Origin of the sequence: Paraburkholderia sp. (assembly GCF_036488795.1) — a bacterium.
In the GTDB taxonomy this organism is placed as follows: Bacteria; Pseudomonadota; Gammaproteobacteria; order Burkholderiales; family Burkholderiaceae; genus Paraburkholderia.
In genome coordinates this window covers 1-57671 of the sequence record NZ_DASXHA010000101.1, presented here as the reverse complement: position 1 = coordinate 57671, position 57671 = coordinate 1, and the positions used below count along the sequence as shown (strand labels likewise).

At 63.4% G+C, this 57671-nt stretch carries 47 protein-coding genes and 1 pseudogene (1 of these 48 running past the window's edge); 37 read left to right on the top strand and 11 right to left on the bottom strand.

The annotated features are described in order from the left end of the window. The 15 genes from VGH41_RS13740 to VGH41_RS13670 all read left to right on the top strand — a co-directional run. On the top strand, positions 1-1175 hold the 3' portion of the coding sequence (locus VGH41_RS13740) for a sigma-54 interaction domain-containing protein (protein ID WP_331597994.1). The gene continues 289 nt to the left of window position 1, outside the view; 1175 of the gene's 1464 nt are visible here — the last part of the coding sequence; the start codon falls outside the window, past its left edge; it ends in the stop codon at positions 1173-1175. A gap of 71 nt (positions 1176-1246) precedes the next feature. Further along, a complete protein-coding gene (locus VGH41_RS13735) occupies positions 1247-1774 on the top strand; it encodes a BON domain-containing protein (RefSeq protein ID WP_331597993.1) in 528 nt (175 codons plus the stop codon). Between the two features lie 65 nt (positions 1775-1839). Beyond that, positions 1840-2136 (top strand): hypothetical protein, encoded by a 297-nt coding sequence (locus tag VGH41_RS13730; protein WP_331597992.1) that lies wholly within the window; start codon positions 1840-1842, stop codon positions 2134-2136. Between the two features lie 568 nt (positions 2137-2704). Continuing rightward, positions 2705-2932 (top strand): hypothetical protein, encoded by a 228-nt coding sequence (locus VGH41_RS13725; RefSeq protein WP_331598104.1) that lies wholly within the window; start codon positions 2705-2707, stop codon positions 2930-2932. A 98-nt stretch (positions 2933-3030) separates the two neighbouring features. Beyond that, entirely contained in the window at positions 3031-4230 is a 1200-nt protein-coding gene (locus VGH41_RS13720; protein WP_331597991.1) for a serine hydrolase domain-containing protein, read from the top strand. Positions 4231-4369: 139 nt separating this feature from the next. After that, on the top strand, positions 4370-4663 hold the full coding sequence (locus VGH41_RS13715) for an H-NS histone family protein (protein ID WP_331597990.1): 294 nt from the start codon (positions 4370-4372) through the stop codon (positions 4661-4663). Between the two features lie 605 nt (positions 4664-5268). Further along, on the top strand, positions 5269-5793 hold the full coding sequence (gene fae, locus VGH41_RS13710; RefSeq protein ID WP_331597989.1) for a formaldehyde-activating enzyme: 525 nt from the start codon (positions 5269-5271) through the stop codon (positions 5791-5793). Positions 5794-5872: 79 nt separating this feature from the next. Then, positions 5873-6910 (top strand): aldo/keto reductase, encoded by a 1038-nt coding sequence (locus VGH41_RS13705; protein WP_331597988.1) that lies wholly within the window; start codon positions 5873-5875, stop codon positions 6908-6910. Next, positions 6907-8346: an NAD-dependent succinate-semialdehyde dehydrogenase gene (locus VGH41_RS13700; RefSeq protein ID WP_331597987.1), complete on the top strand. Its 1440-nt coding sequence runs from the start codon at positions 6907-6909 to the stop codon at positions 8344-8346. Before VGH41_RS13705 ends, VGH41_RS13700 begins: the two co-directional genes overlap by 4 nt. A gap of 131 nt (positions 8347-8477) precedes the next feature. Then, positions 8478-9887, top strand: coding sequence for an MFS transporter (locus VGH41_RS13695; protein WP_331597986.1), 1410 nt, complete (start codon positions 8478-8480; stop codon positions 9885-9887). Between the two features lie 754 nt (positions 9888-10641). Beyond that, positions 10642-11196 carry a fimbrial protein gene (locus VGH41_RS13690; RefSeq protein WP_331597985.1) on the top strand — a complete coding sequence of 185 codons (555 nt, stop codon included), beginning with the start codon at positions 10642-10644 and terminating at the stop codon, positions 11194-11196. Positions 11197-11276: 80 nt separating this feature from the next. Continuing rightward, on the top strand, positions 11277-12017 hold the full coding sequence (locus VGH41_RS13685) for a fimbria/pilus periplasmic chaperone (protein ID WP_331597984.1): 741 nt from the start codon (positions 11277-11279) through the stop codon (positions 12015-12017). 137 nt (positions 12018-12154) lie between these two features. Further along, positions 12155-14821, top strand: a complete 2667-nt coding sequence (locus VGH41_RS13680; RefSeq protein ID WP_331597983.1) for a fimbria/pilus outer membrane usher protein — start codon at positions 12155-12157, stop codon at positions 14819-14821. Next, on the top strand, positions 14818-15951 hold the full coding sequence (locus tag VGH41_RS13675; RefSeq protein ID WP_331597982.1) for a fimbrial protein: 1134 nt from the start codon (positions 14818-14820) through the stop codon (positions 15949-15951). Before VGH41_RS13680 ends, VGH41_RS13675 begins: the two co-directional genes overlap by 4 nt. Before the next feature lie 345 nt (positions 15952-16296). After that, entirely contained in the window at positions 16297-17898 is a 1602-nt protein-coding gene (locus tag VGH41_RS13670) for a peptide chain release factor 3 (RefSeq protein WP_331597981.1), read from the top strand. A 73-nt stretch (positions 17899-17971) separates the two neighbouring features. Here the strand turns inward: VGH41_RS13670 and VGH41_RS13665 are convergent, their stop codons facing one another. Both VGH41_RS13665 and VGH41_RS13660 read right to left on the bottom strand, forming a co-directional pair. Continuing rightward, positions 17972-18349, bottom strand: coding sequence for a hypothetical protein (locus VGH41_RS13665; protein ID WP_331597980.1), 378 nt, complete (start codon positions 18347-18349; stop codon positions 17972-17974). 161 nt (positions 18350-18510) lie between these two features. Then, positions 18511-19380: a LysR family transcriptional regulator gene (locus VGH41_RS13660; protein WP_331597979.1), complete on the bottom strand. Its 870-nt coding sequence runs from the start codon at positions 19378-19380 to the stop codon at positions 18511-18513. A 433-nt stretch (positions 19381-19813) separates the two neighbouring features. Here VGH41_RS13660 and VGH41_RS13655 point away from each other — a divergent pair, with 433 nt between their 5' ends. Then, positions 19814-22180: a GNAT family N-acetyltransferase gene (locus tag VGH41_RS13655; RefSeq protein ID WP_331597978.1), complete on the top strand. Its 2367-nt coding sequence runs from the start codon at positions 19814-19816 to the stop codon at positions 22178-22180. 351 nt (positions 22181-22531) lie between these two features. Continuing rightward, positions 22532-22846 (top strand): hypothetical protein, encoded by a 315-nt coding sequence (locus tag VGH41_RS13650; protein WP_331597977.1) that lies wholly within the window; start codon positions 22532-22534, stop codon positions 22844-22846. A gap of 159 nt (positions 22847-23005) precedes the next feature. On the opposite strand, the gene VGH41_RS13645 is transcribed toward VGH41_RS13650, so the two are convergent. Further along, entirely contained in the window at positions 23006-23548 is a 543-nt protein-coding gene (locus VGH41_RS13645) for a hypothetical protein (protein ID WP_331597976.1), read from the bottom strand. A gap of 131 nt (positions 23549-23679) precedes the next feature. Next, the gene (locus tag VGH41_RS13640; RefSeq protein ID WP_331598103.1) at positions 23680-24468 is read right to left on the bottom strand and encodes an IclR family transcriptional regulator; all 789 of its coding nucleotides are present in this window, start codon (positions 24466-24468) and stop codon (positions 23680-23682) included. Positions 24469-24759: 291 nt separating this feature from the next. Here VGH41_RS13640 and VGH41_RS13635 point away from each other — a divergent pair, with 291 nt between their 5' ends. The 7 genes from VGH41_RS13635 to VGH41_RS13605 all read left to right on the top strand — a co-directional run bounded on the left by VGH41_RS13635 (position 24760) and on the right by VGH41_RS13605 (position 31196). Then, positions 24760-25725: an ABC transporter permease gene (locus VGH41_RS13635; protein ID WP_331598102.1), complete on the top strand. Its 966-nt coding sequence runs from the start codon at positions 24760-24762 to the stop codon at positions 25723-25725. Between the two features lie 26 nt (positions 25726-25751). After that, positions 25752-26075: a UxaA family hydrolase gene (locus VGH41_RS13630; protein ID WP_414696651.1), complete on the top strand. Its 324-nt coding sequence runs from the start codon at positions 25752-25754 to the stop codon at positions 26073-26075. Between the two features lie 28 nt (positions 26076-26103). Then, complete coding sequence (locus VGH41_RS13625; RefSeq protein ID WP_331597975.1) at positions 26104-27438, top strand: UxaA family hydrolase; 1335 nt, start codon at positions 26104-26106, stop codon at positions 27436-27438. A 110-nt stretch (positions 27439-27548) separates the two neighbouring features. After that, positions 27549-28589, top strand: a complete 1041-nt coding sequence (locus VGH41_RS13620; protein WP_331597974.1) for an aldo/keto reductase — start codon at positions 27549-27551, stop codon at positions 28587-28589. 6 nt (positions 28590-28595) lie between these two features. Further along, positions 28596-29426 (top strand): amidohydrolase family protein, encoded by an 831-nt coding sequence (locus tag VGH41_RS13615; RefSeq protein ID WP_331597973.1) that lies wholly within the window; start codon positions 28596-28598, stop codon positions 29424-29426. 93 nt (positions 29427-29519) lie between these two features. After that, on the top strand, positions 29520-30263 hold the full coding sequence (locus VGH41_RS13610) for an SDR family oxidoreductase (RefSeq protein WP_331597972.1): 744 nt from the start codon (positions 29520-29522) through the stop codon (positions 30261-30263). 84 nt (positions 30264-30347) lie between these two features. Continuing rightward, entirely contained in the window at positions 30348-31196 is an 849-nt protein-coding gene (locus VGH41_RS13605) for an ureidoglycolate lyase (RefSeq protein ID WP_331597971.1), read from the top strand. Between the two features lie 58 nt (positions 31197-31254). On the opposite strand, the gene VGH41_RS13600 is transcribed toward VGH41_RS13605, so the two are convergent. Then, positions 31255-31689 carry a PaaI family thioesterase gene (locus VGH41_RS13600; RefSeq protein ID WP_331597970.1) on the bottom strand — a complete coding sequence of 145 codons (435 nt, stop codon included), beginning with the start codon at positions 31687-31689 and terminating at the stop codon, positions 31255-31257. Positions 31690-31935: 246 nt separating this feature from the next. Here VGH41_RS13600 and VGH41_RS13595 point away from each other — a divergent pair, with 246 nt between their 5' ends. Beyond that, entirely contained in the window at positions 31936-33558 is a 1623-nt protein-coding gene (locus VGH41_RS13595) for a methyl-accepting chemotaxis protein (RefSeq protein WP_331597969.1), read from the top strand. Between the two features lie 90 nt (positions 33559-33648). Here the strand turns inward: VGH41_RS13595 and VGH41_RS13590 are convergent, their stop codons facing one another. Further along, complete coding sequence (locus tag VGH41_RS13590; protein ID WP_331597968.1) at positions 33649-34746, bottom strand: AGE family epimerase/isomerase; 1098 nt, start codon at positions 34744-34746, stop codon at positions 33649-33651. Positions 34747-34932: 186 nt separating this feature from the next. Between VGH41_RS13590 and VGH41_RS13585 the strand changes: the two genes are divergently transcribed. From VGH41_RS13585 to VGH41_RS13565, 5 genes are all read left to right on the top strand, one after another. Beyond that, positions 34933-35619, top strand: coding sequence for an MgtC/SapB family protein (locus tag VGH41_RS13585; RefSeq protein ID WP_331597967.1), 687 nt, complete (start codon positions 34933-34935; stop codon positions 35617-35619). A gap of 120 nt (positions 35620-35739) precedes the next feature. Further along, a complete protein-coding gene (locus tag VGH41_RS13580; RefSeq protein ID WP_331597966.1) occupies positions 35740-37170 on the top strand; it encodes a hypothetical protein in 1431 nt (476 codons plus the stop codon). Positions 37171-37572: 402 nt separating this feature from the next. Further along, on the top strand, positions 37573-37731 hold the full coding sequence (locus VGH41_RS13575; protein ID WP_331597965.1) for a hypothetical protein: 159 nt from the start codon (positions 37573-37575) through the stop codon (positions 37729-37731). Positions 37732-38213: 482 nt separating this feature from the next. Then, positions 38214-38510 carry a hypothetical protein gene (locus VGH41_RS13570; protein ID WP_331597964.1) on the top strand — a complete coding sequence of 99 codons (297 nt, stop codon included), beginning with the start codon at positions 38214-38216 and terminating at the stop codon, positions 38508-38510. A 245-nt stretch (positions 38511-38755) separates the two neighbouring features. Further along, complete coding sequence (locus tag VGH41_RS13565; RefSeq protein WP_331597963.1) at positions 38756-39190, top strand: cupin domain-containing protein; 435 nt, start codon at positions 38756-38758, stop codon at positions 39188-39190. Positions 39191-39230: 40 nt separating this feature from the next. On the opposite strand, the gene VGH41_RS13560 is transcribed toward VGH41_RS13565, so the two are convergent. Then, complete coding sequence (locus VGH41_RS13560) at positions 39231-40598, bottom strand: polyhydroxyalkanoate depolymerase (RefSeq protein WP_331597962.1); 1368 nt, start codon at positions 40596-40598, stop codon at positions 39231-39233. Between the two features lie 194 nt (positions 40599-40792). Here VGH41_RS13560 and VGH41_RS13555 point away from each other — a divergent pair, with 194 nt between their 5' ends. After that, positions 40793-41446 carry a glutathione S-transferase family protein gene (locus VGH41_RS13555; RefSeq protein WP_331597961.1) on the top strand — a complete coding sequence of 218 codons (654 nt, stop codon included), beginning with the start codon at positions 40793-40795 and terminating at the stop codon, positions 41444-41446. Positions 41447-41479: 33 nt separating this feature from the next. Here VGH41_RS13555 and VGH41_RS13550 read toward each other — a convergent pair whose 3' ends face one another. From VGH41_RS13550 to VGH41_RS13540, 3 genes are all read right to left on the bottom strand, one after another. Beyond that, positions 41480-43456, bottom strand: coding sequence for a methyl-accepting chemotaxis protein (locus VGH41_RS13550; RefSeq protein ID WP_331597960.1), 1977 nt, complete (start codon positions 43454-43456; stop codon positions 41480-41482). Positions 43457-43605: 149 nt separating this feature from the next. Further along, positions 43606-46218, bottom strand: a complete 2613-nt coding sequence (locus VGH41_RS13545; protein WP_331597959.1) for a heavy metal translocating P-type ATPase — start codon at positions 46216-46218, stop codon at positions 43606-43608. A gap of 136 nt (positions 46219-46354) precedes the next feature. After that, positions 46355-46996 carry an FMN-binding negative transcriptional regulator gene (locus tag VGH41_RS13540; RefSeq protein ID WP_331597958.1) on the bottom strand — a complete coding sequence of 214 codons (642 nt, stop codon included), beginning with the start codon at positions 46994-46996 and terminating at the stop codon, positions 46355-46357. A gap of 247 nt (positions 46997-47243) precedes the next feature. Between VGH41_RS13540 and VGH41_RS13535 the strand changes: the two genes are divergently transcribed. The 6 genes from VGH41_RS13535 (at position 47244) to VGH41_RS13510 (ending at position 56856) form a co-directional block, all read left to right on the top strand. Further along, positions 47244-48662 carry a DUF1254 domain-containing protein gene (locus VGH41_RS13535; RefSeq protein WP_331597957.1) on the top strand — a complete coding sequence of 473 codons (1419 nt, stop codon included), beginning with the start codon at positions 47244-47246 and terminating at the stop codon, positions 48660-48662. A gap of 287 nt (positions 48663-48949) precedes the next feature. Then, positions 48950-52756, top strand: a complete 3807-nt coding sequence (locus VGH41_RS13530; RefSeq protein WP_331597956.1) for a DUF748 domain-containing protein — start codon at positions 48950-48952, stop codon at positions 52754-52756. Positions 52757-52932: 176 nt separating this feature from the next. Next, positions 52933-54003 (top strand): OmpA family protein, encoded by a 1071-nt coding sequence (locus VGH41_RS13525; protein ID WP_331597955.1) that lies wholly within the window; start codon positions 52933-52935, stop codon positions 54001-54003. Positions 54004-54031: 28 nt separating this feature from the next. Then, entirely contained in the window at positions 54032-54667 is a 636-nt protein-coding gene (locus VGH41_RS13520; protein WP_331597954.1) for a response regulator transcription factor, read from the top strand. A gap of 12 nt (positions 54668-54679) precedes the next feature. Then, positions 54680-55813: an Hpt domain-containing protein gene (locus tag VGH41_RS13515; RefSeq protein WP_331597953.1), complete on the top strand. Its 1134-nt coding sequence runs from the start codon at positions 54680-54682 to the stop codon at positions 55811-55813. Beyond that, positions 55810-56856: a hypothetical protein gene (locus tag VGH41_RS13510; RefSeq protein ID WP_331597952.1), complete on the top strand. Its 1047-nt coding sequence runs from the start codon at positions 55810-55812 to the stop codon at positions 56854-56856. Before VGH41_RS13515 ends, VGH41_RS13510 begins: the two co-directional genes overlap by 4 nt. A 107-nt stretch (positions 56857-56963) precedes the next feature. On the opposite strand, the pseudogene acnA reads toward VGH41_RS13510, so the two are convergent. Continuing rightward, positions 56964-57671, bottom strand: a pseudogene (acnA, locus tag VGH41_RS13505) (aconitate hydratase); the annotation flags it as partial.

Here is a 57671-nt window from a genome sequence, read left to right as displayed (position 1 = left end):
CGCTCGTCGTGACGCGTTTGCCCTTGAAAGATGAAAGTGGCGCGACCGTCGGCGCGGTCGGCTTTGCGCTGTTCGACGAACTGAAAGCGTTGACGCCGCTCTTTTCGCATTACTCGCGAGTTCAGCAAGAACTGATCGCGACACGCCAGTCGCTCGCGCAGGCGCGGCGAGCCAAATATACGTTCGCAAGTTTTGTCGGCACGAGCGCGGCGAGCCTCGAAGTAAAGCGTCAGGGGCGCCGCGCCGCGCAGGTCGACTCGCCGGTGCTGCTGCTCGGCGAGACCGGCACCGGCAAGGAACTGCTGGCGCATGCAATCCACGGCGCGTCCGGGCGCGCCAACCGGCCTCTCGTGACGGTGAACGTCGCGGCGATTCCCGAGACGCTGCTCGAAGTCGAATTCTTCGGCGCGGCGCCGGGCGCCTATACCGGCGCGGACCGTAAAGGGCGCACAGGCAAGTTCGAGCTGGCCGACGGCGGCACGCTGTTTCTGGACGAAATCGGCGATATGCCGGTTCCGTTGCAAGGCAAGCTGTTACGCGTGCTGCAGGACAGGGAGTTCGAGCCGCTTGGCTCGAACCGCATCGTGCGCGCCGACGTGCGGATCATTGCGGCCACCTCCGCCGATCTCGCGGCGCTGGTGGCCGAAGGCCGGTTTCGCGCAGACCTGTTCTATCGCCTGAACGTGCTCACCATCCACGCACCGCCGTTGCGCGAACGCCTTGCTGATATCGAGTCGCTGGCCTATGCGATGCTCGAAGATCTGTCGATGCAAGCCCGTAACGGCGCTCACTTCGAGCTGCAGGACGACGCGTTGCGCCTGTTGTGCTCGCACGCGTGGCCGGGCAATGTGCGGGAATTGCGCAATACGCTGGAGCGCGCGGTGATGCTGTCCGACAGCGAGCGCATCGATGCCGCCGCGCTTGCGCCGTTCATCGGTCCCGCACAGGCGGGCGGGCGCGCCGCGCTGTTTGCCCAGAGCTTGCAGTCCGCGGTTGCGCCGGAGGTGACGTCCGCACAGCCGTCGTGGGCGCAGGCGATGGCAGCCTTCGAAAAGCGCTTTCTGAGCGATGCGCTGCGCGCCAACGGCGGGCGCGTCGTCGACGCCGCGGCGCAGATCGGCATGGGGCGCGCGACGCTCTACAAGAAAATCGCCGCATACGGGATCGAGGTTTGAAACGAGCCTCGTGGTTTCGGCTCGATACCTGACATACACAGCTTCTTTGAGAGATCCAGTCGGGAGGTTTGATGAGACCCTGGCCTGTCGTATTCCTGCTGTGGCTGTGGCTGTCGGGCGCCACGGCCCACGCGCAGGAGACCGAACGCAAGAACTGGTACAACGACCCGTTCTTCGCGCTCTCGCAGACCTACCCCGGTTGCCCGTTGCCGCTCGGCCCGCTGATGACCCGCGCGCAGATGGAAGACGATGCGCACTATCGCGTCGAACGCGGCACGACCTGCTGGCTGGCTCACAAGTGCACCAAGCCGAACTCGTACCTGTACGACGCGGGCATCGCCGATGCGATTCGCGCGCATTTCACCGACACCCACGCGTTCGATGGCACGAGTCTATGGATCACCGTGCAGCGCCGCTTTGTCTATGCTGAAGGATGCGCGCCGGCATCGTTCGATCAGCGCGCGCTGCAACAACAACTCGAAGCGATTCCGGATGTCGAGCAGGTCTTTATCCGCGTGAGCACCGATAGGCACGGGCCGCTTCCCTACAAAACGCTTGCCGCGCCGGATCAGCCCGCAAGCGGCAGCGCGCACGAGTGACGCAGTGCAGCGCGCGCGTGGCACAATCGCTGGGTCGAAAAATTAGAAAGTGATCGGGGTTCTCAATGAAGAAACGCAGCTCTTTGTTCTCGGCTCGAACAGATCGCCCGGCGCGTGCGGCGCTCGGCGCGGCCGGCTTCGCACTGCTTGCGGCGCTGGCCGGTTCGCTCGCCGGTTGCGGCAGCAGTCCGCCACTGTTTTTGCCTGACGGCCGGCCGACGACGCTCGTGCAATGTCCGGAAGGCTCGGATTCCTGCGTGCAGCAGGCGCGCGCCGCTTGCGGCAGCAACTCGTTCGACACCGTGCGCCAGTCGAGCGAAAACGGCACGTTGAGCCTCATTTACGCCTGCCCGGTGAAGTAATCCAGATTGATCGATGCCGTGACGCGGCGCTGCCATAAGGTCAGCGTCTTGCGTCATTGAGCCGCTGTTTTGCCATCCCGCTGACAAAAGAAATAATCGCCGCGCGGGATTCGCGCTCAGGCGCATCGCGAGCGTGTCGCGCGACCGAATTAAACCTGTCAGGCCGAAAAATCGCTTCGTGTCATAATCGCGGCGCAAAAGATCGTCATATTGGCGAGGCTTAATTCCACTTTGGTTCCGCTGGAATAAAGTGGTATGCAACCTGGATAACACCGTTATTTATTCTTTTGACGATTTGAGCGAATGCGCGCCGCGCCGGTCCATTGTTAACAGGCTGGATTCACGATCAATGGCGGCTGTTGCTTTGAGGATGAACCCGTGTTCTTCAGTGCGCCGGGTAACGGAAACTTGCCGAAGCTGCCTTTACTGTTGATTGCACGAGCGCCCCCGCACTCGCGGCCCTGTCAATCACGTCCTATTCGGTGAAAGCAATGAACAAAAATGCGGGTACCTCGCGGCACGTTTCATGCTTTACGTTGCTTCAGACAAAGAAATCCCGGGGAAAGCAATGAATCACCATCAACTCGAAAAAGATATTGAACATCTTGAGCACGTGATTTCCCGTATTTCCGCCGCGGACCGCATCCCGCTGTCTTATTGGCGCAACCGGATCAAATCCGTGGCCAATGGCGTGCTGGTGCCGTCCCAGGCCAGCCGCGTGAGAAGACTCAACGAAGCGCTGGCGGCTCTCGAAGCACGCGGAGAGCCTGCCGTCAGCGCAGCCAATGCGCGGTAACGCTGCGCGGCTCATGGCGCAATGTTACGTAGCATCGTGATGATGCGCACCGGCGCCGCTCGACACGTCAGCCGCACGCCACGCAACCAGGACAATCGATGCAGAAAGCAGGTTTCTCCGGCGCAAGGCTCGCGCGACTGACGAGCGCCATGCAGGGCTATGTCGACCGGGGCGAGGTGGCCGGGGTGGTCACGCTTGCATGGCGGCACGGCGAGACCGCGCACTTCGAACCGCTCGGCTGGCGTGACGACGCCGAGCGTTTGGCGATGGAGCGCGACACCCTGTTTCGGATCGCCTCGATGACCAAGCCGGTCACGAGCGCGGCCGTCATGATGCTGATCGAGCGCGACCAGCTCACGCTCGATGCGCCCATCGCGCAATGGCTCCCTGAGCTGTCGGCGCCGCGCGTGCTGCGCGATCCCACCGGTCCGCTCGATCAAACGGACGCGGCGCGTGCGCCGATCACCGTGCTCGACCTGCTCACCCATCGCGCGGGCTTTGCTTATCACTTCACTGCCACGGGACCGCTCGCCGATGCATACCAGGCGGTCTTCAACGGTTTCGAATCGAAAGACAGCCCGGACACCTGGCTCGCGCGCGTGGCGACGCTGCCGCTGATGTTCCAGCCGGGCGCGCGCTGGCACTACGGCATCGCGACGGATATCCTGGGCATCCTCATCAATCGTGTCAGCGGCATGACACTCGGCGAGTTCTTCCGCACGCAGATCTTCGAGCCGCTCGGCATGCGCGATACCGCGTTCTGGGTGCCCGACGCACAGCTCGCGCGTTTTGCCACGGCGTATAGCATCGATCCGAACACGCGCATGCGCGGCGTCGAAGATCATCCGGCGACCAGCCGCTGGGCGAATCCGCGACGCTTTCAAGGCGGCGGCGGCGGCCTTGTCTCGACGGCCGAGGACTATCTGCAGTTCGCGCGCCTGTTGCTCGGCCGTGGCCGCGTCGGGTCGACGCGGCTTTTGTCGCATCGCTCCGTTGACCTGATGCGCTGCAACTTCCTCAGCCGCGATCAGCGTCGCGCGCCGGCGTTCGGACACATCGTGTGGGCGGGCCAGGGCTTCGGGCTGGGGCTGTCGGTAGTCGACGATCCGGCGCAGCAGTTGGCGCTCGGTTATCGTTCCACCGGCTCGTTCGGATGGCCGGGCGCGTACGGTACAAGCTGGTTCGGCGATCCGGTGGAGGACATGATCGGGATGATGCTGATCCAGCTGCGCACCATCGAACCGTTCCCGATGTCGGTCGATTTCGAACGCCGCCTGTACGACGCCATCGACGATTGAACGCGTTGCGCTTCAGCCAGCAGTCCGCCTGCGGACCGTCGTAACATCAATATGCAAAAACGACGCGGCGCTACCCGGCACCTTTTCTATCTGATAGGGTCACATAGCTGTTATCCAACCCGACCGGAGACAACCCTTCATGGCCACTTATAAGCAATTGACTGCCCAGCTTGAAAAGCTCCACAAGGAAGTGGCGCTTGCTCGCGAAAAAGAGATCGAGCAGGCGATTGCCGACATCAAACAGAAAATTGCCGAGTACGGCATTACCGCGGAGGAGCTTGGCTTCTCGAGCAAGCGCGCCACAGCGCCGCGCAAGACGCCGGTGCCGCCGAAATACCGCAATCCGAAGACCGGCGAAACGTGGAGCGGCCGCGGCCGTGCGCCTGCATGGCTGGCCGGCAAGAACCGCGAGCGCTTCCTGATAGCCGACTGAAGGCAACAGCGTTCCTGTCGAAGTGAAGCGGCGGTCGCCATGTTGCGCACCGCCGCACAGGTCCCGAAAACTCTCACCTTTCGCATTGATCGTCGCCGCCGCCTTCATGTCGCGTGGCGCGTTGCGTTCATTCCCACTGTTTTGGCAAATGCGTTTTCATCGCGTCGGTGCGGAATGGAATTGCTCGTCGCGCACGGTGCCGCGCTGCTCGCTTCATCACTGAAGCAATGCCGTCAGCGCCTTTGCCGACAAGGGTTTGCGCGCGTTCATGCTGAGCCGCCGCAACGGACAAACCAGACCCTCATTGCACGTTTTTCCTCATCGTGGCCGCCTGCGTTCAGCGTGGCGTGTGCCGCTTCCGGTGCGAGCCGAGACCTGCGTCTCCATCACCGCAAGCATCGCAACGGACGTTTTTGCGTAAGGTCCCGAAAACTCTCACCTTAGCGACGAAACCGCCGTCAACGCGTCGCGTGGCTCAGGACAAACCCGGAGTTGAGTCTGCCTCATACCCTGGATCAGAAAACATCGATTCATCGGGCCTGACGTCGAATAGCACAATCCGCTCACCCACCCAAATCCCACCTACACCATCAAGGGGATCAGACATGAGCGTATCGACGGAAAAGCAACTGTATATCGGCGAAGGATTCGAAGGCCCGGGCGTGAACCTCGCGCACATCAACGTGCTGGTTGGTCCGCGCAATGGTCCGGCAGGCCAGGCGTTTGCCACTGCGTTGTCGACGCCGTCCGCCGGTCACGCGCCGTTCGTCGTGATTGCCCGTCCAGGCATTCCGACCAAGCCGCTCACGCTGTATGTCAACAAGGCGCAGATTGAAGGCGACTTCCACGGCAACGCGACGTGGGGCGCTTCGCAAGCAGGGATTGCGAAGGCCGTCGCTGAATCGCTCGAAAACGGCACGCTGCCGCCGGAAGCGGAGAACGACTGGGTCGTCGTGTCGGCCAACTGGGTCAATCCGAAGACCGACGATCTCGACGCCGTTTTCGAGAACAACTACCGCGCCTGCAAGAACGCGATTCTCGCTGCAATGAAAGGTCTGCCGCACCGCGACGAAGTGTTCGCCGCCGCGCGCGACGTATCGAATCCGTTCTACACGCCGAAACAACGTTAATCACGCTCGCTAAACACCCCCTTGCGCGCGCGCATTGAGCCGCTAGCCGCGCAAGTGCCGCAATCAGGAGACAAACACAATGGAATACGTTCGCCTTGGCCAGTCTGGCCTGAAGGTTTCGCGTTTGTGCCTCGGCACGATGAACATGGGCACGCCGGAATGGAAGCCGTGGATCTTCGATGAAGCGCAAAGCGAGCCGATCGTGCGTCATGCGCTGGAAGCCGGCGTCAACTTTATCGACCTCGCCGACTTCTATTCGACCGGTGTCGGCGAAGAAGTGGTGGGTCGCATCCTGAAGCGTCTCGCGCGCCGTGAAGAGCTCGTCGTGACGACCAAGGTGGGTTACGACATGGGCACGTATCAGAACGCCGGCGGCCATTCGCGCAAGCACATCATGGATGGCATCGACGGGTCGCTCACGCGTCTCGGCATGGACTATCTCGACATCTACATGCTGCACTTCTTCGACGTCAACACGCCTGTCGAAGAAACGATGGGCGCGCTCAACGATATCGTGCGCGCAGGCAAGGCGCGCTATATCGGCGTGTCGACCATGTACACGTGGCAGTTCGCGAAGATCATGCAGGTCTGCGAGCGCAACGGCTGGCACAAGCCGATCAACATGCAGTTGCAGTTGAACCTGGCGTATCGCGAGGAAGAGCGCGAAATGATCCCGTATTGCCAGGATCAGGGCGTGGGCGTCTCGGTATTCAGCCCGCTTGCGCGCGGCTTGCTGACGAGCGATCCGAACTCGACGCGCAACCAGACCGACTTCTTCACTGCGCAAATGTACGGCGATTCGGCCTCGCGCGAAGTGGCTGCTTCGGTGGCGCGGGTGGCGGCGGCGCGCGGCGTCTCGGCGGCGCAGATCGCCCAGGCGTGGGTGCTCAATCACGGCGGCGTCTCGAGCATGCTGGTCGGTGCGGATACGCCGGCGCAATTCGACAGCGCGCTCGCCGCGCTCGACACGAAGCTGACCGCCGACGAACTCCACGAACTCGAACGCAACTACACCCCGTGCGATCTGATCAACGATTACACGGCAGGCAAACGCATCGCCCGCGAGCCGCGTCCCGCGCAAGGCGTGTTTGCCCAAACCCTGGATAAAGCAGCATGAGCGAATTTCTCCGTACCGGGCACTACATCAATGGCGAGTGGCATGCAGGCGCCGAGACGTATGCCGTCTTGAATCCGGCCACTGGCGAGCTGATTGCCAACGTCGCAAAAGGCGGCGCCGTAGAAACCGAGCAGGCGATTGCCGCTGCGCAACGCGCGTTTGCCGCGTGGCGCGCGCTGACCGCCAAGGAACGCAGCGCGAAAGTGAAGCGCTGGGGCGAGTTGATGCTCGAACACCGCGACGCATTGGCTGAGCTGATGTCGCGCGAGCAAGGCAAGCCGCTTGCCGAGGCGCGCGGTGAAGTCGGCTACGCGGCGAGTTTCCTCGAATGGTTCGCGGAAGAAGCGAAGCGCGCGTACGGCGACGTGATTCCGAGTCCGAATCCGAAAGCGAAGATCATCGTGACGCGTGAGCCGATCGGTGTCGTCGCCGCCATTACGCCGTGGAATTTCCCGCTGGCGATGATCACGCGCAAGGCCGGTCCGGCGCTGGCGGCAGGCTGCACGATGGTGCTCAAGCCGTCGGAGGAAACGCCCTTGTCCGCCTTTGCGCTGGCCGTGCTGGCGGAGCAGGCGGGCATTCCGGCGGGCGTGTTCAACATCGTGTCCGGCGACGCCGTCGCGATTGGCGGTGCGCTGACGGCGTCGTCCGTGGTGCGCAAGCTGTCGTTTACCGGATCGACGCGGGTGGGCAAACTGCTCGCCAAGCAATCTGCCGACACGCTCAAGAAGCTCTCGCTGGAACTCGGCGGCAACGCGCCGTTCATTGTGTTCGACGACGCGGATATCGACGCCGCGGTCCAGGGCGCGATGGCTTCAAAGTTTCGCAACACTGGACAGACGTGCGTATGCGTCAATCGCTTCTACGTGCAGGACGGCATCTATGACGCGTTCACTCAGGCGCTGACCCGAGCCGTGCAGAAGATGCGCGTCGGCAATGCACTCGAAGGCGAAGTCGAACAGGGGCCGCTCATCAACACGGCGGCGTTGAAGAAGGTGGAAACGCACGTCGCGGACGCGCTGCAGAAGGGTGCGAAGGCGGTGACGGGAGGCAAGCGGCATGCGCTGGGCGGCACATTCTATGAGCCGACCGTGCTGGTCGACGTGTCGAATTCCATGCTGATCGCCGAAGAAGAAACCTTTGGTCCGGTGGCAGGGTGCTTCCGCTTCAAGACCGAGGAAGAGGCCATCGCCGCCGCGAACGATACGCCGTTCGGTTTGTCCGCGTACTTCTATACGCGCGACCTGGGTCGTGCGTGGCGCGTGGCCGAAGCCCTCGAAAGCGGCATGGTGGGGATCAACGAAGGCATTATTTCCACCGAAGTCGCGCCGTTCGGCGGTGTCAAGGAATCCGGCCTTGGCCGCGAAGGCTCGAAGTACGGCCTCGATGAGTATATGGAACTGAAGTACATGATGATGGGCGGCCTCGGACGCTGATCGTCGCAGGTTTGGTCCGCTTTGCGCGGCGCACGCGCGAAGCGGACACCGCAGTCCGTGCGCGCTCTTGCAACAGGCTGATTGCGCGCGGCTGCTCCAACAAGATCGCAACCATGTTGCATGGAGACAGCTTGAACAATCAGAACCTCGAGGCGGGCGCGCTTGGCCTCGCCCCTACCGCGCCGCGCGCACCTGGCGCCGCCGCTCACGCCGACGTCACGCCCACCCAAGGGCGCATTTCCCTCGACGACGTTCCGCTGAACCGGTTTCACGTCAAGATTGCCGGCCTCACGTTCGGGGCGCATTTCACGGAAGGCTACGCGCTCGGCACGATCGGCTATGCACTCGCTTCGCTGAACCGCCAGATGCCGCTGGACGCGTTCTGGATGGGTATGATCGGTAGTTCCGCGTTGATGGGCATCTTTCTCGGCAGCCTCGTATTCGGCTGGCTGTCGGATCGCATGGGTCGGCAAAAGATCTTTCTGCTGAGCTTTCTCATCATCACGGCAGCCGCGTTCGCGCAGTTCCATGTCACGTCGCCGCTCGAGCTGTGCGTGCTGCGAGTGCTGATCGGCTTCGGCATGGGCGGCGATTTTGCCGTGGGCCACGCGATTCTCGCGGAGTTTTCGCCACGCAAACATCGCGGCACCTTGCTTGGGTCGTTCAGCGTCATCTGGACGGTGGGCTACGTGGTCGCCAACGTGCTGGGTCTGGAGTACGCGCACGCAGCACCGGATGCGTGGCGCTGGCTGCTGGCATCGGCGGGCGTGCCGGCGCTGATCGTGTTGCTGATGCGCATCGGCACGCCGGAGTCGCCGCGCTGGCTGTATGGCAAAGGTCGCATCGCGGAGGCTAAAGCCGTCGTGCTGAAGCATTTCGGCCCGAACGTGACGCTCGATGGTGGCGTTGACGAGCACGCTTCGCATCTGCAAGGTGGCTTCGCGCGTCTGTTCAGGAAGGACCTGATCCGCCGCACGATTTTCAACTGTGCGTTCTTCGTGTGCCTCGTGATTCCGTACTTCGCGATCTACACCTTCCTGCCGACCATCCTCAAGGCGATTCATCTGAACGACGGTTCAGGCGCGGATTTTCTGCTGAACGGATTCCTCGTGCTGGGCGCATTGATCGGCATCTGGCTCACGATCAAGTTGCCGCGCCGGGTGTTTCTGATCGGGTCGTTTGCGGTGACGTGTCTGTCGCTCGTGGCGTTGAGCGTGCTGCCCGAGTCGGCTACGGTCGCGATGATTGTGGCCTTCGGCATCTTCACCTTGACGATGTCGGCCTTCTCGAATCTGGTGGGTGTGTTTCCGCCCGAGTGCTTTCCGACTGAAGTGCGGGCTTGCGGCGTCGGCCTGGCGATTGCGTGCAGCCGCCTCGGTTCGGCCGTGGGGACGTTTCTCCTGCCGCTCGGCATCGCCCAGCTTGGCTTTCACGCGACCATGATGGTGCTTGCCGCCGTGCTGCTGATCGGCATGGTGGTGTCCATTGCATGGGCGCCGGAAACGAAGCATTTGACACTGAACGAAGCGAGCGGAGCTTAACGCTCGTCGCGGTGCGTGGCGTGCAGTGCATGCCAAAAATAAGGGTCGAACGTGGCGCGTTCGACCCTTTTTCACCTTGGAAGCCAACTGGTCTACTGACTGGCTGTGAACTGGTGAATACTGATTCGGACGCGTTGTGACGCGTTCCGACATTAACCGTTCAACCCCCTCCTGCTGCAAACGCCGCATCGGGCGCAAACGCCCGGTGTGGGTTTCGCCAGCGTCCCTTGCCATCCGGCTTTCATCAAAGACGGCATCTTCGGCTACTTCACATAGCCCGTGATTCATATTCCGGCCGGCATTACGCCACGAGCCGGAATTCACCGAATCCGGCGCGTTCACGTTCTGCACCGCCGGTAATAAATGCGAGCGGATTTCATTCCCAGACGACGCTGGTTTTCGAATCAGGAATACTCCCCGGACTGGAAACAGAAACAGCGGGCGGAATTATTTCAATTCCAGGCGGAGCGCGACTGCGCGCGCCTCTCAGGCGACTCTCATATCCGTCTTACCTGTTCTGACTTCGACGTCAGAAACGTCCCACTCAAAATAAGAATCGTCCTAGGTACTTAGGAATTGCGGATCCCTATCATTCATTTGCGCCTGAACGATAGGCCAATGATTCGAGACAAGACCGCCATTCTGGCGATGAACATTGGAACGCCCAGGGCAGATACAGATGACGCGTCGTCCTGAACACGAACCCGCCGTCGAATTTAATCAAGAACGTCTTTTAGTCACTGGAGTAGTCATCATGAAATCACTCATTCCCGCCATTACAATCGCCGCCGGCGGTCTGCTGGGCCTCGCATCGCTCGGCGCGCAAGCGTCGGACGGCACGATTACGTTCACGGGCACCTTGTCGAACACCACGTGTTCGATCAATGGCACTGCTTCGGGCACGCTCGCCACGTCTTCGGTCGCGCTGCCGCAAGTGTCGGCCTCCACGCTCGGCGTCGCAGGTGCAACGGGTGGCCGCTCGGCCCCGATTCCGCTGGCGCTGACCGGCTGCACGGGCACGGCAACCAAGGCCGTGGCCTACTTCGAAAGCGGCCCGAACGTTGACCAGGCAAACGGTTATCTGTCGAACACGGGCGGCACCGCCTCGAAGGTGGACGTGCGTTTGCTGAACGCATCGTTCCAGCCGATCAACATTCTGAGCGGTTTGAACAACGATATCGCCTCCAACGGCGCGACCATCACCGCCGGTTCGGCCAACCTCAAGTATTACGGCGAGTACTACGCCACGGGTGTAGCGACTGCCGGCACGGTGAGCACGAGCGTGTCTTACACGATGCAATACCAGTAAGCGAATGCCGAGGCGTTCGCTGGTGCGAACGCCTTTTTTACGCCCAATTTTCAAGATCATTTTCAAAGAAGGTGGATGTGATGAAGCTCGGTCGAATTGCAATTGGAGTGAGTGTTGCCTGTGCGCTGTTTGCGGGCGCGGCAAGCGCAAGCGTGACGATTGGCGGTACGCGAGTGGTGTATCCGCTCGACCAGCGCGAAGTCACCGTCAAACTCGACAACGACAGCGTGACGCCATCGCTGGTGCAGGTATGGATCGACGATGGTCATCCGGATGCCAAGCCGGGCGACATCAAGGTGCCGTTTGTGATTACGCCGCCGATCTTCCGCATGGACTCGCGCAAGTCGCAGACGCTGCGTGTCATGTATAGCGGTGAAGCGGTCCCGATGGATCGCGAGTCGGTGTACTGGCTCAATGTGCTCGACATTCCGCCCAAGGCAGCAGACAAGGACGACGCCAATATTTTGCAGATCGCTTATCGCACCCGGATCAAGGTGTTCGTGCGGCCGACGAAGCTCGCCGGCAAGCCGGAAGATGCCCCGTCCCAGTTGAGCTGGAAGATTACGGCGGCGCCGGGTGGTAAAGGCGAGGCCCTGAGCGTGTCGAATCCGACGCCGTACTACGTGTCCTTTAGCGAAGTCGACGTCGAAAGCGGTGGCCACACGTACAAGAACGAGCGCGGTGGCATGGTTGCGCCGCTCGCGACCGAGGTCCTGCCCGTCGCGGAGATGAACGCCGTTGGCGCAGGCGCCAAGGTCCACTACACCGCAATCAGTGATTACGGCGGCGCCCTTCCCGGCGACGCAACGATCGGTCAATAGACCACCGTAGTTCTCTGCCGGCCGGGCGGCCGCCTTCCGCCCCATTGACAACCCTTTCCCGCACACCGCGTGCGTTGCACAGGCAACGCACAGGGACAACGCACGCCTGTCGCAGGGCTTTAGAAGTCAGTCAGATCATGAAACATTCACCTCGCAATCAGTCGCACGCGCATTTCAGTGCCGCGTCTGGCCCGTTCGGCCTGAACCCCGTTACCGCAGTTGTGCTGTCGGTTTTCGCAGTGGTCGGCAGCGTCCAGCCAGCGAGCGTGAATGCGTCTGAAATGGCCACGGCATCGGGTCCCGAAGCCGTGCAGTTCGATACATCGTTCCTGCGTACGGACAAGGACCAGACGGTCGACGTCGCGCGTTTTGCGCGTGGCAATTCGGTGTCGCCGGGCGTGTACTCGGTCGACGTGTGGATGAACGACATGCGCATCGCCCGTCACGATGTCCGCTTTGTGAAGGCGCAGGCAGGCGATGCAGCGCGCCCCTGTTTCAGCCGTCAAATGTTGGAGAGCTTCGGTGTCGATTTCGCCAAGGTTGCGGTTGACGCTGGTGCCGGCCCGGCGAGCGCCGTAGCCGACTCAAACGAATGTATCGATCTGAGCGCCGCGGTGCCGGGCGCTTCGGTTGACTTCGACTTCTCCGAACAGAAGTTGACGCTGAGCGTGCCGCAGAAATACATGCGCAACGCCGCGCGCGGCTACGTGCCGCCGGAACTGTGGCAAACCGGCGTGAATGCGGGCTTCGTGAGCTACAACGCGAACACGTATCACACGAGCGGCGCGGGGATCGATTCGACGCAGAGCTACCTCGGCCTCGACGCCGGCGTGAACATCGGCGGCTGGCATTTTCGTCATCAGTCTTCGGTGACGACGGGCACTGGCCAAGGCACGCAGTTCGACAATATCGCGACCTATGCCCAACACGACCTGACGAAGCTCAAGTCGCAGTTGACGATAGGCGACTCCAACACCACGGGCGACGTGTTCGACAGCGTGGCGTTTCGCGGCGTGCAGATCGCGAGCGATGACCGCATGCTGCCGGAATCGTTGCGCGGCTACGCGCCGGTTGTGCGCGGCACGGCGCAATCGAACGCTCGCGTGACGATCCGTCAGAACAACCAGGTGATTTATGAAACGACGGTATCGCCCGGTCCATTCGAGATCAAGGATCTGTATGCAACCGGTTACGGCGGCAACCTCGACGTGACCGTGACCGAAGCGGACGGCCGCACCGAAAACTTCACGGTGCCGTTCGCCTCGGTTGCGCAGTCGCTGCGGCCTGGCACCACGCGCTTTTCGGCGACCGCCGGAGAGTTGCGCGACAACACTCTCGACACCAAACCGACGTTTGCGCAGTTCACGCTGCAACGCGGCTTGACCAACACGGTCACCGCCTATGGCGGCGCAGTGGCTGCAAACGGCTATGTGGCCGCGGATATCGGTGCCGCGCTGAACACGAAGTACGGCGCGCTCTCGGCGGACGTTACCGCCGCGCAGACCGAAGTGCCTGGACAAAGCACGCTGCGCGGCACCAGTTTGAGGATTGGCTACAGCAAGTTCATCGACCCGACGGACACCAACGTCACGGTGGCCGCCTACCGCTATTCGACTGCCGGCTTCCTGGATCTGTCGGATGCGGCGTCGGTGCGCGACATGGCCTTGCACGGCGGCGACATCAACGCGGTCGATCGTCAGCGCGACCGGCTGCAAATCACCGTCAACCAGAATTTCAAGGATCACGGCAGCGTGTTCCTTACTGCTTCGGCGCAGAAGTACTGGAATCGCAGCGGCAGCGATACGTTCTATCAGGCGGGCTACACGAACAGCTTCAAGTACGGGACCTACAGCGTGACGGCTGGACGCACGCGCAACTCGGACGGCCAGATGTCGAACCTGTACATGATCAGCACGACGATTCCGCTTGGCCACAGCCAGCATTCGCCGATGTTGTCGACGAACCTGTCCAGCACGGGCGGCGCGACGAACATGCAGGCCAATGTGAGCGGCTCGCTGGGCGAGAACAACCAGTATTCGTACAACGCTTACGGCTCGTACAACGGTGCGAGCAGCGGCAGTGCGTCGAATGCCGGTGTGAGCGGCGCATGGCGCGCGCCGTACGCGCAGATGACTGCGTCGGCCAGTTCCGGCGCAGGGACGAGCCAGGTGTCGGCGGGTGTCAGCGGCTCGATCGTCGCGCATCCGGGCGGCGTGACGTTCTCGCAGACGGTGGGCGATACGTTCGGCATCGTCGACGCACAGGGCGCGCAAGGCGCGAGCGTGTCGAGTTCGCCGGGCGTCAAGGTGAACAGCCATGGTTACGCGGTGGTGCCGTATCTGACGCCGTATGGCATGAACACCGTGGATATCGATCCGAAGGGCACTTCCACCGACGTGGAGTTTGAATCGACCTCGGAGCAGGCCGCGCCGCGCCTCGGTTCGGTGGTGATGCTGAAGTACAAGACCGTGAGCGGCCGGGCAGCGTTGATTCGTGCGCCTCAACTGGGTGATAAGGCGCTGCCGTTCGGTGTGGATGTGGTGGATCAGGCCGGCAAGACCGTGGGTGTGGTGGCGCAGGACAGCCGCATCTTTGCGCGCGGCCTCGAGGATAAGGGATCGCTGTTTGTGAAGTGGGGCGAGGCCGGCTCCGGGCAGTGCCGGATTGATTATGTGTTGCCGAAGCTTTCAGCGAAGTCCGGCGCGGCTTATCAATCGTTCGAAGGGCATTGCGTGGGTGGTGTCGGAGTGAATCTTGACAACCACGGCGTGGCGTCGGCTAAGCCGCTGGAGTCGGCGAAATGAATCAGACCTTGAGCAGCTATCCAGAATTGCATGGAGCAGCGTTGTTGAACCTGCGGGCCAAGTTCCGCGAGATGTTAGCGATTTTGCATGGGAGAAAAATGATGTGGAAAGCTTTTGGCATTCTTTTGTTTGTACTTGGTCAATTGACTTTTGGTGCATCAGGAGCTCACGCACTTTCTGTAAGTTGCTCCTTGACATCGTCGCTCAATTTTTCGCCCGTGCTTGACACATCGGGCTTTGGAAGAGATTCAGTCGCTGGAGCGACCACGCCGAAATATTCGACACCCGTGAATTTCTCCTGCAATGGCGATCCTAACGCGGATCGCGATATCTATTTGTGGTTTCAGATCTCGTCGGCGAATCTGGTCTCCGGCTACACGGATCTGTTCCAGACAGACAACCCCAATGTAGGGGTGCGGTATTCGGTCTCCAACGGTGCGGCCACTAGCTGCAACGGTACACCGACGACTGTTTCCACTGGCCGGTTACAGATTGTCTGCCATCAACAGATTCAACCTGCGTCGCCGGGGCAGAATTATTCGTTGATCGTCTCGGCCCAGTTTGTAAAGCTGGCCAATACCGTCGCCGGTCCACTTACAACCATTCCGTCTTTGTCTGTCACCAACGGGATCAATAATCAAAGCGGGAACTTTGCGTGGGGCAACGTATTCACGGGTGCGGCGAGCGGGAGCTTTTCCACGCTGACCTGCTCGGTGACCACGCCTTCGATTGTTGTGGCAGTGTCGCAGGCCAACACGAGCCGGCTAGCTTCCATCGGGTCCACTGACGGCGCAGCGGCTTTCAATATCGGCCTGAACTGTAACCCTGGCGTCAAGGCGTCGATGACGCTCACTGATGCAACGACGCCGTCCAACACAAGCAACACGTTGTCGTTGGGAACCGGCTCTACTGCAACCGGGATTGGATATCAGGTTTTGTACAACGGTAACCTGATATCGTTCGGGCCGGATTCAGCACTCGCTGGCAACCTCAACCAGTTTTCAGTCATGACAAGTCCTGCTGCTGGGGGGCCCGTGACCGTGCCGCTTACCGCGCGCTTTATTCGCACGGGGACCATGGTACCCGGCACGGCGATTGGAAAAGCGACTTTTACGATGTCTTATCAATAGTGTGTGTGATCGGGAGTCGATACGCGGTTCGTAGGACGCGATCCCTCCCCGTGGAGCCCCCCGTACCGCTTCTGCCACGGCGGGGTATTCGTGCCAATCCCGTTTTTGATACGCTCATCCCCATGACGTGTATCATTCGTTCCCTGCGCTGTTCTGCGCCGGCCTTTCCCTTTTTTGGAACGCCCGTTCGTAACCCGCTTGCGACACGGTGCGTTTGCCTGGCCAGCTGGGTCTCCGGGCCCGACTTCCGCAGCCCCGACGCCGCCCGCCGCGCCAGACGTGACGGGAACAGGAGCCACAAGCCCCTGACACCGCCCGAACCTTTATCCGTGACCGCCCGACCCGATGTCAGCCTCTGAACTCAAACGCCGCCGCACGTTCGCGGTCATTTCCCACCCGGACGCGGGCAAGACCACGCTGACTGAAAAGCTGCTGCTGTTTTCGGGCGCAATCCAGATCGCCGGTACCGTGAAAGGCCGCAAGAGCAATCGCTACGCGACTTCGGACTGGATGGAGATCGAAAAGCAGCGGGGCATTTCGGTGGCCAGCTCGGTGATGCAGTTCGAGTACGGCGACGCCGTCATCAATCTGCTCGACACGCCGGGCCACGAGGACTTCTCTGAAGACACCTACCGCGTGCTCACCGCTGTCGACGCCGCCGTCATGGTGATCGACGGCGCGAACGGTGTCGAAGCGCAGACGCTGAAGCTGCTCGAAGTCTGCCGCAGCCGCAAGACGCCCATCGTCACCTTCATCAACAAGCTCGACCGCGAAGTGCGCGAGCCGCTCGAACTGCTCGACGAGATCGAACAGCACCTCGGTGTCGCCGCAGTGCCGTTCACCTGGCCGATTGGCATGGGCAAGGACTTCCAGGGTGTCTACGACATCCAGCGCGATCAGGTGCGCCTGTTCCGCGCCGGGCAGGACAAGGCGGGCGGTGAAGTCGAGACGCTGCACGCGCCTGGCGACGAAGACGGCGAGCGCCGCTTCGGCCATGCATGGGTCAAGGCAAAAGAAGAGATCGACCTGATCACGGGTGCCTCGCCGGATTTCGACCGCGAGCAGTTCCTGGCGGGCCAGCAATCGCCCGTGCTGTTCGGGTCGGCCATCAACAACTTCGGCGTGAAGGAAATTCTCGACGCGCTGGTCGATCTGGCGCCGCCGCCCTCGGCACGCATGGCCGTGCAGCGGTCTGTGGAGCCGGACGAGCCGAAATTCACCGGTGTGGTGTTCAAGGTGCAGGCCAACATGGACCTCGCGCACCGCGACCGGGTGGCGTTCATCCGCGTGTGCTCGGGCCATTTCGAGCGCGGCATGGCGCTGAAGGTGACACGCTCCAACAAGACGTTCCGCGCCAACAACGTGGTGACGTTCCTGTCGCAACGCCGGGAGACGGTGAGCGAAGCGTATCCGGGGGATATCATCGGCATCCCGAATCACGGCACGCTGAGTCTCGGCGACACGCTGACCGAAGGCGAGACGCTGCAGTTCGTCGGTTTGCCGTTCTTCGCACCGGAAATCTTCCAGACGGTTGAAGTCGTGGATCCGATGCGCGCCAAACAGCTCGGCGAAGCGCTGAAGCAGCTGGGCGAAGAGGGCGCCATTCAGGTGTTCCGGCCGGTGCATGGCGGCCTGATGATTCTGGGCGCGGTCGGTCAACTGCAGTTTGAAGTGGTGTCGCACCGCCTGTCGACGGAGTACAAGGTCGACGTGCGCATGGCGCCTGCCCGTTACCGTATGTCGCGTTGGGTGACCTGCGACGACGCCGCCGAACTGCGCCGCTTCAACGATGCCTACGCGGCGCGGATCGCGCTCGACGCATCCAACGCGCCGACGTATCTGGCCTCGCATATCTCGGAGATCGAAGTCGCGCAGAAGGCGTGGCCAAAGATCGTGTTCAACGAGTTGCGCGAACATTCAGGCGCGCCGTTCAAGAAGGCGATGTAAGCCCTGCAAAGCACAAAGCCGCGTCAATCGACGCGGCTTTGTGCGTTTACGGGCTATGCGGCCGGCCCGGCTCTCAGTGCTTCGTGTGCGTAGAGGGTGCGACGAACGTGACGTCTTCGAACGGTTCCGCGTGCTCTGCGTACTCGATCCGCGTCAGGCGGATTTGCCGCTTCATCACCTGACCGTCTCGCAAACCGCGGAACAGCTCGACGTCGAGCTGGGCGTTCATTTCGGCATCGCTCGTGATCTCTTCGAGCTTGAAAAGCAGCTTCGCGCGATCCACCGGAGACGAGCCGCACTGTTCGATGGCGCGGGCAAGCGCCGCCAGTCTGGCGAATTGCTCTGCATTGCGTTGTGCCGCGTTGACGGCCCGTTCGAGGATGCCGTCGAGAAGTTTGTCGCTTGCCGGAAGATCGGATGCCTGGGTGATTCGAGAAGTGTCGTCGGTCATAAGTGGAGGTTGCCGGCGCCTGCGTGATCCCTATGCGCACACGGCGCATGTAAAGGCCGCATACGCGACGGACGGTACATCGTTTGATCAGAGAATAGCGAAAGTATAGACGACGGCGTCTCTCAGCCTGCCGGTCGGGACGCAGAACGAGGCGTTCGCCCTCACTCCATCTTCAAAACCTCTTCCCTCATCCACGTTGCAAACGCCTGCACGTGTTCCAGTGCCGCGTGCCGTTGCGCGATGTCGAGCCAGTAGCCGAACGGCCCGCTGACCTCGATCTCGGAGATTCTGGCAAGACTGCCGTCCGCCAGTTCCTCGACGATCATATTCCGATCGACCACCGCCAGGCCCGCGCCCTTGCGCGCCGCATGAATGGCCTGCTCGAGATTCGAGAATTCGATCCCGTTCTCCGCGTAATGCGCCGGCATGCCGGCGGTGGCGAGCCAGTTGGGCCACAGGTCAAGCCGCGTCTCCTTGTGCAGCACGTGCAGCGCCGGCATGCGTTCAAGCAGCGTTTCAAGCGAGCGCCCCCGCAGATGCGGCGCGCCCACCAGCGTGTGACGTTCGGTCATCAACAGTTCGGAATGCGCGTCGGGCAGCGCTTCGCGGCCGAAGCGGATGTTGCAGTGGCAATCCTCGGTGGGCTCCGTGCGAACCGAGAGTTCGACGTCGGGCAACTCCACCGCCAGCGAGCCAAGCCGGGGCGAGAACCATTGGGTCGCGAAGGTGGGGGGTACGGACAGCACGAGCCGCCGCCGGCCCTTGGCGGTCGTGATCTGGCGCGTGCCACGCTCGATCGTGTCAAATGCCTCCGACACGCACGGCAGCAGCTGCAGGCCGGCAGCGGTCAGGCGAATGCCTTTGTGGTCGCGCTCGAACAGCTTCGCCCCCAGCGATTCCTCGAGAATCTTGATCTGCCGGCTCACGGCGCCCTGAGTCACGCACAGCGCGCTGGCGGCGCGATTGAAGCTCAAATGACGTGCCGTCTCTTCAAAAAAACGCAACGCAATCAGCGATGGCAAGCGCCGCATACCTTCACCTTCTTTCCTTCTGGCATCCGGTGACCCCCGCGCTGGCGTGGCGGCACCCTCCGCAATGGTTGTCGTCGTGTTCAGACTGCCGCCGGCGTGTCGTCTCCAGTGCGTGGGCGGGCAATCGGGTTGCTGCGGCGCATGGTCGTCTGCTGCCGGCCGGTCGCCCGGCCAGCGTGCCGTCTCGCCGCAGCTTACTGCCTTTGTACGGTTTGCCGGATGCCGCGCCTCGTTTGTCTCGCATCATTGCGTGCATCCTGGCGCGGATTGTCGCATTTCAGATCAGCGAATGAATGGCGCCAATCAACAAAAATGACACCTTCTGACGGCGTCCTGCGCGCGGCCAATCGCAGCATCTGCTGCCTACATCGCCTATCCTGAGGGGAATGCGCGTCCGTTCGCAACGCGCCTCTCTCGACTTCGTGGAGTGCCCGTGACCGTACGCAATCTCGATGCCGTGTTCCGGCCCACCTCCGTCGCGGTGATCGGCGCCTCGCAGCGGCCGGGCAGCATCGGCGCGATGGTGTGGGCGAGTGTGCTGGCGGCCGGCTTCAGTGGCCCGCTCTGGCCGGTCAATCCGAAGTACGACGCGCTCGATGGCAGGCCGGCCCTGGCGGATGCCGGCGATCTGCCCGAGGCGCCCACGGTGGCGCTGATCTGCACGCACCCCGCGACGTGGCCCGGGATCGTCCACCGGCTCGGAGGCATGGGGACGCGCGCGGCGATCATCGTGGGCGAAGTACACAGCGACGAAGACCGCACGGCGCTCCGGCACACACTGTCAGCAGCGCGTCCGCATCTGTTGCGCATCGTCGGGCCCGGCAGCCTCGGTGTGATCTCGCCCGCGCTGCACGCGCATCTGGGCGCGCCGTCCTCGACGGTGAAGGCGGGCGGCGTAGCGTGGGTGTCCCAGTCCAACGCGCTGACCAATGCCGTGCTCGGCTGGGCGCATGCGCGCGGGCTGGGCTTTTCGCACGCGGTGGCGCTGGGCGGTGAAGCGGATGTGGATGCTGGCGACGTGCTCGATTTCCTCGCCAGCGACCCAGGCACCCGCGCGATTCTGCTCGAACTGGACACGGTGCGCGCGGCCCGCAAGTTCATGTCGGCCGCGCGGGCGGCGGCGCGCAACAAGCCGGTGCTGGCGCTGCGCTCGGGCCGCGCCGATCCCGCCGACGGGCTCTACACTGCCGCGTTCCGCCGTGCCGGGATGGTGCGGGTCGACGCGCTCGACGATCTGCTCGACGAAATCGAAACCTTGGGGGTGGGCCGCGTCGCCGCGGGTGCGACGGCGACGCTGATCACCAGCGACCGTGGCGTGGCCACGCTCGCCTGCGACGCGTTCGCGGCGGCGGGCGATACGCTCGCGCCATGGCCCGGCGAGGCCACGCAAGCCATCGCCAGGGCGTTGCCGCGCGCAGTCGCGGGAAACCCGCTGCTGCTCGGCGACGACGCTCGCGCCGAGCATTTCGGCACCGCGCTGGAACTGCTGGCGCAGCATCGCGCGACCGGCACGGCGTTCGTGGTCCACGCGTCGACGCATAACGCGCCAGTGGGCGAAGTCGCGCAGGCGTTGATCGCGAATCAGCGGTATGCGTATCGCGGGCTGCTGGCGTGTTTTTTCGGCGGCGTGGACGCGGCAACGCGCGACGCGCTGCACGCGCAGGGCATCCCGGTTCACACGACGCCGCAGCGCCTCGCGCGCGCCTTCGCGCGGCTGGTCGACTACCGGCTGGGACGCGAACTGCTGATGCAAACGCCGGAAGGGCTGCCCGTCCAGGCATCCGCGGCAATCGACGCCGCCCAGACGCAAGCGCGCGCAGCGCTCGCGGCGGGCAACGAGCTGCTCGGCGCAGAAGAGGGCGCTCGCTTGCTGGCGCATTTCGGACTGCCGGTCGGGCACAACGAAGCGGCTCACGACAAGGTCGTGGATATCGCGGTGGAGCTGCGCGACGACGACAACTTCGGTCCCGTGTTCCGCTTTACGGCGCCCTCGGTGGATGGCGTCTCGGCGCCGTTGCGCGTCTACGGACTGCCGCCGCTCAACCCGATGCTGGCGCGCGATATCGTGTCGCGCTCGCCGTATGCGCGGCTCGTCGCGCCGGACCCGGTGCTGGCTGCGCTGACGGCGTTGTCGCAGGCGGTGTGCGACATCAAGGAGATCGTCGGCCTCACGCTGACGCTGCGCGTGTTCCGCGACCACGCGGCGATCGTCGATCCGTCCATCCGGGTTGCGGCGAAGCGCAGCCGGCTTGCGATCGTGCCATACCCGCGCCGCTTCGAGGAAACGCTCGACTGGCGCGGCCTGCGTATCACGGTGCGGCCCATCCGTCCGGAGGATGAAGCGGCGCATCACGATTTCGTCGAAGCCATGACGCCCGACGACCTGCGGCTGCGCTTCTTCGGCTCCGTGGGGAGCTTCGATCACTCGCAGCTCGCGCGCATGACGCAGATCGACTACGACCGGGAAATGGCGCTGATTGCGACCATCGAGAATCAAGAGGGCCTGACGCGGACCCTGGGCGTGGTGCGCGCCGTGGCCGATCCCGACAATGAAACGGCGGAATTCGCGGTGGCCGTGCGCTCGGATCAGAAGGGACGGCAACTCGGCAAGCTGCTGATGGGGAAGATCATCGCCTATGCGCGGCAACGCGGCACACATTGGCTGGTTGGCGAGGCGCTGCGCGAAAACGGGCCGATGATCGCCCTGGCGAGAGCGTGCGGTTTTACCGTCACGTCGACCGAAGATCCTGCGGTGGTCGGTTTCAGGATGGCGCTGGATGAAACCGTGGCCGAAGCCTAGCCGGTCAACTGGCGGGAAATCGCCGCTCATCAATGAGATGGTGACACGCGCCACCTTGCGAAACGGCGTATGCGGGCGACGTAACGCGCCGTCTACCGCTTTTGTCGCGCTTCGCGGTACTGAATTCCTTCGGGATCCTGCGCCTCGGTGTCTTCCTTCTTCGGAGCTTTGAGAATCCTCTGAGTGCTTGCCTCGGCCATCCTGGCTATATTTTTCGGCTCACTCGACCACGCAAGTCAACCGCCGGTCTCGTGGTTTCACCGCATCAATGCGTCGTGAATTTCGCGCGCATCCAGCGTGCAGCGTGAGCACGTCATTTCCGCGCCTCAACCTTCCGTTCGCAGAATTTCCATGGATAACCTCGCCGTCTCCGACCAATTCATCAAGTCGCTCCTGTTCGCCTTTTTCCTCAGTGCCGTGGCGATTTTTCTGCTGCAGGTCATCAACCTGATCGACCCCGATCACGTAATAGGTTGCGAAGGCATTGCGTGGCTTGCGGCAGTCGTCCTCTGCACGCTCGAACCGGTGCTGCGACACTATGGCGTGCTGAAGGGCGGCGTAGAAAGCCGCACGGGCGAGTTCACGAAGGCAAGCGTGCTCGGACGTCTGATTGGGGCGCCGGCGGGTTGCGCGTTTGCATGGGCCATGACGATCGTGGGCGCTTAAGCCTCGCGCCCGCGAGGCGTTTTTCAGCCGATCGGGCGCAACGACCGTTTCGTGCCGGCATCCTGCTGGTCAAGGTCGAGCCCATCCGGAAGCAGGAAGCAGGCATCCGGGCTCGGGTGATGTGCCGGCATCTGGAGTCAGATCCGGCGTGGGAATCGTTCAGGCCGGCAGCTTCGCTGCGGCCTCGTCCACCTGGCTGCGCGTGACGGACAACTCGGACAGCCACCCATCCGCATAGGTCGCGCCCGTCTCGCGTTCGAGGCGCGCAATCGTCGCTGCGCAACGCGCAGCGTCTTTCGGCGTGGCGATGAAATCCTTCACCGACTGCCCCGCCGTGAACGCATCGAAGAGCGGCACGCGGATGTCGTCCGGCAGCGCGCGCGTCCACTGGTACGGCTTGCCGTTGTACGTGAACGACGGCGGCAGCACGCGCTCCTTCTTGGCGGCCGGAATCAGGCCGTAGGTGCGGGCCGCTTCGCCGATCTGCTCCGGCGAGAACAGCTCATCCGGGCTGATGTCGAACTGCTGGATGTAGGCTTCCATCGCCTGCATTGCCGCGGCGCGGTCGTCGCGCTTTTGCTGCGCACGAGCCACGATGTCGCGCAGTTCGTCGGCTTCCTCGTTGGTAATCGTGAAGCTCGCCTGCTTCTGCTGGAGTTCGGAAAAACGCTGGAATTCGGAATCGGTCAGAAGTTTCGCCATGGGGTGTCGAAAGCGCGCGCAGGACGGTGCCCACGCGGCGAGAATTTTGAGAGGGTCGCCATTCTAAACCATGTGAGCAGATGGCCGACCGCGCATCAAGCCGACATGTCGGGTTGAGCGGCTCCCGGACCCTAAACGGGGCTCTCGCGAAACATCGACAAGGCTTCGACCGTGTCGCGCAGCAGTGCCGTTACCGCGTCGAGTGTCGGCGCGACGTACTCGTCGATGCGCCGCAAATACGGACAGGTGAGCACAGCAATGGCCTGACCTGACGGTCCGAGAAGCGGGTAGGTCAAGTCGGTGACGCCGAAGGTTTGCTGGCTGTCCTTCTGCACAAAGCCCTGCACACGAATCTGCTCGCACGCTGTTTCGAGCGCCTCGCGGTCGATGGTCACCTCGCCCTTCACCTTCGTATGTTCGGCAAGCATGTGAGCGCGCTGCTCGGCGCTCTGGAAGGCGAGCATCACGCGGCCCGAGCCGGTGTCGATCAACCCGACGCGCGAACCGAGTCGCACGGACATCCCCCACGTGCCCGGCCCGTCGACCTGCGCAATCACCAGCAGATTGCCGCGGTCGTAGACTACCAGGTGGCACGATTGCTCGGCGGCATCCGCGAAGCGCTGCATCAGCGGCAGCGCCTCGGAGATCAGCCGGTTCATCGGCGGATGCCGGTGCGCCAGCGCATACAGCTTGAGCGAGAGCGAATAGCGGTCGCCGGCGGGCGAGCGCACCACGTATTGCCGCGCCACCAGCCGCTCGAGCATCCGGTACATCTCGCTGGCATTGCGGCCCAGCAGCTTGGTGATTTCGGCGCGCGTCAGCCCCTCTTTCTGCCCGGCGAGCAGTTCGAGGATGTCGAGGCCCTTGTCCAGCGCGGGCGCACGGTAACGGTCGGCTTCGTCTTTTTCTTCGGCATCCATCATGAGTCGATTCCCGTGTGCAGATACCATGGTTATCTGGCGCGTGAGTGTAAAACGTCGCTGGCATGACCCAGCCAGGGAAAACACGGACCACTGGTGCTGCGACATTCCTTGACTTCGAAAAGTCCGCATATGAATAATACGTTCATTGGTAAATGAACGTACACTATTATCGACACGAAAGAAGCGCATCCGGCGAAGGAGTGAGTCTCCATGAAGAATAGTGTGCCAGGCCCTGCCTTCGCTACGGCGCAAGCCGAGGCCGGTGTGGACGGCGCACGCAGCCAGCGGATGCGCGGCGAACGTGTACGCAGGCGCGAACTCGTGTTGTTGTCCGCGCTTGTGTTGCTGATCGTGGTCGGTGCGTTGTCGACCCCGGGTTTTCTGACGAAGGCGAATCTGATCGGCTTGCTGGGCGCGTCGGCGGCGCTCGCGCTGGTCGTGCTCGCCGAGTCGCTGGTGGTGTTGACCGGCCAGTTCGATCTGTCGCTCGAATCGACGGTCGGCCTTGCGCCCGCGGTCGGCGCCCTGCTGGTGATGCCGGCGGCGTCGGCGGGATTGGGCTCGCAATGGCCGGCGGTGGCTGGTCTGCTGGCAGTGGTGGCGGTCGGTGCGCTGATCGGCTTCATCAACGGCTTGCTGGTGGTGCGCCTGAGGCTGAACGCGTGCATCGCCACGCTGGCGATGCTGATCGTGTTGCGTGGCATGCTGGTCGGTGCGACCCGGGGCGGCACACTGCTCGATCTGCCGCCCGCGTTCTTCGCGCCTGCTACGACCATGGTGTTCGGCCTGCCGCTCGCGGTGTGGCTCGTGGCGGCGGTGTTTGCGGCGGCAGCGTGGGTGCTGCGCTATCACCGTCTGGGCCGCGCTGTGTACTTGATCGGCGGTAATCCGCAAGCAGCCCATGCTGCCGGGATTCGCGTCGAACGCATCACGTGGAGCGTGTTCGTGCTTGCCGGTGTGCTTGCTTCGGTCGGCGGGTTGATCGTCACCGGCTATGTCGGCGCGCTCAACGCGAATCAGGGCAACGGCATGATCTTCGCCGTGTTCGCGGCGGCGGTGCTCGGCGGCATTTCGCTCGAGGGCGGCCGGGGCACCATGCTCGGCGCGCTGTTGGGCGTGCTGCTGCTAGGCGTGGCGCAGAATCTGTTGACGCTGGCGCAGGTGCCGTTGTTCTGGATTCAGGCTATCTACGGCGTGATTATCCTCGGTGCGTTGATGACGGCGCGCCTCACGAGCCGCAAAGGCCAGAACTGATATGACCGTTTCACGGAGAACCCATCTTGAGTAGTCCATTGCAAACCGATGCTCGCCTGATCCTGCTCAGCCCGCAGGACAACTGTCTGATCGCGGCGGCGCGGCTCGAAGCCGGCACCCAGGTGGAGATAGAGGGCGAGCGCGTGACGCTCGGCAAGACCATCGACCTCGGCCACAAGGTGGCGCGTGGGCCGCTGGCGAAAGACGACAAGGTGTTGCGCTACGGCGCGGTGATCGGTCATGTGACCGGCGCCGTCGCGCGCGGCGAACATCTGCACACGCACAACCTTGAAAGCGACTACTTGCCGACTTACACGCACGATGCGGGTCACGAATTCGTGCATCATTGACGCGGTATGACGCCGCGCTGGGACGATCATGATTGACACTTCGAAAGCAACGCGCGGCGCGGCTGCGCAAAGTGGCGTAGCCGCGCCGCCCATGCTGCAAGGCTATTCGCGCAGCGATGGCCGCAAGGGTATCCGCAATGTGGTGGCGGTGGCGTATCTGGTGGAGTGCGCGCATCACGTCGCGCGCGAAATCGTCACGCAGTTTCGCGAGCCGCTCGACGCGTTCGACGACCCCGGTGCCGAACGCGAACCGGCAGTGCATCTGATCGGCTTTCCGGGCTGCTATCCGAACAGCTATGCCGAAAAAATGCTCAAGCAGCTCACGACACATCCGAATGTGGGCGCGGTGCTGTTCGTGTCGCTCGGCTGCGAGAGCATGAACAAGCACTATCTGGTGGATGTGGTGCGCGAAAGCGGCCGCCCCGTCGAGGTGCTGACGATCCAGGAAAAGGGCGGCACGCGCAGCACGATTCAATATGGCGTCGACTGGGTGCGCAATGCGCGCAAGCAACTGGCGGCGCAACCGCGCGTGCCGATGGCGCTGAGCGAACTCGTGGTCGGCACCATCTGCGGCGGCTCCGACGGCACCAGCGGCATCACGGCGAATCCGGCGGTGGGCCGTGCCTTCGATCATCTGATCGAGGCCGGCTCGACCTGCATCTTCGAAGAAACCGGTGAGCTGGTCGGCTGCGAGTTTCATATGAAAAGCCGTGCCGCGCGCGCGGAACTGGGCGAAGAAATCGTCGCCTGCGTGGCGAAGGCCGCGCGCTATTACTCGATTCTCGGTCATGGCAGCTTTGCAGTCGGCAACGCGGACGGCGGCCTCACGACCCAGGAAGAGAAATCGCTCGGCGCCTATGCGAAGAGCGGCGCCTCGCCGATCGTGGGCATCGTGAAGCCCGGTGACGTGCCGCCGACGGGCGGTCTCTATCTGCTCGACGTCGTGCCGGATGGCGAACCGCGCTTCGGCTTTCCGAACATTAGCGACAACGCCGAAATCGGTGAGCTGATCGCGTGCGGCGCGCATGTGATTCTGTTCACGACCGGGCGCGGCTCGGTGGTGGGCTCGGCGCTTTCGCCGGTGATCAAGGTTTGCGCGAATCCGGCCACGTATCGCAATCTGGCCGGCGACATGGACGTCGATGCGGGCCGCATCCTCGAAGGCCGCGGCACGCTCGAAGAAGTAGGCCGCGAGGTATTCGAGCAAACCGTGGCCGTGGCGCAAGGTGCCGCGTCCAAATCGGAGATGCTCGGGCATCAGGAATTTATCCTCACGTACAAGACTTTCGAACCGGTTGGGCCGGCGTGCCTGCCGTCGAGCGCGGCGTCGGCCCATCGGGTCGTCGAGATCGCGCCGCAGTGATTCGCCGCAGCAATGCGCTGCAGGCATTCGCGGTAGTGCCGCGGAGACAACACCGCACGGCGCGGACGTGACCGTGTGAACGCATCATGTGAACGATAGGAGACATCGGCATGGTTGAGGCAACGGGTTCGAGAGTCACGCAACGCCGCGAGATCGGCAAGCGTGGTGTAAAGGTGACAGGGCTCAGTCTGGGATCCGCGCCGCTTGGCGGGATATATCACGATATGCCCGATGCGCAGGCGATCGCGACAGTCGACGCAGCATGGGACGCGGGCGTGCGCTTCTTCGACACCGCGCCGCACTACGGTCACACGAAAGCCGAACACCGTATAGGCGACGCGTTGCGCCGCTATCCGCGCGATCAATATGTGCTGTCTACCAAAGTCGGCCGGCGCTACGTGCCGCGCACCACGCCCTACGACGGCAGCGAAGGATGGCAAGACCCGCTGCCGTTCCAGGCAATCTACGATTACACGCGCGACGGCATCCTGCGTTCGTTCGAGGACAGCCAGCAGCGACTCGGGATCGTCGACATCGACATTCTGCTGATCCACGACATTGGCCGCGTCACGCACGGCGAGCGCAACGCGCACTACTGGAAGCAACTCACCGAGGGCGGCGGATTTCGCGCGCTCGATGAACTGCGTTCGTCGGGCGCAGTCAAGGCGGTAGGACTCGGCGTCAACGAAGGTGCGGCGATTCTCGATGCAATGGCCGACTTCGATATCGATTGCGCGTTGTTGGCCGGCCGCTATACGCTGCTGGAACAGGCCACGCTCGACGATCTTCTGCCCGCCTGCGAAGCCCGCGGGGTCAGCATCCTGCTGGGCGGCGCGTTTAATTCGGGCATCCTGGCACGTGGCGTGCAGGGCGATCTGAAGTTCAACTATGGCGCTGCGCCGCAAGAGGTGATTGAGCGCGTCGCGCGTCTGGAGGCGGTGTGTCGTGTGCACGGGGTGCCGCTCGCCGCCGCTGCGTTACAGTTTCCGTACGCGCATCCGGCCGTTGCCACGGTGCTGACCGGCGCGCGCAGTGTTGAAGAGTTGCGTGAGAACGTTGCCTCGTTCGAACGCCCCATTCCCGCTGAACTATGGACGGCGTTGCGCGATAAAGGCTTGCTGGATCTGCGTGCAACGGTGCCGAAGGATTGATCGACCATGCACATCGACGCCCACCAGCACTACTGGGATCCGGCCCGCGGAGATTACGGCTGGCTCACCCCGGACCTCGAACCGCTCTACCGGACCTTCGGACCTGCCGATCTCGCACCGCTACGCGAGCGCACCGGTGTAACACGCACCGTGGTCGTGCAGGCGGCGCCGACGGTCGAGGAGACGCAATATCTGCTGGAACTCGCGCGCAATGATGCATCGATTGCGGGCGTGGTGGGCTGGGTGCCGATGCTGCTGCGCGATGCACCCGCACTGATCGCCGAACTCGCGCGTGATCCGAAGTTCAAGGGCCTGCGGCCGATGCTGCAAGATCATCCGGATGACGAATGGATCGCCAATCCCGCGTTGGGGCCCGCGGTCGAGGCGCTCATTGCGCATGACCTCGCCTTCGATGCGCTGATCTTCGCGCGCCACGTGACGCCGCTGGAAACCTTCGCAAAACGCTTTCCCTCACTGCGCATCGTCATCGATCACGGCGCGAAACCACCCATCCGCGATGGCCGCGCCGGCTGGCAAAGCTGGGCGGACGCCATCACGCGTCTGGCGGCGCTGCCGCATGTGCATTGCAAGCTGTCGGGTCTGGCCACCGAAGCCGCGCCCGGCTGGACCGAAGCGACCTTGCAGCCCTACGTCGATCATCTGCTGGCGTCGTTCGGCCCCGCGCGTTTGATGTGGGGCAGCGACTGGCCCGTGCTCAATCTGAACGGCGACTACCTGCTGTGGCACTCGGTGGCGAACACGCTGCTCGCCGCACTGAGCGATGCGCAGCGCGAGGCGATTTTCGGCGCCAACGCCGCAGCGTTCTACCGCCTGTAAGAACAAAGACAACGACAAGACAAAGACAACGATCTCGAAGACGATGAAGTTGCTGATCCGAACGCCATTTCAACTGAACTACTGGAGACATCGATGACGCAAAGACTGGCCGGCAAGACGGCCGTGATTACCGCCGCTGGTCAAGGCATCGGCCTCGCCACGGCCGAACTGTTCGCACGTGAAGGCGCGCGCGTGATCGCCACGGATATCCGCATTGACGGGCTCGCGGGCAAGCCGGTCGAGGCGCGCAAACTCGACGTGCGCGACGCCGCCGCGATCAATGCGCTCGCGGCGGAACTGGGGGCGATCGACGTGCTGTTCAACTGCGCGGGTTACGTGCATGCCGGCACGATTCTCGAAGCCACGGAAGAAGACTGGGACTTCGCGTTCGATCTGAATGCGAAGGCGATGTACCGCACGATCCGGGCGTTTTTGCCGGCCATGCTGGAAAAGGGCGGCGGCTCGATCATCAATATGTCTTCGGCGGCGTCGAGCGTGAAGGGTGTGCCGAACCGCTTCGTGTACGGCGCATCGAAGGCCGCGGTGCTGGGTCTCACGAAGTCGGTTGCGGCAGACTTCGTCACGCGTGGTGTACGCTGTAACGCGATCTGCCCGGGCACGGTGTCTTCGCCGTCGCTCGAACAGCGGATCGCCACGCAGGCCCAGGCGCAAGGCGCGTCGCTCGACGCGGTGCAGGCGGCCTTCGTCGCGCGTCAGCCCATGGGCCGTATCGGCAAGCCTGAAGAGATCGCCGCGCTGGCGCTGTATCTGGCCTCCGACGAATCCGGCTTCACGACCGGGCACGCGCATGTGATCGACGGCGGATGGTCGAACTAGTTAGCGAACGCGGCGGCGCTGTGCAGAAAGGTCGTGTTGCCGCTTTTTTCACTGAACACTGTTGATAGATAGGGAAGTGCCAAGATGAAACTGCTTCGTTATGGACCGAAAGGTCAGGAAAAGCCGGGCTTGCTCGATGCGCAAGGCAAGATTCGCGATCTGTCGAAAGTGGTCGCCGACATCGACGGCGACACGCTGACCGACGCCGCGCTCGCCAGGCTGCGCAGCGTCGATCCGGCATCGCTGCCGGTGGTCGAAGGCAATCCGCGCATCGGGCCATGCGTCGGCAAGATCGGCAAGTTCATCTGTATCGGCCTGAACTACGCGGATCACGCTGCGGAGTCGAACCTGCCGGTGCCGACGGAACCCGTGGTGTTCAACAAGTGGAATAGCGCGATTTGCGGTCCGTACGACAACGTCGAAATTCCGCGCGGCTCGAAGAAGACCGACTGGGAAGTCGAACTGGGCGTGGTGATCGGCAAGCCGGCCAAGTACATCGACGAAGCGAACGCGCTCGACTATGTGGCAGGCTACTGTGTGATCAACGACGTCTCCGAACGCGAATGGCAGATCGAACGCGGCGGCACGTGGGACAAGGGCAAGGGCTTCGACACGTTCGGCCCGATCGGTCCGTGGATGGTGACGCGCGACGAAGTGCCCGATCCGCAGAATCTGGGTCTGTGGCTCGAAGTGGACGGCCATCGTTATCAAAATGGCTCGACCAAAACGATGGTGTTCGGTGTCGCAAAGCTCGTGTCGTATCTGTCGACGTGCATGAGCCTGCAACCGGGCGACGTGATTTCGACCGGCACGCCGCCGGGTGTCGGCATGGGTGTGAAGCCGAATCCGGTCTATCTGAAGCCGGGGCAGACCATTCGCCTTGGTATTGAGGGTCTGGGCGAGCAGCAGCAAAAAACTCAGGCGGCGGAGTAACGCGCGCACAGGTCTTGGCGCGCAGTGCCGCACGCTGCGCGCCAAGACCTTCGAAACTTCAATTCGACGGTACCGTTTCGCCGCCGTCGCCGATCCGGTTGATCGTCCCTTGCGCGACCGCCACAAGCCGTTCGCGGTCGCCGTCCATCACGAAGATGTTGCACTGGCAGGTAGCCTGATGCCGCCCGGCATAGACGACCTGCGCGCGCGCCAGCAGCGTACCGTTCATGGCCGGCCGCAGATAGTTGATCTTGTACTCCCCCGTGACGACCCGGGGCCCGAGCGCCAGCGCTCCGGCGAAGGTGAGCGCATTGTCAGCCAGATAGCTGATCACCCCGCCGTGGACGAAGCCGTGCTGTTGGCGTAACTCGTCGCGAATCGGCAGGCATAGCGTCAGTTCGTTCGAACTCGTGTGCATGAGTTCGGCGCCGAGCAGCATGCTGAACGGTTGGGCGTGGAGTGCGCCGCGTGCCCGGTCCAGTAGATCCGTCATTATCGATTCCTTCGGGGCGATGCCCGTGGTGGCGTCCCTACCCACTCTAGGAAGCGCCGACGCATCGCGTCAAGGTGAATCGCAAATATTGCGCGAGCATTGTTGTGCCACGCGGAGCAGCGCCGTGAAATGAGCGACGAAACGGCTCGTAAGGACAGTTTTGCGCGCACTTCGCTCAAGAGATGAGCCGTGCTGCCGTTAACCCAGACGTTGTTCCCGTCATTCATTGCATTTCAGGTGTTCACGATGTTTAGCAAGATCAAGGTCGCATCCGGCCTGCTGTGTGTTCTGGCCGCTTTTTGCGTTCTGCAACTTGTGACGGAGGGGCTGGGCTTCTGGTCGCTGACGCGCACCCATGACGACGTGGGCGATCTGTCGAATATCGCGTTGAAACAGGTCGACGCGGTGAACCGTACGACCCAGCAGTTGATGGACGCGCGTATCAACCTGTCGCGCGCCGGCACGCGCATGGTGAAGGGTGGCGCCGAACCCGCCGACATCGTTCAGCACGCCCGCGAACAACTGGCGGCGGCGGACCAGAGCTTCGCCGCCTTCGCCGACGCGCCGAAGACCAGCGAAGAAAACAGCGCCCGCGCAGCGGCACTCTCGGAGCGCTATCAAAAGCTGCATGCGGCGCTCGCCGACCTCGCCCAATTCCTCGATTCAGGCAACATTCAGGCGTTTCTCGATCAGCCGACCCAATCCTTCCAGGACGCGTATCTGACCGAACTGCACAACTTCGTACAGTTCGGCGATTCGGCTAGCCGTGCGTCGATCGAATCGATCGACGAGCGCCTCGCGTTGTTCCGCACCGTCGGCGTGCTGATCCTGTTGCTGCTGCTCGCCGGCACGGTCGGCGTCTATGTGGCGCTCAGGCGCGGCGTGGTGGCGCCGCTCGAAGAAGCGGGCCGCCACTTCGATCACATTGCACAAGGCAAGCTGAATCAGACCATTGCGGCGCGCGGCACCAACGAAATCGGTCACCTGTTCTCCGGATTGGCGCGCATGCAGGCGAGCGTCGCGCGGACGGTGAAGACGGTGCGCGAATCGGCTGATTCGATCCACCTGGGCGCGAACGAAATCGCCACGGGCAATGCGGATCTGTCGGCTCGTACGGAGAACCAGGCGGCTTCGCTGGAGGAAACCGCATCGAGCATGGAGGAGCTGACCGCGACCGTCCGGCAGAACGCCACTCATGCACGCGAAGCCAATGAGCTGGCGCAGACCGCACTCGACGCAACTTCGCGCGGCAGCGACGTGGTGAACCAGGTCATCGAGAAGATGCACGGCATCGCGCAAAGCTCGGACAGGATCGCCGAGATCATTTCCGTGATCGACGGCATCGCGTTCCAGACCAACATCCTCGCGTTGAACGCGGCGGTCGAGGCCGCACGCGCCGGCGAGCAGGGCCGGGGGTTCGCCGTGGTGGCGGGCGAGGTGCGTGGGCTGGCGCAACGCAGCGCGCAGTCGGCGAAGGAAATCAAGACCTTGATCAGCGAATCCGTGGCCGAGATTCAGGGCGGCTCCACGCTCGTCGAGCATGCGGGCGATGCGATGCGCAACGTGTCGTCGTCGATCTCGCGTGTCACGCAGATGATGACGGAGATCAGCGCGTCGTCGCTCGAGCAGAGCACGGGCATCGAGCAGGTCAATCAGGCCGTGGTGCAGATGGACGAGATGACCCAGCAGAATGCGGCTTTGGTGGAAGAGGCCGCGGCGGCTGCGGCGTCACTGCATCAGCAGACGCAGCAGTTGAAGGACGCGGTATCGGTGTTTGAAATCTCCGATGCGGTGCTGCGTATGCCGCCGTTCGGCGTGTCGCATGCGCAGGAGCACGAGTTTTCGATGAGCGCCGACGCGGCGCTTTAAAGCAGGCTGGCAGGAACGACGAGGCCCGCGCAACCATCCGGTTTCGCGGGCCTCGTTGCTTGCGGACGGCTGCTGTTTGCGTTTGCGATATCAGGCCGGCAGTGCGGCGTAGGCCGTGGCGAGATGGTAGGGCGTGGTCGAAGGCATCTCGGCGCGCGACACTTCGCCGGCGGTCGTCTTGCATTCGAACCAGCCGTGGGCTTGCAGGAAGCGCTGTTTGAAGCGCTCGATCTGAGCGGGCAACACGGCGCGCGCCGCGTCGTCGTCGCGTATGGCGAGTGCGCGCAGGTATTCGCTTTGCGCCCAGATCCGTTGCGTGGCGTCCTTGATCCGTCCGGCTTCGTCGAGCGACGCGCACACGCCGCCTGTCACCGGGTCCACACCGTGCTGCTGCGCGAAGTCGAACGCGCGCGTGAGCGCCGCGTCGAGGCCGGTGCCGTCCAGCAGCGCGCCAGCCTGCTTGACCAGCCAGTACCATTCGAACTGGTGGCCAGGCTCCAGACGGTTGTCGTGCGTACCTAACGGCAATTCTGCGATGCATCCGGTCGGCGCATGCACGAAAGTCCGTTCGATAGCCTCGGCCAGCTTGCGCAGCCTTGTATCGAAGGCGCTGTCCTGGGTTGCTTCGCGGGCGGCCAGCCACGCTTCGGTCAGATGCATCAACGGGTTCTGGATAGGCGTGCCGGTCATCGTCGAGAAGTTTGCGTCGAGCGCCGCGTTGAACAATCCGTGGGCGGCGACGAAACGCTGTTCGATCAGCGCCGAGGTGCCGTCGACGACGTCCAACGCAGCCCGATTCCCCGAACGCGCGCCATATTCGGCGCAGGCGAATACGAGAAAGGCATGCGTATAGAGATCTTTTGTCGTGTCGAGCGGAGCGCCTTGCGGGTCGACGCTATAGAACCATCCGCCGTGCTGCCTGTCCTGAAAGTAGTGCAGGAGGGCATTGAACAGCACCTCGGCGTGAGCGGCGTCGCCCGCCTGCGAAAAGACGAACAGCTGACGCGCGCAGGCCATGGCGCGGTAGCGTTGCACCGGCATGGGACGCTCGCCCGTGCCGCTGACGGCTTCGTAGGGCAGGTTCAGCGCAGTGTTGAAGCCCGGGCCGCGCCAGACCGGCAGGACGACGCGTGTGAAATGATCGCGGAGCGTGGCGGCAAGTGTGATCGAGGTGGCGGGTGTATTCATGCTGTGAGTCTGCTTGCAAAAGTCGTAAAAAGTCCGCGCACGGGCCTGAAGACCGCGCCGGCAACGGCGCGGGGCAACCAGCCGGCAGGCGCGGCGCGCGACCAAGGATAAAGCAAAGCGTCGACAATGGCACGTCGGAGCTTGCCCAAACATGCTTCCACACACTTCAGACAAGGAGGAACAGCAATGCTCGGGAACCTCGAACTCGTCTCGCGGCTGGTGCTGGCCGCGGCGCTCGGCAGCGTGATCGGCGTCGAGCGTGAGCGGCTCTCATGGGCCGCGGGGCTGCGCACGCACATGCTGGTGTGCGTGGGCTCGGCGCTCATCATGATCGTGTCGGCGTTTGGCTTTGCCGATGTGCTGGGCACCCAGAACGTCGTGCTCGACCCTTCGCGGATGGCCGCGCAGGTGGTCTCGGGGATCGGCTTTCTCGGCGCCGGCTCGATCCTGATGCGCGGCGAAATCGTGCGTGGGCTGACGACGGCTGCGAGCCTGTGGTCGGTGGCGGCGATCGGCCTGGCAGTGGGCGGCGGGATGTACACGGCGTCGATTGCGGCGACCATCATCATCCTGATCATCCTCGCCGGCATCAAGCCGCTCGAACGGCGCTTCATCACCGTCAAGCAGCGGCGCCAGATGACCATGCTGGTCGAGCGCGGCACGCTGACGTTCGATTCGCTTCACGAAGCGCTGGGCACGGCCAGCCCGCGGGTGAAGCAGTTCGTGATGCAGCAGAGCGACGATACGCCCGAATACGACGTGGTGATGATCACGCTGCACAGGGTGTCCTCGACCGAATACGAGGCGATTCGCGAACGCTTGCGTCGGCTGCCCTGCGTCAAGGAATTGCGCGAAGAAGATTCGTCGTCGTAAATCGCCGATGGGCTTTAGCGGGCGTGCGCCGCCATGCGACAATGCGGTCTCGAAAAAAACCGATGGCACTTCGTAGCGGTGTTCGGCGCCCGGTGGCCGGCGGCGACCGCTCCTTTCTCTATGGCAGATACCGCAGCATCCACGCAGTCCCGCACACCGCGCGCCGGCTCTTCGAAGCGGCGCGCCAACACCGTTTCCACCGAAACCGAAAACAAACTGGCGCGCGCCGCCCGCTCGGCGCAGCGTCTCGCACAACTGAGCGACGCGTCGCGCGACGACAGCACGCTTGATATGTTCCCGGACGATCCCACCCGCGCGACGCTGGAGGCGATGAACATCGACATCCGCCAAGGCACGCTGCACGGTTTTGAATTGCCAGAGGTGGTGCTGGCGGCCGTGGGGGCGGTTTCAGGCGCGGATGTCGCGGCTTCATCGTCTTCCTCTTCTTCCGAGGCAAAGGCGGCGCGCCGGGCGACGCGCGAGAAAGCGGACGCGGCGCCGGTGGCCGCGCTACTTGATGGGCTGGACGTTGCACCTTCCGGGAACGGCGGGGTGCGTGACAGCGCGCCTGTCAATGACGAAGCAGCGGCCGATGTGACCACGGCTGAGGCGCCTGGCGAGTCGCAAGCCTTGCAAGCCTTGCAAGCCGCACCTACGACGCCGCTTACGCCGGCGATGGCGGCGGCAACCGTCGCGCGCAGCGTGACCGCGTTGCGCCAGGGAACCGAGCCTGGCGCCGCTCCCGTCACTCCCGCCACTCCCGCCGCTCACGAAGCCGGTGCCCAGCCGGTTGAAACGGGCAAGCCGGTTGTGCCTCCTCAGCGATTTGCCGTGACCTTCGCCAAGGCCGCGAGCGCGTCAAGCGGGACGCTTGCGGGTAGTGGCGCCGTGCCGGCTAAAGCCGTGGATTCTGCTCCCATCGAGCCAGTTGCTTCATCTGCTCACGCCGCGTCTTCCGTTGAAGAGGGCCAGCGGCCGTTGCCGGAGGCCAGTCTGAAGGCAACCTCCTCCGTGCCCGGAGCGGCGGCCACGCCGCGCTCGACCGCTGCGTTTGCCGCTCCAGTGCAGGATGCCGTTCGCAGCACGCCTGAACTTGACCGCGCGCGGGCAACTGCGTTTGCCGACACGGTCGACGCGCTGTACGGCGTGATCTCCGACCAGCGCCGCGCGGCGACCGACCACTCGCGCCGGATGAAATGGATGCTGTCCGTTGTCGTCGCCGCGTTGCTGGTGACCGTGGCGATTGGCATCACGCAGACGTTGTTGCTGATGCGCCTGACCCGCGAAACGACAGCGCAGCAACATCGCATCGAAGAAATGATGCAAAACCAGCAGGCTGCCATGACGAGCCTGCTCGATGCCCATCTGGCCGTGGCCAACGCGGCCAACGCGGCCAACGCGGCCAACGTGGCCGCCGCCGCGCCTGACACAGCGTCCGCGCCGGCGCCGGTGACCGAGTCTCGCCAGCCTGCGGCCGTCGCGCCTGCCAGCAGGCACTCGGTGAAGGCGCACGCCCATCCGCATAAGCCGAAAGCGGCATCCGGTCACTGATCGACCGGTCGGATTATTTTGCGACGCAGCATCACCCCCAGCAGGCTTTTATCTGACGACGATCCCCGGCAGCAACGCCGGGCCGGCGGCGTCATCCTGCGCGCTTGCGGATTCTTGCTTGAAAATGGGTGCGGATTCGTAAGCCTTACGGCGTAACGGTTCGCGGTAAACGCTCTACCGACGGGGCTGACCCGCGTGTGTGCTCCGAGACATGATTCAACGACGCTGTGAGCGGCTCAAGGAGCGCCTGACTGTTGTTACGGCGCGACGCAATGACTTCGTGTTGCCCTGCGACAACGGGTCACACCGCAAATAATGTTGCATTGCACTAGCTTTTGCCTAGGGAAAACCCTATAATTCGTTTTAAGGGAAAACCCTAGATCCAACCAACCAGGAGTCGCCATGAGCGTTATCTTTGCAATGTTCCAAAAGGTTAGCGACCTCTTTGCGTCGCCGCATCTTCCGCTGGATTCGGACTACTCGTACGCAGCGCGCCATCGCGAAGCTGAGCGTATGCGCAAGGCGCAATCCACGTTGTTCGGCATCAAGCTGAGCGACTAAGTCGTACGCTGTTGGCGCGGGCCGGCCCGCGCGGCGTGTCCTTATTACGGCACGCCTGCTATCTGAAGCCACGGTTCGCCGTGGCTTTTGTTCGTTTACGCGCCAGGTTTCGGAACCCGCCCGGCGTCCGCGGCTCTATTGACAATCCGTGCGACGCACGGTGGTTCCAACTCGCCGCCTTTGCGGACCGGTTTCGACCTGCCGAAATCGTTTCGGAATATTTCCCGGTCGAAATGAATGTAACCGAGACTGACAAATACCTTCCGCCCGAGGTGTTCCGGCCCCGCCGCGAGCCTCTGAAATACTTGCGTTTTTCGGACTGCCAGCGTCTCGCATCCGGCCCCGAATCTGAAACTTACGCTTACAAGCGCTCACGTATTTAAGCGGATTGGCCCGTTAAAGTCAGTTCCAAGCGTACGGCGCCGGACATCTCCACCTTGATCGCGTCCGGTCCGACACGAACCTAAATTGGGAGGTCCAACATGAAAACCTTAAACAAGACATCGCGTTCCATTCTCGCCACCCTCGTCGCCGGCGGTGCATTGCTGGCTGCGGGCAGCGCGTTCGCCCAGGAGCGCGTGGTTATCTCCGCCCCTGGCCCGGTCTACGCACAGCCGCAGATGATGCCGGTGGGCGTGCAGATCGATATCGGCTGGCATGGCGACCGTTACTGGGACGGCCATCGCTACTGGGCGCATGACGACTGGATGCGTCATCATCCGCGCGATTACGATCCGCACCACCACGACGACCATCATCCGCACGACGGGCGTTATTGATGCACGCCAGGCGCCGTTGAGGGCGCCGGTCTGACCCGGTGGTATGACGAGGCCGGTCTTCCTTTGGAAGACCGGCCTCGTTGCGTTGGAACGCGTAAAACCAGCCACTCCACCTCATGACATCCAGGCCCGTGCCATCAACGGTAGCGGCTCGCTGCCGGTTGCGTTTCGCTGGAACGCTTGATGCTTGAAAACGGCGCTCACCGTGCCGTTTTCCTGTCCGTTCATCCTTCTGGAGCGCGATCATGTCCACCGAATTCGCCACGCAGTTCTCGCATGTCCGTCCGCAAGACACGTCGTACGAGGACCAGGGGCTGCGCGATTTCTTTCTCTACCGCGATCTCGGCATCGCGCAGGCGACGGGCGGCAAGGTGCTCGCGCAACTCGTGAAGGCGAATCATGCACCAGAGGAAGGCACCGGCTGGCACCGTCATGAGGCCGACTTCCACATTGTGATCATGCTCAAGGGCTGGGCGCGCTTCATGTACGGCGACAAGGAAACGCGGGTGGCCGCCGGCGATTGCGTGCATCAGGCGCCCGGCATCGTCCACTATCTGTTCGACTACTCGGAAGATATGGAGTACATCGAAATTGTTTCGCCGGCCGACTTCAAGTCGATCGAGGTGGACGGCCCATGCGATGTGCCGGCCGTCACGCCGTGGAAGAGCGTCGCGGCCTGACAGGTTTGCATGCTTACACGGGGCGCGTGAGATGCACCCGTCACGCCTCGCCCGAAGCTGACCTATCGACGTCCAGCGCAGCAGTCACGGCCGTTGCAGCCGGCGCCGCGATAGGTGCCGTCGCCAGCGGCACGGCCGGTCTGATCGCCTGAGCGCGCGCACTCACGGTCACGGCACGCGGCTCGTTGTCGTAAATCACCGCGCGCACGCGCGGATAGATATGCCGCTCCCAGCGGTGCCCATTGAACACGCCATAGTGTCCGACACCCGTTTGCACATGATGGGTCTTCAGATATGGCCGCAATCTGTCGCACATGTCCTGCGCCGCAAGCGTCTGTCCGACTGCGCAGATGTCGTCCTTCTCGCCCTCCACCGTCAAGAGCGCGGTACGGCGAATCTTCGACGGCTCGATGGGACGTCCGCTGACCTGCAACGCGTGCAACGGCAGTGCGTGACGCTGAAAAACGGTCTCGACGGTTTCCAGGTAGAAGTCCGCCGTCAGGTCCATCGTTGCGAAGTATTCCTCGTAGAAAATCCGGATCGTCTCCGCTTTCTGCGGATCGCCTTTGGCACGTTCGTGATACATGGCTTCGAACGAATCGAGGTGGCGCGCGAGATTCATCGCCATGAACGCGTTGAGCTGCACGAAGCCGGGATAGACGCGCCGCGTCGCGCCCGCATAGCCGCATGGCACCGCGCTGATCAGATTGCGCTCGAACCACTCGATGGGCTTGCTCTTCGCCAACGCGTTGACCTTGGTCGGGTTGATGCGCGTATCCAGCGGACCGGCCATCAGCGTCATGCTGGCAGGTTGCGCCGGATGATCGTCCGCGGCCATCAACGAGATCGCGGCGAGCGCTGCAACGGTCGGCTGGCAGACCGCCAGCAGATGCGTGCCCGCGCCGATCTCTTCGGTAAACGTAATGACGTGCTGCACGAATTCGTCGAAGCCAAAGCGTCCGTGCGAGAGCGGCACATCGCGCGGGTTGTGCCAGTCGGTGATATAGACGTCATGTTCGGCGAGCATCGTCTTCACCGTGCCGCGCAGCAAGGTCGCGAAGTGGCCGGACATCGGCGCGATCACCAGCACGCGCGGCTGAGCGGGCGATACGCCGGCGTCCTTGCGAAAATGCAGCAGAGAGCAAAACGGCGTGTGCGCCGCGACTTCCTCGATGATCGTGACGGGCTTGCCGTCCACCTGAATCGAATCGATCCCGAAGGGCGGCCTCTTGTGCGTGAGTCCCGCGAGCCCGATCAGATCGCAAGACGCGCGCATCGAGCGTCCATGCGGCGTTGCACCGAACGCGGGCCACGCGTCGAGCGCATGATTGACAAGGGCAGCGCTGTGCCGGATGGGCAGCATCAGGTCTGCGAACGCCTGGTATGCGGGATATGTGAACAGGTTCATAGCCTCGCACGAATGCCCGAAAGGAAGGAGCCCAAATAGAGGCAATACATGTGCCAACGGTTCGCGGCGCGTCCGCATCAACCGCCTATGCTGGCATAGCATTTGCGCTGTTCCGGCGAGGGTGCCGGTTTTGCCGTGATTTGGTGCGCCGACGCACCAACGCTGCCCTATGCGCGCCCGCTCAGGAGATTCGTATGGCGAATACCACGCTTACCATCAGCAGCAAGAACTATTCGTCGTGGTCGTTGCGCGGCTGGTTGCTGGCGAAGTTCAGCGGACTGCCGTTCGAAGAAATCGTGATGCCCATTGACGACCCCGGCGCGCGCGCGGAGTTATTGCTGCTGTCGCCGTCGATTCTGGTGCCGTGCCTGTTTCATGACGGCATCAAGGTATGGGACACGCTGGCGATTGCCGAGTATCTGAACGAGGTGCAGCCGGAGGCGAAGTTGTTGCCGGCGGACCGGCGGGCACGGGCGCATTGCCGGGCCATCTGCGGCGAAATGCATTCGGGATTCAGTTCGCTACGTTCTGCACTCCCGATGAATCTGAAAGCGCAGTTCCCGGGCTTCAAGGTGTGGGCGCGGGCGCAATCGGATATCGACCGGATCGTTGCCATCTGGCGCGAGTGTCTTGGGCAATACGGCGGCCCGTATCTGTTCGGCGAACGCAGCGCCGCCGATGCGATGTACGCGCCCGTGGTGACGCGGTTCGTCACGTATGACGTGAAGCTCGATCCGGATATCGTCGAATATGGGCAGCGCATTCTGGCGCTGCCCGAAATGCAGCAATGGATGGCTGAGGCACAGCAGGAAATCGACGAGATCGATGAACTGGATGTTGAATTCTGAGCGGGGCGACGAAGCGCCCGCCGCCGTTTTCGATCAGTCGCGCCTGCTCGCATCCAGCTTGAACACGCTGACCACTTGCGCGAGGCGTTCAGCATGATCGCGCAGTTCGGCCGCCGCGTGTTCGGCGTCGCCGACAATGGTGGCATTCTGCTGGGTCGCCTCGCCGATCTGCGTAACGGCCAGGTTGACCTGTTCGATACCGCCTGACTGTTCACGTGAGGCGACGCTGATTTCGGCCATGATCGCCTGCACCTGGCCCACCCGCTCGACGATACCGTTCATCGTCGTGCTGGCCTGTTCGGCAATCTTGAAGCCGCTCTCGACGCGCGCCGTCGATTCGCCGATCAGCGCTTCGATTTCCTTCACCGACGCCGCGCTGCGCTGTGCGAGCGCGCGTACTTCGGCGGCCACCACGGCGAAACCGCGGCCGTGCTCGCCGGCGCGCGCCGCTTCGACGGCCGCGTTCAGCGCGAGGATGTTGGTCTGAAACGCGATCCCTTCGATCACGCTGGTGATGTCGGAGATCTTCTGCGACGAGCGGCTGATGTCGCCCATCGTTGAGACCACGCGTTCGACGGCGCGGCCGCCTTCCATGGCCGCTTCGGAGGCGCTCGTGACGAGCTGGTTGGCCTGCGCCGCATGATCGGCGTTCTGCTGCACGGTGGACGTGATCTGTTCCATGCTCGCAGCGGTTTCTTCCAGACTGCTCGCCTGGGTGGCGATGCGCGCGGCGATTTCGCCGCTGCCGGTGGCGATCTTCGCGGTGTCTTGCGTCATGTCCGACGACGCGTTACGCACTTGAGTGACGATGCGCGTGAGCCCTTCGCCGATGCCGTCGATGGCCTGCATCAGGCGGCCGATCTCATCGGCGCGTTGATGCTCGCGGTCGGCGAGCCGCACGCTCAGGTCGCCCGAAGCGAGACGCTCGGAAGCCTTTGCGGCTTCATCGAGCGGGCGGCTCACGAGGCGACGCACCGCAATCAGGAACAGCGCGGCGAAGCCGGCCACCAGCACGATGCCGATCACGAGGAAGCGGTTGCGGGTGCGCGTGACCTCGGCCATCACCTCGTCGCGCGGCGCAACGCCGCCCACCAGCCAATGCCATTGCGGCACCGTGACGAACGACACGTATTTGTCGCGCGAGGCGGTCTCGCCGAGCGTGGCGTCCGCCGAGCTGTATTCGAGCCGGCCTTGCTGCGCATCGAGCATCTGCTTGTACGGGGCGTTTGCGTCGTCAGCGGACTGACCGGCCGTGGCCGGATGAACCACGAATTTGCCGCGCTCCGGACCATTGGATGCGTCGAGGACGAAGTAATAGCCGCTAGCGCCGATCTTCAGCTGCTTGATGCCATCCTCGACTGACTGGATTTCGCGATCCACGTCGACGCCGACAAACAGCGCGCCGATCACGCGCCCGCTCGCATCCATGAGGGGCCGGTATTGGGTGATATAGCGCTTGCCGAACAGCGAGGCGAGGCCGGTGAATGGCTGGCCCGCGAGAATCGGCGCGTAGGCCGGTCCCTTGCGGTCGAGCAGCGTGCCGATAGCGCGTGTGCCGTCCTGTTTCTTGAGCGAAGTGGTGACCCGCACGAAATCGTCACCGGTGCGCGCGAATACGGTAGCGATCGCGCCGCTGCTGTGCAGGAATTCGTCGGGGATCGAAAAGTCCATGTTGAGGACTTTGTCGCCGGCCTTGAGAGTGGGTGTAGCAACCCCTTCGACATCCACCTTCTGGGTTTCGTCCAGCGTGTAGCCGGTGGGCAGCAGGCTGCTGAAGAGCGTCATGGAGCGGCCGACTTCGGCGGAAAGCGCCTCGTCGAACAGCGTGATCATCGCGGCAATCGAGCGGTCTTTTTCGGCGATGCGCGCGAGCACCTCATCGCTGATCTGCGTACCGGCCGAGCGGGTGAGAGCCCACGTGAAGGCGGCAAACATCAACGCGACCAGCACGCACGACAGCATGGCGAGCCTGGCACCAACGCTTGCGCGGCGCAACGAGAAGAATTCCATGGGATTTTGCGAGTAGGGATGAAGGAGCCACGCAAGCCGCGCTGCGCTGCGGATTGCGCTATAGCTTCTTTTACGGCAAACCCACAGGATTCTTGAGGTTCGACGCGAGCGCGGGGAGGGTTCTTGCAGACGCTTCGTACCCGCCACTTTCAATGCGCCTCGCTGCGTCCTCCACGCCATGTCCGCAACAGCAGCGCGTTGGTGACCACGCTGACGCTCGAAAACGCCATCGCCGCGCCGGCCAGCATCGGATTTAGCAGACCGAAAGCAGCGAGCGGAATGCCGATCAGGTTGTAGACAAACGCCCAGAACAGGTTCTGCTGGATCTTGCGCCAGGTGCGGCGCGAGATGTCGATGGCAGCCGCGACGAGCGCGGGGTCGCCGCGCATCAGCGTGATGCCGGCCGCGTGCATGGCGACGTCGGTGCCGGTGGCCATCGCGATGCCGAGATCGGCGGCGGCCAGGGCAGGCGCGTCGTTGATGCCGTCACCGGCCATTGCCACGATGCCGGCGCTGCTGATCTTCAGATCGCGGATCACGCGGGCCTTGTCTTCCGGCAAAACGTGCGCGTGGAATTCCTCAATGCCGAGCTCCGCCGCCACGCTCGCCGCGCTGCCGTGGTTGTCGCCGGTCACCAGCACGCTCTTGATCCCCATTTGCCGGAGACGTTCGATTGCGGCGCGGGCGGTCGGTTTGATGGTGTCGCCGAACGCGATCAGCGCGAGCGCAACAGACTTCGTGGCATCGCGGTGCATCAGCCAGGAGACGGTGTTGCCGGCGCGTTCGAGCTGCTGCGCGCGGGCGGCGAGTTCCGCTGGCAACTCGATGCCCAGTTCGGTCCGCCAGCGGGTGCTGCCGATAGCCAGCGTCCGGCTATCGACTTGCGCCTCGACGCCGCGTCCGGGTACGGCCCGGGCCTTGGAGGCGGCCTCAAACGGAGTGCTTCCCAGCCTGGCTTTCAAGGAGGCTACGGCCACATCGCCTGCTGCGGATGCGCTGACCTGCTCCACGGCGGCGCCATCGTTTAGGCCGAAAGCCGCCGCTCCAGCGCCTTCGGCACGCGCGGCCTCGTAGGCCTTTAGTACCGCCCGCGCCAGCGGATGATCGCTGTGCCGTTGCACAGCCGCCGCCAGCGCCAATGCCTCCATCCGGTCGCCCCCTATCGCCTCAAAGGCCGTGACCGACGGCTGCCCCACCGTCAGCGTGCCGGTCTTGTCGAATGCCACCAGATTGACACGATGCGCAATTTCGAGCGCTTCCGCATCCTTGATCAGCACGCCATGGCGCGCGGCGACGCCGGTGCCCGCCATGATCGCCGCGGGGGTTGCCAAACCGAGCGCGCACGGGCAGGCAATCACCAGCACGGCGACTGCATTGAGGATCGCGATTTCCCAGCTCGCGCCGGCGATCATCCAGCCGCCCAGCGTGAGCGCGGCGATCAGCAGGATTGCCGGCACGAAAATCTCGCTGACCCGGTCGACGAGCCGCTGGATCGGCGCCTTCTCAGCCTGGGCCGATTCGACCAGACGGATGATGCGCGCCAAGGTGGTCTCCGCGCCGAGCGCGGTCGTGGTGACGGTAATTGCGCCTTCGCCGTTGATCGAGCCGGCCGTGACCGGATCGTCCGACTGCTTCGGCACGGGCAGGCTTTCGCCGGTGATCAGCGATTCGTCGATGTGCGTGCGTCCTTCGAGTACCACGCCGTCCACCGGAATCCGCTCGCCGGGCCGCACGGCGACGATCATGCCGACGCGCACTTGCGCGAGCGGCAGTTCGTGCTCCTCGCTGCCGACGCGAATCCGCGCGCGCTCGGGTCGCAATGCATTGAGCGCGCGGATCGCGTCCGTGGTCTGGCGCTTGGCGCGCGCCTCCAGCCATTTGCCGAAGCGCACCAGCGTAATCACGACTGCGGACGCCTCGAAATACAGATGCATGGGCTCACCCGGATGAGCGAGCAGCTCGTACACGCTGATGCCGTAAGCGGCCGATGTGCCCAGCGCAACCAGCAGATCCATATTGCCCGCGCCGGCGCGCACGGCCCGATAGGCTGCGCGATAAAAGCGTGCGCCGAACGCGAACTGCACGAGCGTCGCCAGGCCGCACTGGAGCCACGGCGGCAACATCAGGCCCATGCCGGACGCGCCGCCGAACCATGCGCCGACCATAGGCACGACGAGCGGCAGCGTCAGCAACGCGCAAATCACCACGGCGGCCAGCTCGCGCTGGGTCCGGCTATGGGCGCGATCCGCGTCGGACGGCCCGGCCGGGAGCGCTTCTTCAATCACCGGCGTCGCCTGATAGCCGGCCCTGGTGACCGCCGCGACCAGCGCGTCGATGCCGGGAGCCGCGTCCGTCAGGTTGACGGTCGCCTTCTCGGTCGCGAGATTGACGGACACGCCGGCCACGCCCGGCACCCTGGCGAGCGCCTTCTCGACCCGCGCCGCGCAGGATGCGCACGTCATGCCGCCAATCGCGAGTTCGGCGGCCTGCTGCGGCGCCGGGTGGGCGCGCGCGACGGGCGCGGCTTCGTAGCCCGCCTTGCGCACGGCATTGACCAGCGTGTCGATATCGACGTTCGACCCGGCATCGACGCTGGCCTTTTCCGTGGCGAGGTTCACCGACGCGCGCGTGACGCCCGGCACTTTGGCGAGCGCTTTCTCGACGCGCATCGCGCACGAGGCGCAGGTCATCCCGCCGATTTCGAGTTCGGCGCTGGCCGCGCCGGTCTGCGCGGCGCGTTCTGGAGTGGAGAGATCGGTCATGGCGGTAGGACTCGTGGCGGCATCAGGTCGCATCATGAGTCCAGTATTGACCTTCCCATGATAGGAAGGTCAAGCGCGAAAAAGACGAAATGACGACGTAGCCGGCGCGGCGGGGTTTCTGCCGCGCCGGCCGCGCTCAGAACGCCGGCGGTGCCTTGAACATGGCTTCGGCGACGGCCTGCTGTGCGTCGCTGCTGCGCGCCTGCAGCGCTTCTGCCGCGCCGCGGCGATCGCCGGCCGCCTTGTTCTGCCCCAGCTTCCACTTGCCGACGAGGCGCGTGACCTCGATTTCGATGCCGACGATCGCCCCCAGCATCTGCGTCAGATAGTCCGCGGGCGCGTCGCCCATCTTCCACGGTCGCGGCTCGCCTGCTTCCATCTTGCGTGTGAGCCGCGCGACGAGGCCGCGCAAGAAGGCTTCGTCGTCGTGCACGACGATCCGGCCGTGCGCGTGCACCACCATGTAGTTGTAGGTGGGCACCTGACGATGCGCCTCGTGCTTGCTCGGATACCAGTTTGGCGAGATATACGCGGCCGGCCCCTGGAAGATCACCAGCGCGTCCGGATGCGCGGCCACTTCCTGCCAGACCGGGTTGGCGCGAGCCACATGCGCGCGTAACGTGCCGTGCTGGCCGCGCGTGGCGTCGAACTCAAACGGCAGATGGTTCGCGTCGAGACCGTGAGGCCCATGCGTGACCAGCGCGGCAAACGGTTCGTCGGCGATCAGTTGATGGAGAACCTCGGGCCGGTTCTCTTCGAAATGGGCGGGGACGTACATAAAGTGCTCCGGTGCGAGTGTTGCGCGTCATGCAAGAGAGGCTACTCGTGCAATTGTTGCAATATTGCAAGTTCGCGAAAGGTGCTTTTGTGTCTTTGCGCTTGCCTGCTGTCAAGGATACGATACAACCCGTTGTTGTCGGGATGTGGGATACGCGGCGTGTTCGCGGTGGGCTTGGGGGCCACGTGGACGAAGCTGGCTCACACCTGCGTTTCTCCCTGGACCGCACGTTCTGCCAATCGAACGAATGATAAAAACTCGCCGTGAACCGTTTTCGCTTCATTGGACCTGCGCGTCGCTCGCAGGCCTTGCATTCCTCGCCGGCTGTGCCGCGGCGCCCATCATTGCGCCGAAGCCCACGGGCTGGATCAAGGACGAGGTTGGCGATTCCTATGTGTTCGGCTACCCGCTCGTGCTGATGAGCGTGGCGCGCGACGCCGCCGTCGGCACCGATCCAGGACAGGCACCCATCAATACGCTGCGCAATGCGCAGGCATTGCCGCCGGTCGGCTCGGCTAATCCGCCCACGCCGAGTCTGGACACGCTGGATTCGTCCGGCTGGCTCGATCTGGGCGCCGAACCGCTGATCCTCGTTTTGCCGGATTCGCATGGCCGCTATGTGGACGCCCGCGCGCTCGACATGTGGACCAACGTGGTGTGGTCGAGTAGCCGCACCCAGACCGGCCCGCGTGTGACCGGTATCAAGGAGCAAACGATTGCCTTTGTCGGTCCCGGCTGGCAAGGCGACCTGCCGAAAAACGTCAAACGCGTCGACGTGCCGACCCGCAATGCATGGGTCAGCGTGCGCGTCCAGACAAGCGGCGGCCGCGATCTGACGGCGGTGCGCAAGTTGCAACGCGGCATCCGTCTCGTGCCGTTGAGCGCATATACCGGCGGCGGCTCTGCAGCCGCCCCCGCACCTGCCATGCCGTCAAGCGCGTCGCCGACCACCGCGGGCACACCGGCGGCCCAGGTCGCCGCGCTCGATGCAAGCAGCTTCTTCAACCGGCTCGCGCAGGCGCTGCAAGACAACCCGCCGGTGCCGGACGATCCGCACGCGTTGAAGTTTCTCGCTGACCTCGGCGTGAAGCCAGGCGCGCCGGTCAAACTGCCGTCGGATGCCGGTTCCGCGATCGTCGCGGGCCTCGCCGACGGCCGCGACCGGGTCGCCACGCCGCCGTCCAATCTCCTGAGCGTCAACGGCTGGAACTGGTTCGGCGACGACGTGGGCAACTATGGCCCCGACTACACGCTGCGGGCCTACGCCGCCTTCGCACAGCCGGGCATCGGCACGAAGGATGACGAAGTGCGCGCCACAGTGACACAGGACAGCGAGGGCCATCCGCTGAACGGCGCAAACCGCTATGTGATCCATTTCGCGCCGAATCAGTTGCCGCCGGTGCGCGGCTTCTGGTCGATCACCGCCTACACAAAGGACGGCGCACTCGGTGAGAGCGCGCCGGCGCGGCTCGCCGTGGGCGACCGCAACGGCGTGCATCGCAACCGTGACGGCTCGCTCGACGTGACGGTCTCGTCGACCCGTGCGCGGGCGGCCAACTGGCTGCCGGCGCCGCGCACCGATCTGCAACTCGTGCTGCGTCTTTACGCGCCGAAGCCGCAAGCCACCGACGGCACCTGGCAACCGCCGGAAGTGGCGCGTCAGTGATGAACGCGTGTGCGCCGGGCAAGCGCGGCGCACACGCGAGCAAGACCCCGGCGCGGCGATTGTTACCAAACCTGTAACCTCTCTGCGCCGTGTTTCACCAGGCGTCACGAACGCCGCAACGCTCACGCGTGTCATCTCACGCTGTTCAAATCCAGATCTCGTTTCGCGGATGATTGTTTGCCAGGCGCTTACATTTCTATCCCGCGCCAGCTTCAGGACATATACTTGCCCGAGGCAGGACTTCAGTTATCGCGGCGGGCTTGCCGCCGCATCACCCATGACCGAGCATGGCAAGCCTCAATAAAGCAACGCTGGCATCTTCACTCCAGGCTGTGCGCGGCGTCGCGCAGGCGCGGCGCACGCGGCGCATTCTTATTGGCCTGTTGATCTTTCTCGTGCTGTTTGGGCTACTGGGCTTTTTTGCCGCGCCGCCGCTGATACGCCACATCGCCGAGCAGCAACTCAGCAAACAGCTCGACCGGCCGGCCAGCATTGGCCGCATTGCTCTGAACCCCTATACGCTCAGACTCGAAGCGGATCGCGTTCATATTGGCGAGCGCGGCGGCCAGGGCGATTTCATCGATATTTCGCGGCTGATTCTGCAGCCGTCGTGGAGTTCGCTGTTCCGCGGCGCGCCCATCGTGGATGAAGTGCAGGTCGACTCGCCGCGCTTTAACATCATTCGTTACGATGCACAGCGCTTCAACTTCACCGACCTGATCGAGAAGTTCGCGAAGCAGCCGTCCACGCCGAACAGCAAGCCGACGCTCTTTTCGGTGTCGAACATCCGGCTCGAAAACGGCCAGGTCACATTCGACGACCGCCTGCTCGGCGTAAAGCATGTGATCGACCAATGGAAGCTCGGCATTCCGTTTATCGCCACCCTGCCATCGAAGACCGATATCTTCGTCGAGCCGCTGCTGCGCGCGCGCATCGACGGCAGCCCGCTTGCGATCGACGGCAAGACCAAACCGTTTGCCGCGTCGCGCGAGTCGGAAGTGTCGCTGCGTTTTGAAGGGCTCGATGTCCCGCGCATCGTGTCGTACGCACCGTCGAAGCTGCCGGTGACGGTGCAGTCGGGCAAGCTCTCCACGGATCTGAAGCTCAACTTCGTGATGTCCGGCGACGCGCCGTCGCTGCGCGTGGCGGGCACCGTCGATCTGAACGACGTCGACGTGCTCGACCAGGACAAGCAGCCGTTCTTCGCGGCACACGCCCTGCACGTGGCCGCGGCGACGCTCGAACCGTTGAAGAGCCTGTATCACTTCGACGATATCCGCATCGACACACCCACCGTCAATCTGGCGCGCGACAAGGACGGCGTGCTGAGCGTCGAGCATACGTTCGCATCCGCGCCCGCGTCGGCGAGCGCGGCGCAAGCAGCGGCCAGCGCGCCCGCGGCCGCATCGGCGGGGGGTGCCCCTGCCACGGCCGCGCCGCCGCTCGATCTGGTGATCAAACGTTTCGCGCTCAACGACGGCACGATCAATATCCAGGACAACGCGGTAGCACGGCCGGTCGCGCTAGGCTTGAACAAGCTTGCCGTATCGCTGGCGGATTTTTCGACGCTGGGGCAGGCGCCCGCGCGCTACACGGTCAGCACGGCGTTCAAGGACAGCCCCGGCTCGCTCGATGCGGCGGGTTCGCTGGGCCTCGTGGCAAAGAGCGCGGACTCGAAGATCGATCTCAAGAGCTTGTCCTTGCCGGCGCTCCAGCCCTATCTCGACAGCATGACCGCCGCGCAGGTGACCGACGGCGCGCTCTCCGCGACGACGAACGTCAGCGCGAACTGGGCCAAATCCCCGCCGGCAATCCAGGTCGGCGAAAGCCAGCTCAATCTGGAGTCGCTCAAAGTGGCGACGCGCGGCAACAAGGAGCCGGTGGTGGCGCTCGCGCAGGGACAGGTGAACGTCAAGCAGGTGGACGTGTCGGCCCGCACCGCGGACATTACGGGCGTTGATGCCACGGGTCTCGTCATCAACGCGCAACGCCTGAAGGACGGCAGCATCGACCTAGCCGCGCTTGCCGGTCCCCACGAGGAAGCCCACCAGCGCACGGCGATCCATGCCGCGAAAAAGGCACAGGAAGAAGGGCCAGCGTGGCACTACCGGATTGGCGAATTCACTCTGAAGGACGCGACCGCGAACTTCACTGACAACACCACGCCGCATCCCGTCAAGCTCAACATTACGCCGCTGCAGCTCAAGGTACAGCAGATCAGCGACGATCTGAGCAAGCCGCTGCCCATTGACCTTGAAGCGACGCTCAATCGCAAGGGCACGCTTGGCGTCAAGGGCGATATCACGGCCACGCCGCTCAAAGCGACGCTGAAAGTGGACGCGAAACGGCTCGATGCGGCAGCGTTCGAACCGTACTTCGGCAACAAGCTCAACGCGACGATTGCCAGCGCGCTGCTGAATATGGACGGCGACCTGGCGGTGTCGCAGGCATCGAAGGCGATGAAGGCCTCGTATCGTGGCAACGCGGCGCTCGTCGACGTGCGCATGCTCGACAAGGTCACCTCCGACTCGTTTGCGGGCTGGGGTTCGCTTGCATTGACGAACCTGAAGGCGACCTATGACGAGCACGGCACGGATGTCGACGCCGGCCGCGTGACGTTCTCGAACTTCTACGGCCGCGTGCTGCTGGATCCGCAGGGCAAACTGAATCTCACCGACGTGGTCGGGTCCGAAGGCGGCTCGAAGCAGTCTCTCACGCGCAGCAAGAGCGCCACGGAGCCGGTGCCGTTGACGCCGGGCGCCGCAGCGGTGGTGCCGGCCTCGGCGCCGGCCGCCGCGCCGCTTGCCGAGGCCTCCACGCCCGGGGCGGCCTCGGCACCGGTCGCGGCCTCGGCTTCGACCCGATCTGCTGCGGTGACACGGGCCGCTGCGGCGCCTTCGAGTCCGGTCAAGCTGCACTTCGGTCAACTGGTGTTGCAGCAGGGCCGCGTGACGTATACCGACAACTTCATCAAGCCGAACTTCACGGCGAATCTGGTCGCCATCCAGGGGACGATCGGCGCGTTCGGCACGCAATCGACCACGTCCGCGCCGGTGGATGTGGCGGCCAAGCTGGCGGCGAACGGGCCGCTGTCGATCCGCGGCTCAATCAATCCGCTGATCGCCAAACCGGCGCTCGATCTGACCGCGAGCGCGCACGATATCGAGCTGACCAACCTCACGCCGTACTCGGCGAAGTACGCCGGCTATCCGATCACGAAGGGCAAGCTCAACGTCGACCTGCACTACAAGCTGGATAACGATCAGTTGAGTGCGAACAACCACCTGTTCATCGACCAGCTGACCTTCGGCGATCACGTCGACAACAACACGGCGACCAAATTACCGGTGCGCTTCGCGATCTCGCTCCTGAAGAATTCGAAAGGCGAGATTGACGTGAACATTCCGGTGTCGGGGTCGCTGTCCAATCCGGAATTCAGTATTGGTGGCCTGATCTGGCACGCGGTGCTCAATCTGCTGGAAAGGGCCGTGACCGCACCGTTCTCCTTGCTGGCCAATGCGTTCGGCGGAGGGGGCGAGGAACTGGGTTACGTCGAATTCGACCCGGGCTCGGCGAAACTCACGGATGCGGCGGACAAGAAGCTCGATACGATCGTCAAGGCGCTGTCGGACAAGTCGTCGATTCGGATCGATCTGATCGGCCGCGTCGATCCGGCGGTCGACACGCCCGCCTTGCGCACCGCGTATGTCGACACGCTGGTGAAAGAGGAGACGATCAAGGGGCTGGTCGGCAATGGCGAGAGCATCGATCCTTCGACGGTGACAGTCGATCCAAAGGAGTACGACAAGTATCTGACCAAGGTGTACAAGGATGCGGACTTCAAAAAGCCGCGCAACTTCGTGGGCCTGACGAAGACGCTGCCTGACGACGACATGAAGAGCGCGCTGGCCGAAAACGCCCCGATCAACGACGCCAGCCTGCGTGATCTCGCGCAGCAACGCGCGCAGAGCGTGCAGCAGTACTTCGAGGGGAAGATCGACAGTAGCCGGGTGTTTCTGGTCGCGCCGAAGCTGGATGCGCAAGGCATAAAGGATAAGGGCGCCACCACGCGGGTGGATTTTGGCTTGAAGTGACGGGATGCTGCGCAATGCGCGGCATCCCCCGCCCTGCGGGCCATTGTTCATCAACTTCACTGCGGCTCCGCCATTCGTCCCAACCCACTCTAGGAATCTTCCCATTCCGCGCATAGAGACGCCTCTTCATACTGAGGCCCTCTTACAAAATCAATGCGTTTTGGCGCGGGGAAGCAATGAGATTTCAGCTAACAATGGTGGCGTGCGCGCTGGTTTTGACAGGTTGCGCGAGCCATGCCGCACGTGAGCGGCTTGGCATCGAAGACTCGACCGTGATGAAAACGGGAGTCGGCGCCAGCCAGGATACGGCTGCCGGCGCGGTCACATCGCAATGGCTGAGCACGTATGCGCCAATCACGAATAGCGGTGAAGCACTTTCCGCCTTGCAACAGCGGCTCGACACATTGCCCGGTGACAAGAACAGTTACTTTCACGCCAAGGCGCAATGCTGGATTGATGCGGGTCAGGCTGAATCGCGTGCGCATGACCAGTGGGGATTCGTTGAAGAAGCAACCGGCCAGGCCGCCATGCTTACCTTCGGGCTGGAAAACAACACGCCGCTCTCCGCGATCAACCCGGAATTGCGCACGGTATCCACAGTGCGGTCCGACTTATGGAGGATCATCAACGTCATCAAGAGCGATCCGGCTACCGCCCGGTGTCTGGCCGCGCAGCAGCCGCTCGCCTGCGCCGAAGTCGAACTGATTCATGCCGGACACCAGGCATGGACGCGCAATTTCCCGGCCGCCGAGAAGGCGCTTCCCGCCATTCAGGACAACTTGCGCAAGTCGGCAGAAGCGGCGTTGCAATGCGCGCAGCCGAGCCCACCCGCAGAGATGTCGACATCAGCCCCTGCACATGCCGTAGAGCAGAAAATTACGCTTCGAGCCGACTCGTCGTTCCGGTTCAACGGCGGCGACGTCGCCGCTTTGCTGCCGGCAAGCCAGGCCACGCTCGACGAGGCAGTCGCCGGACTGCACAAGGTGAAAAATATCAGCCGGTTGAACATCAACGGTTACACGGATCGCCTCGGCAGCGACGCATACAACCAGAAACTTTCTCTGCAGCGCGCGATGACCGTGCGAGCCTATCTCATCAAACGCGGCGTCACCTTGCCCATTAGCGTGTCGGGTCGAGGTAAAGCGAATCCGGTGACGCAATGCACGCAAACGAAGCGCGAGGAACTCGTGAAGTGCCTTGCGCCGAACCGCCGTGTCGAGATCGATTTCGTGCGCGATGCCGATTGACCCTGAAGCTAATTAGGATAACCACTCAATGGCTACTATTCTGGTGGTCGACGATCACCCTGCGTTTCGCCTGGTGATCAAAACTCATCTGTTGCAACTGCTGGGCGTCACTGATGTCATCGAGGCCGAGAACGGACAGGCGGCGGTGGAAACAGCCCGGCAGCAGTTGCCAGATCTCGCTATTGTCGATCTCGACATACCGCGCATCAACGGACTCGACGTCATCCCACGGCTGAAACTGGCGCATGGGCCCATTCGCGTGCTGGTTCTATCCGGCCAGAGTCCCGCCACCTTCGCGCCGCGCGCGATGCGCGCGGGCGCACAGGGCTTCGTCGGCAAATCACAGGAGATGAAGGAAATCATGCGCGGCGTCGAGGCCGTGCTGGCGGGCTACACCGTTTTTCCGATGGCCACCGGCGGCGCGGGTATGGAGGCGTCCTCAGGTGCCAACGACGAGGAAGACAAACTCAAGCAACTGTCGGATAAGGAATTGATGATTCTGCAAATGCTCTCCAAAGGAATGTCGAACAAGGCAATTGGTGACGCGCTATTTATGAGTGACAAGACCGTGAGCACGTACAAGAGTCGCATCCAGGAAAAGCTGGGCTTGTCTTCGCTCGCCGCGCTGATCGAATTTGCGTCGCTGCAAAAGCTGATCGACTGAGTGGCGTCTGGTATGGAAATCATCAGACTGTCCGGTGTTTTGGCGTACGCGCATCGTCGGGTGCGTGCCCTCGGTCAATCAGCATCTGGCGCCTGCATCCCCTACGTTATCGGCTTCGGCATCCTTCTCGCATTCGCCTTGCTGTGCAGTCTGTCGTCACACGCTGACGCCACGCCGTCAATCGATGCGGCGGCGCGCTCCCAAGGCATGGATCATGCCGGCCCGATCGCGGTGCTGGCCGTGCATGATGCAGTCGTCGCCGGCACCGGGCGCAACGAAGTAGCTGATCGCGCAAGCGCTGGCGGAGCCGGCGGCTTCGATGTCGCGTCCGTGGGCGAAAGAGGTCTCGTGCGAGACGGGATCGTGTCAGGTGTGGATCATGCCGCAGCAACTTGGTGCGCCTGGCTAGCGGTGTCGTTCACGCTTGTCGCTTTGACAGTCATCTCATTCAGCGGCTGGTGTCGCGCGCGCTTCACGCTCAAGCGAGCCGTTGAGAAGGTTCCCTGGCCGTTTGTCACATCCGAACCAGTAGACGTATCAGGTGATGGCAAAGACTCCGCTTTCGCACTCTGCCAACGACTGGCGCATCGCATGGGTGGCGAACTTGCGGTTAGCAGCGAGCCTGGCTTTGGGACGTGCAGGACGTTCAGTACTCCGTTTGCCGTTGAGCGCACGCAAACGCCCCTGGAAATGCCCATGGAACCTCCTATGGAACCTCCTATGGAACCAGCTCAACGCGACGATCAGACATCTCCTGCGCAAGCAGGCACTGCACCCCTCGAAGCAAGCTCCGCGGAGCCGCTACGCGAACAGTTCGACCGAAACTACCTTGCGGCACTAGCGGACGAAGGGATCGAGCTTCACGCGTTCATGCGTGGCTGGTACCAATCAATCGACGACGACCTCAAGCGAATGCATGAGTTATGCGAACGGCACGACGTCGACGGCGTGCGCGAATCGTTACACAGGTTGAGTGGCGCCGTGGGACTGGTCGGTGCGCGTAGCTTGATGGAGGCGCTGCGAAGCACGAGCGCCGCCAAATCAGAACCTGACGCGGACGTCGTTCACGCGCTCGCGCAGCGCGTTGAATCCCTCAAAAGGCATCTCGACAGCGCGATCGACCCACCACGGAGCAACTTGCAATGACTCGACCGCTTGCGCTAATCGAGGGCGACCTGACGATTCCACTGCCGCGCCCGTTTGACGGCTTGCCGCCGCCGTTCGGCTCGCGTCACCGTGGGTTGCGTGAAGCGGTGCATCGCGCGGTCAGCGAGATCGCCGACCCGGCGCGCGCCAGGCGCTTCCCGCCGGGCGTCAAGCATGTGCTGTTCTATAAGGCGCCCCCGCAGCGTGTGCATAACTACGGTTTCGATGCGGCAATGGCTGAAGCGAAACGCTATCTGGAGATGGGCAAGGTTCGTCCGCGTTCGTCGCGCTCGGATCACATTCTGGCTGGCGCTATCTTTACGGGCTGTACGATTGCGCTGACCTGGCTGTTGGTCACCTGTTCCATGAAGGACGCGGAGAAGACGACCATCGCGTCGGCCACTTCGGCGGTTGCGGGCGGGAAGGCCAAGCTTGACGCCGGGAAGCCCCGGGCTTCCTCAATTGCTGCGCTCGCAAGCGTGGCGTCCGCACCTCCAGTGAGTGCTGACGCGCCGTCAAAGGCTGAGGTTGCCCAGCTCGCGCCCGCATCGCGCGGCGCAATTTCTCCGAAGACGCCGCAACGGGCCGTGCAGCCTTTGCTGGCAGAGGCTACGCCAGCACCGCCAGTCGCCGCAACACGAGCCACACAAGTCACGTCACGGCAGACCGTACGGCTCGCCGCACGCGCAGACAGTACGGCCGTCCCGGCCGGGAAACCCGCCAAACGGGCCCACATGGCGCGCTTGTCGGAGGCTCACATCGACGGGCGCGTCGCTTTGAACCGCGCGACCCAACCGGGAACACGTGCTGCTCCTTCGATGCAGCCAGAGTGGACGGCCACGGCATCGCGCTCGCATGACGACGCTGCGAACGACGGCGCACCGTGGCTGAACTGGTCCGCGCAGCAACAGCATGCACGCCCGGCTCCGACGGTACGCGCAGCCGTTCCAGTCCCAGGCGACAACACGTGGAACGATCACATGACGCAGCGTCGCATCACGGACGATCCCGCAGCCTTCCACGTCAACCGTGGCGCGCAATAAAAAAAAGCCCGACCAGGGTCGGGCTTCCAAAGTCGGCTGCGTCCTCCACGAGGACGCAGCGCCTGCAAAACCGCTTTCGCGTCTGCTTAACGCATCACACCTTAACCTTAAGCAGCGAGCAGCGAACGCAACACGAACGGCAGAATCCCGCCGTGCTTGTAGTAATCGACTTCAATCGGCGTATCAATGCGCAGCAGCACGGCAACACGCTTTTCCTTGCCGTCCTTACCGCGAATCACCAGCGTCACTTCCTGTTGCGGCTTGAAGTCAGCGCCGAGGCCTTCGATGTCGTACGTTTCTTCGCCGGTAATACCCAGCGATTGCACGCTATCCGAGCCCTTGAACTGCAGCGGCAGCACGCCCATACCGACCAGGTTCGAACGGTGGATCCGTTCGAAGCTGCGAGCAACCACAGCCTTCACGCCCAGCAGCTGCGTACCCTTGGCTGCCCAGTCACGCGACGAACCCGTGCCGTATTCTTCACCCGCGAACACCACGGTCGGCGTGCCGGCGTCGATGTACTTCATCGCTGCGTCGTAGATCGACTCTTGTTCGCCGCTCGGCTGATGAATCGTCAGGCCGCCTTCCACACGCGTGCCGTCTGCCTTTGCCGGGATCATCAGGTTCTTGATCCGCACGTTGGCGAACGTGCCGCGCATCATTACGTCGTGGTTGCCGCGGCGCGAGCCGTAGCTGTTGAAGTCGGCCTTCTGCACGCCGTTTGCCTTCAGCCACTTGCCTGCCGGCGAGTCTTCCTTGATCGAGCCTGCCGGGCTGATGTGGTCGGTCGTGACCGAGTCACCGAAGATGCCCAG

Coding starts and splice junctions, on each gene's coding strand:
- VGH41_RS13735 (WP_331597993.1), top strand. CDS start 1,247: ATGAGACCCTGGCCTGTCGTATTCCTGCTGTGGCTGTGGCTGTCGGGC.
- VGH41_RS13730 (WP_331597992.1), top strand. CDS start 1,840: ATGAAGAAACGCAGCTCTTTGTTCTCGGCTCGAACAGATCGCCCGGCG.
- VGH41_RS13725 (WP_331598104.1), top strand. CDS start 2,705: ATGAATCACCATCAACTCGAAAAAGATATTGAACATCTTGAGCACGTG.
- VGH41_RS13720 (WP_331597991.1), top strand. CDS start 3,031: ATGCAGAAAGCAGGTTTCTCCGGCGCAAGGCTCGCGCGACTGACGAGC.
- VGH41_RS13715 (WP_331597990.1), top strand. CDS start 4,370: ATGGCCACTTATAAGCAATTGACTGCCCAGCTTGAAAAGCTCCACAAG.
- fae (WP_331597989.1), top strand. CDS start 5,269: ATGAGCGTATCGACGGAAAAGCAACTGTATATCGGCGAAGGATTCGAA.
- VGH41_RS13705 (WP_331597988.1), top strand. CDS start 5,873: ATGGAATACGTTCGCCTTGGCCAGTCTGGCCTGAAGGTTTCGCGTTTG.
- VGH41_RS13700 (WP_331597987.1), top strand. CDS start 6,907: ATGAGCGAATTTCTCCGTACCGGGCACTACATCAATGGCGAGTGGCAT.
- VGH41_RS13690 (WP_331597985.1), top strand. CDS start 10,642: ATGAAATCACTCATTCCCGCCATTACAATCGCCGCCGGCGGTCTGCTG.
- VGH41_RS13685 (WP_331597984.1), top strand. CDS start 11,277: ATGAAGCTCGGTCGAATTGCAATTGGAGTGAGTGTTGCCTGTGCGCTG.
- VGH41_RS13680 (WP_331597983.1), top strand. CDS start 12,155: ATGAAACATTCACCTCGCAATCAGTCGCACGCGCATTTCAGTGCCGCG.
- VGH41_RS13675 (WP_331597982.1), top strand. CDS start 14,818: ATGAATCAGACCTTGAGCAGCTATCCAGAATTGCATGGAGCAGCGTTG.
- VGH41_RS13670 (WP_331597981.1), top strand. CDS start 16,297: ATGTCAGCCTCTGAACTCAAACGCCGCCGCACGTTCGCGGTCATTTCC.
- VGH41_RS13665 (WP_331597980.1), bottom strand. CDS start 18,349: ATGACCGACGACACTTCTCGAATCACCCAGGCATCCGATCTTCCGGCA.
- VGH41_RS13660 (WP_331597979.1), bottom strand. CDS start 19,380: ATGCGGCGCTTGCCATCGCTGATTGCGTTGCGTTTTTTTGAAGAGACG.
- VGH41_RS13650 (WP_331597977.1), top strand. CDS start 22,532: ATGGATAACCTCGCCGTCTCCGACCAATTCATCAAGTCGCTCCTGTTC.
- VGH41_RS13645 (WP_331597976.1), bottom strand. CDS start 23,548: ATGGCGAAACTTCTGACCGATTCCGAATTCCAGCGTTTTTCCGAACTC.
- VGH41_RS13640 (WP_331598103.1), bottom strand. CDS start 24,468: ATGGATGCCGAAGAAAAAGACGAAGCCGACCGTTACCGTGCGCCCGCG.
- VGH41_RS13635 (WP_331598102.1), top strand. CDS start 24,760: ATGCGCGGCGAACGTGTACGCAGGCGCGAACTCGTGTTGTTGTCCGCG.
- VGH41_RS13625 (WP_331597975.1), top strand. CDS start 26,104: ATGATTGACACTTCGAAAGCAACGCGCGGCGCGGCTGCGCAAAGTGGC.
- VGH41_RS13620 (WP_331597974.1), top strand. CDS start 27,549: ATGGTTGAGGCAACGGGTTCGAGAGTCACGCAACGCCGCGAGATCGGC.
- VGH41_RS13615 (WP_331597973.1), top strand. CDS start 28,596: ATGCACATCGACGCCCACCAGCACTACTGGGATCCGGCCCGCGGAGAT.
- VGH41_RS13610 (WP_331597972.1), top strand. CDS start 29,520: ATGACGCAAAGACTGGCCGGCAAGACGGCCGTGATTACCGCCGCTGGT.
- VGH41_RS13605 (WP_331597971.1), top strand. CDS start 30,348: ATGAAACTGCTTCGTTATGGACCGAAAGGTCAGGAAAAGCCGGGCTTG.
- VGH41_RS13600 (WP_331597970.1), bottom strand. CDS start 31,689: ATGACGGATCTACTGGACCGGGCACGCGGCGCACTCCACGCCCAACCG.
- VGH41_RS13595 (WP_331597969.1), top strand. CDS start 31,936: ATGTTTAGCAAGATCAAGGTCGCATCCGGCCTGCTGTGTGTTCTGGCC.
- VGH41_RS13590 (WP_331597968.1), bottom strand. CDS start 34,746: ATGAATACACCCGCCACCTCGATCACACTTGCCGCCACGCTCCGCGAT.
- VGH41_RS13585 (WP_331597967.1), top strand. CDS start 34,933: ATGCTCGGGAACCTCGAACTCGTCTCGCGGCTGGTGCTGGCCGCGGCG.
- VGH41_RS13580 (WP_331597966.1), top strand. CDS start 35,740: ATGGCAGATACCGCAGCATCCACGCAGTCCCGCACACCGCGCGCCGGC.
- VGH41_RS13575 (WP_331597965.1), top strand. CDS start 37,573: ATGAGCGTTATCTTTGCAATGTTCCAAAAGGTTAGCGACCTCTTTGCG.
- VGH41_RS13570 (WP_331597964.1), top strand. CDS start 38,214: ATGAAAACCTTAAACAAGACATCGCGTTCCATTCTCGCCACCCTCGTC.
- VGH41_RS13565 (WP_331597963.1), top strand. CDS start 38,756: ATGTCCACCGAATTCGCCACGCAGTTCTCGCATGTCCGTCCGCAAGAC.
- VGH41_RS13560 (WP_331597962.1), bottom strand. CDS start 40,598: ATGAACCTGTTCACATATCCCGCATACCAGGCGTTCGCAGACCTGATG.
- VGH41_RS13555 (WP_331597961.1), top strand. CDS start 40,793: ATGGCGAATACCACGCTTACCATCAGCAGCAAGAACTATTCGTCGTGG.
- VGH41_RS13550 (WP_331597960.1), bottom strand. CDS start 43,456: ATGGAATTCTTCTCGTTGCGCCGCGCAAGCGTTGGTGCCAGGCTCGCC.
- VGH41_RS13545 (WP_331597959.1), bottom strand. CDS start 46,218: ATGACCGATCTCTCCACTCCAGAACGCGCCGCGCAGACCGGCGCGGCC.
- VGH41_RS13540 (WP_331597958.1), bottom strand. CDS start 46,996: ATGTACGTCCCCGCCCATTTCGAAGAGAACCGGCCCGAGGTTCTCCAT.
- VGH41_RS13535 (WP_331597957.1), top strand. CDS start 47,244: ATGATAAAAACTCGCCGTGAACCGTTTTCGCTTCATTGGACCTGCGCG.
- VGH41_RS13530 (WP_331597956.1), top strand. CDS start 48,950: ATGGCAAGCCTCAATAAAGCAACGCTGGCATCTTCACTCCAGGCTGTG.
- VGH41_RS13525 (WP_331597955.1), top strand. CDS start 52,933: ATGAGATTTCAGCTAACAATGGTGGCGTGCGCGCTGGTTTTGACAGGT.
- VGH41_RS13520 (WP_331597954.1), top strand. CDS start 54,032: ATGGCTACTATTCTGGTGGTCGACGATCACCCTGCGTTTCGCCTGGTG.
- VGH41_RS13515 (WP_331597953.1), top strand. CDS start 54,680: ATGGAAATCATCAGACTGTCCGGTGTTTTGGCGTACGCGCATCGTCGG.
- VGH41_RS13510 (WP_331597952.1), top strand. CDS start 55,810: ATGACTCGACCGCTTGCGCTAATCGAGGGCGACCTGACGATTCCACTG.